47 protein-coding genes and 1 pseudogene are annotated in these 48,591 nt (G+C 44.1%); 26 read left to right on the top strand and 22 right to left on the bottom strand.

The window, feature by feature from the left end:
• A partial coding sequence (locus VK541_RS12810) for an SDR family oxidoreductase (protein ID WP_324370665.1) occupies nt 1-820 on the bottom strand: 820 nt, incomplete at its 3' end.
• A 236-nt stretch (nt 821-1,056) separates the two neighbouring features.
• On the opposite strand from VK541_RS12810, the gene atpD reads away from it, so the two are divergent.
• From atpD to VK541_RS12735, 15 genes and pseudogenes are all read left to right on the top strand, one after another.
• Entirely contained in the window at nt 1,057-2,559 is a 1,503-nt protein-coding gene (gene atpD, locus VK541_RS12805) for a F0F1 ATP synthase subunit beta (protein ID WP_324370664.1), read from the top strand.
• 103 nt (nt 2,560-2,662) lie between these two features.
• Nucleotides 2,663-2,905: an ATP synthase F1 subunit epsilon gene (gene atpC, locus VK541_RS12800; protein WP_324370662.1), complete on the top strand. Its 243-nt coding sequence runs from the start codon at nt 2,663-2,665 to the stop codon at nt 2,903-2,905.
• Between the two features lie 568 nt (nt 2,906-3,473).
• Nucleotides 3,474-4,364 carry a branched-chain amino acid transaminase gene (locus VK541_RS12795; protein ID WP_324370660.1) on the top strand — a complete coding sequence of 297 codons (891 nt, stop codon included), beginning with the start codon at nt 3,474-3,476 and terminating at the stop codon, nt 4,362-4,364.
• Nucleotides 4,365-4,383: 19 nt separating this feature from the next.
• Nucleotides 4,384-6,081 carry a dihydroxy-acid dehydratase gene (gene ilvD / locus VK541_RS12790; RefSeq protein WP_324370658.1) on the top strand — a complete coding sequence of 566 codons (1,698 nt, stop codon included), beginning with the start codon at nt 4,384-4,386 and terminating at the stop codon, nt 6,079-6,081.
• Nucleotides 6,082-6,111: 30 nt separating this feature from the next.
• Nucleotides 6,112-7,850, top strand: a pseudogene (gene ilvB / locus VK541_RS12785) (biosynthetic-type acetolactate synthase large subunit).
• Between the two features lie 10 nt (nt 7,851-7,860).
• A complete protein-coding gene (gene ilvN / locus VK541_RS12780; protein ID WP_324370656.1) occupies nt 7,861-8,478 on the top strand; it encodes an acetolactate synthase small subunit in 618 nt (205 codons plus the stop codon).
• A 76-nt stretch (nt 8,479-8,554) separates the two neighbouring features.
• Nucleotides 8,555-10,036, top strand: coding sequence for a ketol-acid reductoisomerase (ilvC, locus tag VK541_RS12775; RefSeq protein WP_324370654.1), 1,482 nt, complete (start codon nt 8,555-8,557; stop codon nt 10,034-10,036).
• A 3-nt stretch (nt 10,037-10,039) separates the two neighbouring features.
• Nucleotides 10,040-11,512 carry an ATP-binding cassette domain-containing protein gene (locus tag VK541_RS12770; RefSeq protein ID WP_324370652.1) on the top strand — a complete coding sequence of 491 codons (1,473 nt, stop codon included), beginning with the start codon at nt 10,040-10,042 and terminating at the stop codon, nt 11,510-11,512.
• Nucleotides 11,513-11,524: 12 nt separating this feature from the next.
• Entirely contained in the window at nt 11,525-12,688 is a 1,164-nt protein-coding gene (locus VK541_RS12765) for a 2-isopropylmalate synthase (protein WP_324370650.1), read from the top strand.
• Between the two features lie 35 nt (nt 12,689-12,723).
• Nucleotides 12,724-14,130, top strand: coding sequence for a 3-isopropylmalate dehydratase large subunit (gene leuC / locus VK541_RS12760; RefSeq protein ID WP_324370648.1), 1,407 nt, complete (start codon nt 12,724-12,726; stop codon nt 14,128-14,130).
• Between the two features lie 18 nt (nt 14,131-14,148).
• Nucleotides 14,149-14,745, top strand: coding sequence for a 3-isopropylmalate dehydratase small subunit (leuD, locus tag VK541_RS12755; RefSeq protein WP_324370645.1), 597 nt, complete (start codon nt 14,149-14,151; stop codon nt 14,743-14,745).
• 140 nt (nt 14,746-14,885) lie between these two features.
• Nucleotides 14,886-16,403, top strand: coding sequence for an alpha-isopropylmalate synthase regulatory domain-containing protein (locus VK541_RS12750; protein ID WP_324370644.1), 1,518 nt, complete (start codon nt 14,886-14,888; stop codon nt 16,401-16,403).
• A gap of 68 nt (nt 16,404-16,471) precedes the next feature.
• Nucleotides 16,472-17,530 (top strand): 3-isopropylmalate dehydrogenase, encoded by a 1,059-nt coding sequence (leuB, locus tag VK541_RS12745; protein WP_324370642.1) that lies wholly within the window; start codon nt 16,472-16,474, stop codon nt 17,528-17,530.
• A complete protein-coding gene (gene ilvA / locus VK541_RS12740) occupies nt 17,530-18,762 on the top strand; it encodes a threonine ammonia-lyase IlvA (protein ID WP_324370640.1) in 1,233 nt (410 codons plus the stop codon). The genes leuB and ilvA overlap by 1 nt, the downstream gene beginning before the upstream one ends.
• A gap of 136 nt (nt 18,763-18,898) precedes the next feature.
• Nucleotides 18,899-19,315: a hypothetical protein gene (locus VK541_RS12735; protein ID WP_324370638.1), complete on the top strand. Its 417-nt coding sequence runs from the start codon at nt 18,899-18,901 to the stop codon at nt 19,313-19,315.
• 8 nt (nt 19,316-19,323) lie between these two features.
• Here the strand turns inward: VK541_RS12735 and VK541_RS12730 are convergent, their stop codons facing one another.
• From VK541_RS12730 to hemA, 13 genes are all read right to left on the bottom strand, one after another.
• Complete coding sequence (locus tag VK541_RS12730) at nt 19,324-20,316, bottom strand: ABC transporter ATP-binding protein (RefSeq protein WP_324370636.1); 993 nt, start codon at nt 20,314-20,316, stop codon at nt 19,324-19,326.
• A gap of 108 nt (nt 20,317-20,424) precedes the next feature.
• A complete protein-coding gene (locus VK541_RS12725) occupies nt 20,425-21,264 on the bottom strand; it encodes an outer membrane beta-barrel protein (protein WP_324370634.1) in 840 nt (279 codons plus the stop codon).
• Nucleotides 21,265-21,274: 10 nt separating this feature from the next.
• Nucleotides 21,275-22,000, bottom strand: coding sequence for a hypothetical protein (locus VK541_RS12720; RefSeq protein WP_324370633.1), 726 nt, complete (start codon nt 21,998-22,000; stop codon nt 21,275-21,277).
• On the bottom strand, nt 21,990-22,556 hold the full coding sequence (locus VK541_RS12715) for an RNA polymerase sigma factor (protein WP_324370631.1): 567 nt from the start codon (nt 22,554-22,556) through the stop codon (nt 21,990-21,992). Before VK541_RS12715 ends, VK541_RS12720 begins: the two co-directional genes overlap by 11 nt.
• Before the next feature lie 94 nt (nt 22,557-22,650).
• The gene (gene hemJ / locus VK541_RS12710) at nt 22,651-23,199 is read right to left on the bottom strand and encodes a protoporphyrinogen oxidase HemJ (protein ID WP_324370629.1); all 549 of its coding nucleotides are present in this window, start codon (nt 23,197-23,199) and stop codon (nt 22,651-22,653) included.
• 9 nt (nt 23,200-23,208) lie between these two features.
• Nucleotides 23,209-24,231 (bottom strand): uroporphyrinogen decarboxylase, encoded by a 1,023-nt coding sequence (hemE, locus tag VK541_RS12705; RefSeq protein ID WP_324370627.1) that lies wholly within the window; start codon nt 24,229-24,231, stop codon nt 23,209-23,211.
• A 17-nt stretch (nt 24,232-24,248) separates the two neighbouring features.
• The gene (locus VK541_RS12700) at nt 24,249-24,764 is read right to left on the bottom strand and encodes a hypothetical protein (RefSeq protein ID WP_324370625.1); all 516 of its coding nucleotides are present in this window, start codon (nt 24,762-24,764) and stop codon (nt 24,249-24,251) included.
• Nucleotides 24,764-25,468 carry a response regulator transcription factor gene (locus VK541_RS12695; RefSeq protein ID WP_285054621.1) on the bottom strand — a complete coding sequence of 235 codons (705 nt, stop codon included), beginning with the start codon at nt 25,466-25,468 and terminating at the stop codon, nt 24,764-24,766. Before VK541_RS12695 ends, VK541_RS12700 begins: the two co-directional genes overlap by 1 nt.
• Before the next feature lies 1 nt (nt 25,469).
• Entirely contained in the window at nt 25,470-26,336 is an 867-nt protein-coding gene (locus VK541_RS12690; RefSeq protein ID WP_324370621.1) for a HAMP domain-containing sensor histidine kinase, read from the bottom strand.
• A 45-nt stretch (nt 26,337-26,381) separates the two neighbouring features.
• The gene (hemL, locus tag VK541_RS12685; protein WP_324370619.1) at nt 26,382-27,755 is read right to left on the bottom strand and encodes a glutamate-1-semialdehyde 2,1-aminomutase; all 1,374 of its coding nucleotides are present in this window, start codon (nt 27,753-27,755) and stop codon (nt 26,382-26,384) included.
• A 3-nt stretch (nt 27,756-27,758) separates the two neighbouring features.
• Nucleotides 27,759-28,727 (bottom strand): porphobilinogen synthase, encoded by a 969-nt coding sequence (hemB, locus tag VK541_RS12680; RefSeq protein ID WP_324370617.1) that lies wholly within the window; start codon nt 28,725-28,727, stop codon nt 27,759-27,761.
• Between the two features lie 9 nt (nt 28,728-28,736).
• Nucleotides 28,737-30,317 carry a hydroxymethylbilane synthase gene (gene hemC / locus VK541_RS12675; protein WP_324370615.1) on the bottom strand — a complete coding sequence of 527 codons (1,581 nt, stop codon included), beginning with the start codon at nt 30,315-30,317 and terminating at the stop codon, nt 28,737-28,739.
• A gap of 24 nt (nt 30,318-30,341) precedes the next feature.
• Nucleotides 30,342-31,571, bottom strand: coding sequence for a glutamyl-tRNA reductase (gene hemA, locus VK541_RS12670; protein WP_324370614.1), 1,230 nt, complete (start codon nt 31,569-31,571; stop codon nt 30,342-30,344).
• A gap of 174 nt (nt 31,572-31,745) precedes the next feature.
• On the opposite strand from hemA, the gene VK541_RS12665 reads away from it, so the two are divergent.
• Complete coding sequence (locus tag VK541_RS12665) at nt 31,746-32,567, top strand: alpha/beta hydrolase (RefSeq protein WP_324370612.1); 822 nt, start codon at nt 31,746-31,748, stop codon at nt 32,565-32,567.
• Here the strand turns inward: VK541_RS12665 and VK541_RS12660 are convergent.
• Nucleotides 32,554-33,087 (bottom strand): DUF2911 domain-containing protein, encoded by a 534-nt coding sequence (locus tag VK541_RS12660; RefSeq protein ID WP_324370610.1) that lies wholly within the window; start codon nt 33,085-33,087, stop codon nt 32,554-32,556. The two genes, VK541_RS12665 and VK541_RS12660, sit on opposite strands and share 14 nt — an antisense overlap.
• 129 nt (nt 33,088-33,216) lie before the next feature.
• Here VK541_RS12660 and VK541_RS12655 point away from each other — a divergent pair, with 129 nt between their 5' ends.
• Genes VK541_RS12655 through VK541_RS12645 form a run of 3 tightly spaced genes read left to right on the top strand, consistent with a single transcriptional unit; the run spans nt 33,217 to nt 34,718 of the window.
• Complete coding sequence (locus tag VK541_RS12655; RefSeq protein ID WP_324370608.1) at nt 33,217-33,807, top strand: class I SAM-dependent methyltransferase; 591 nt, start codon at nt 33,217-33,219, stop codon at nt 33,805-33,807.
• The gene (locus tag VK541_RS12650) at nt 33,804-34,307 is read left to right on the top strand and encodes a hypothetical protein (RefSeq protein ID WP_324370606.1); all 504 of its coding nucleotides are present in this window, start codon (nt 33,804-33,806) and stop codon (nt 34,305-34,307) included. Before VK541_RS12655 ends, VK541_RS12650 begins: the two co-directional genes overlap by 4 nt.
• Before the next feature lie 60 nt (nt 34,308-34,367).
• On the top strand, nt 34,368-34,718 hold the full coding sequence (locus tag VK541_RS12645) for a hypothetical protein (protein WP_324370604.1): 351 nt from the start codon (nt 34,368-34,370) through the stop codon (nt 34,716-34,718).
• On the opposite strand, the gene VK541_RS12640 is transcribed toward VK541_RS12645, so the two are convergent.
• Entirely contained in the window at nt 34,715-35,422 is a 708-nt protein-coding gene (locus VK541_RS12640; RefSeq protein ID WP_324370602.1) for a DUF2490 domain-containing protein, read from the bottom strand. The two genes, VK541_RS12645 and VK541_RS12640, sit on opposite strands and share 4 nt — an antisense overlap.
• 106 nt (nt 35,423-35,528) lie before the next feature.
• Between VK541_RS12640 and VK541_RS12635 the strand changes: the two genes are divergently transcribed.
• Nucleotides 35,529-36,242 carry a DUF1080 domain-containing protein gene (locus tag VK541_RS12635; RefSeq protein WP_324370600.1) on the top strand — a complete coding sequence of 238 codons (714 nt, stop codon included), beginning with the start codon at nt 35,529-35,531 and terminating at the stop codon, nt 36,240-36,242.
• Here the strand turns inward: VK541_RS12635 and ispG are convergent.
• The 5 genes from ispG to VK541_RS12610 are packed head-to-tail and all read right to left on the bottom strand — an operon-like array spanning nt 36,232 to nt 41,242.
• Nucleotides 36,232-38,205, bottom strand: a complete 1,974-nt coding sequence (ispG, locus tag VK541_RS12630) for a (E)-4-hydroxy-3-methylbut-2-enyl-diphosphate synthase (RefSeq protein WP_324370598.1) — start codon at nt 38,203-38,205, stop codon at nt 36,232-36,234. The genes VK541_RS12635 and ispG overlap by 11 nt on opposite strands.
• Before the next feature lie 38 nt (nt 38,206-38,243).
• Complete coding sequence (locus VK541_RS12625; protein ID WP_324370596.1) at nt 38,244-38,861, bottom strand: RDD family protein; 618 nt, start codon at nt 38,859-38,861, stop codon at nt 38,244-38,246.
• Complete coding sequence (locus VK541_RS12620; RefSeq protein ID WP_324370595.1) at nt 38,861-39,802, bottom strand: LiaF transmembrane domain-containing protein; 942 nt, start codon at nt 39,800-39,802, stop codon at nt 38,861-38,863. The genes VK541_RS12625 and VK541_RS12620 overlap by 1 nt, the downstream gene beginning before the upstream one ends.
• A 2-nt stretch (nt 39,803-39,804) precedes the next feature.
• A complete protein-coding gene (locus VK541_RS12615) occupies nt 39,805-40,533 on the bottom strand; it encodes a PspC domain-containing protein (protein ID WP_324370593.1) in 729 nt (242 codons plus the stop codon).
• 19 nt (nt 40,534-40,552) lie between these two features.
• Nucleotides 40,553-41,242 carry an SDR family oxidoreductase gene (locus VK541_RS12610; RefSeq protein ID WP_324370591.1) on the bottom strand — a complete coding sequence of 230 codons (690 nt, stop codon included), beginning with the start codon at nt 41,240-41,242 and terminating at the stop codon, nt 40,553-40,555.
• Between the two features lie 158 nt (nt 41,243-41,400).
• Between VK541_RS12610 and VK541_RS12605 the strand changes: the two genes are divergently transcribed.
• The 4 genes from VK541_RS12605 to VK541_RS12590 all read left to right on the top strand — a co-directional run bounded on the left by VK541_RS12605 (nt 41,401) and on the right by VK541_RS12590 (nt 45,244).
• Entirely contained in the window at nt 41,401-42,135 is a 735-nt protein-coding gene (locus VK541_RS12605) for an ABC transporter permease (protein WP_324370589.1), read from the top strand.
• Nucleotides 42,132-42,884: an ABC transporter ATP-binding protein gene (locus VK541_RS12600; protein WP_324370587.1), complete on the top strand. Its 753-nt coding sequence runs from the start codon at nt 42,132-42,134 to the stop codon at nt 42,882-42,884. The genes VK541_RS12605 and VK541_RS12600 overlap by 4 nt, the downstream gene beginning before the upstream one ends.
• Nucleotides 42,885-42,899: 15 nt before the next feature.
• A complete protein-coding gene (locus tag VK541_RS12595; RefSeq protein WP_324370585.1) occupies nt 42,900-43,784 on the top strand; it encodes a class I SAM-dependent methyltransferase in 885 nt (294 codons plus the stop codon).
• 413 nt (nt 43,785-44,197) lie between these two features.
• Entirely contained in the window at nt 44,198-45,244 is a 1,047-nt protein-coding gene (locus tag VK541_RS12590) for a hypothetical protein (protein ID WP_324370583.1), read from the top strand.
• Between the two features lie 251 nt (nt 45,245-45,495).
• On the opposite strand, the gene VK541_RS12585 is transcribed toward VK541_RS12590, so the two are convergent.
• Entirely contained in the window at nt 45,496-45,975 is a 480-nt protein-coding gene (locus VK541_RS12585) for a DUF6702 family protein (RefSeq protein ID WP_324370581.1), read from the bottom strand.
• Between the two features lie 68 nt (nt 45,976-46,043).
• Here VK541_RS12585 and VK541_RS12580 point away from each other — a divergent pair, with 68 nt between their 5' ends.
• Nucleotides 46,044-46,634, top strand: a complete 591-nt coding sequence (locus VK541_RS12580; protein ID WP_324370579.1) for a HupE/UreJ family protein — start codon at nt 46,044-46,046, stop codon at nt 46,632-46,634.
• Nucleotides 46,631-48,591: M1 family metallopeptidase (locus VK541_RS12575; protein WP_324370577.1), on the top strand; the 1,961-nt coding region annotated here is incomplete at its 3' end. The genes VK541_RS12580 and VK541_RS12575, both read left to right, overlap by 4 nt.

Raw genomic sequence — 48,591 nt, 5'->3', positions numbered from 1 at the left:
CCAGTATAAACCCGGTCTTCACAGGTCTTCTGGCTTTTTGGTTTAAAGAAGCAGAACTAATTTCCCTGATCAGGGATTTGTCCAGATGCCAGTAGTCAGCCACCCTGCCCACCAGTTCGGCGATACTCATCATGTCTTTGCCAGAAATGTGATAAATGCCCTGTGCTTCCTTCTCCACGGCAAGCAGACAGGCATCGGCCAGATCTTCGGCCAGAGTCGGCATGCGCGACTGGTCATTTACTACATTGATCGGCTCCCCTTTTTCCAGCGCATTCTTGGCCCAAAGCACAATATTACTTCTGCTCATATCACTCACGATACCATATACCAATATCGTCCGGATAATAACCCAGTCGCTTGACGAAGCTTTAAGTTCGTCTTCTGCCTGTACTTTGGTTACACCGTAATAACTTAAGGGACTTGGGGCAGCCATTTCGTCGTAGGGACCATTGGCGCCGTCAAATATAAAATCGGTAGAGAGGTGGATCAATTGTATATGGTTTTGACTGCAAAAGGCTGCCAGTGTTTTGACTGCCTCTACATTTAAGCGATATGCCAGCTCCGGCTGCGCCTCGCATGTGTCTACATTGGTCATGGCCGCGGTGTGAATGACCGCGTCCGGCTGGTAGTGGTGGAGTACGTTCCTGACATTCAGCGGATCCAGGATATCCATTTCCGCATAAGTATAACCCTCCGGTACCGGATAGCGGTTCGCACCTTTAGACGTGGCGATCAAATCAAATTGTCGTGTTTGCAGGATCCGCTCTGTGATCTTCTGGCCTAAAAGTCCATTGCTGCCTGTTACTAATATTCTCTTCATCGATTTACTTGATAAAATTCATAATTTCAAAAGTGCTAAATGGTTTTATAATAGCTTCAATGAATTATGTTAAAGACCCTTTTTCAGCAACCAAATTACCGAATAAAAAACTGTGGAAAAATTTTTTATTTATATATGCAATTCTTGTTTTAAAATTTTAACTTTGCAAACCGAATTGTGAGCTTATAAAAGCGCCTTTAACAAATTGATATTTATAATTTTACCCAAAACAATATATGCCTAACATTGGAAAAATAGCGCAGATTATAGGACCGGTAGTTGACGTGAGTTTTGCTGACGCTGCTCATTTACCTCAAATCTTCTCTGCCTTAGAGATCGAAAAAGAAAACGGACAGAAGATCATTTTAGAAGTTCAGCAACATCTTGGTGAAGACCGTGTACGTGCAATTGCAATGGACTCGACTGACGGTTTGGTTCGCGGAATGAATGCACTGGACACCGGCGCTCCTATTAAAATGCCAATAGGTGACCAAATTAAAGGTCGTTTGTTCAATGTTGTTGGTGAAGCTATTGATGGTATCAATGCGGTTGACAAAACCGGTGGCCGCCCTATTCACAATGCCCCTCCAAGATTTGATGAGCTGTCTACTGAAACTGAAGTACTCTTTACCGGTATTAAAGTGATTGACTTACTTGAGCCTTATGCAAAAGGTGGTAAGATCGGTTTGTTTGGTGGTGCAGGTGTTGGTAAGACTGTATTGATCATGGAATTGGTGAACAACATCGCTAAAGCCTATGCAGGTCTTTCTGTATTTGCCGGTGTAGGTGAGCGTACACGTGAAGGTAATGACCTTTTGCGCGAGTTTATCGAATCTGGTGTAATCAATTATGGTGAAGAGTTTCTTCATTCAATGGAAAAAGGCGGATGGGACCTGAAAACAGTTGATACTGAAAAATTAAAAGAATCAAAAGCAACACTGGTATTTGGTCAGATGAACGAGCCTCCTGGTGCACGTGCACGTGTGGCTTTATCAGGATTAACTGTTGCTGAATATTTCCGTGACGGCGATGGTCAGGGTGCAGGAAAAGATATCCTTTTCTTCGTTGACAACATCTTCCGTTTCACCCAGGCAGGTTCTGAGGTATCGGCACTATTGGGTCGTATGCCTTCAGCGGTAGGTTACCAGCCAACACTGGCTACTGAGATGGGTCTGATGCAGGAACGTATTACTTCAACTAAACGCGGTTCAATTACATCTGTACAAGCAGTGTATGTACCTGCGGATGATTTAACTGACCCTGCTCCGGCTACTACCTTTGCCCACTTAGACGCAACTACTGTATTGTCACGTAAAATTGCTGAGCTCGGTATTTACCCTGCTGTGGATCCTCTGGATTCTACTTCAAGGATTTTATCCCGTTCAATTTTGGGTGACGAGCATTATGATACTGCTCAGCGCGTAAAAGAAACTTTGCAGCGCTATAAAGAACTTCAGGATATCATCGCCATTTTAGGTATGGACGAGTTATCTGAGGAAGATAAGCTGATCGTATCACGTGCGCGCCGTGTGCAGCGTTTCTTGTCTCAGCCTTTCCACGTAGCAGAGCAATTTACAGGCTTAAAAGGTGTTTTGGTTGACATCAAAGACACCATCAAAGGATTTAACATGATCATGGATGGTGAGGTTGACGAATATCCTGAAGCAGCATTTAACCTTGTAGGAAGCATTGAAGAAGCCATTGAAAAAGGCAAAAAACTATTAGCTGAAGCAAATTAACAGGTATCAGGATTTGAGTATCAAGTATCAAGACTGGACACAGATCTAGTAAGGCTCTCTGTCTTGATACTTAATACTAGCTACTTAATACTAAAATATAACAATGACACTAGAAATATTAACCCCAGACAAGAAAGTTTTTGAAGGCGAAGTAACCGCTGTTACAGTGCCCGGCACTATGGGTTCTTTCCAGATTTTGAGAGACCACGCGCCCATTATCTCCACTTTGGAAGATGGCCCTGTAATTGTAAAAAGCAAAACCGGTGAGGATACTTTTAATATCAAAGGTGGTGTAGTAGAAGTTTTAAAAAACAAAATTATTGTGCTGGCCGAAGGGGTAGCTTAATATTTAATTTATACCATATTGAAAAGCCCTTTGAAAATCTCAAAGGGCTTTTTTTATGGTTGCGTTTTACAAGCCCCGGCCTCGCACGACAGGCCTGATAAAAACATGATTTTTATCAACTTTTGTTAAGACTTTGGGTATTTTAGGAAGAAAACGGTACAATTTATAATGCTTGCATAAAACCTATACTAAATACCGATTCCATATTTGGTATAGAGACGTCCACTTTAAGAAAGGTTAAATAGGAATATAAAGATATTTAATTTGCCATATAACTATAATATAAGAATTATATTTTTTTTCAATTATTTTCAATCACCTATTGATAGTTTAAACTTCAAACGGTAAATTGGATTCTATAAAGCAACGATAATAATTATTAACATGAGCAATTCAGTTAGCACCTTGTTTACAGTCATCACCAATGTGATTCTCCTGCTGATTATTCGGAAGGACATGGCGCTATAGTTGAATATTTAATACAAAATATACAAAGCGCCACCCAAAAGTGGCGCTTTTTTAATGAAACACTTAATATAAATTTAATACCCTATACACCCAAATAAAAATGCAGTACTTCAATTCAAATACCGTACTTTATTTAAATGGCAGGTTTGAAAAAGCCAGTGATACAACCACCAGTTTATACGGGCAGTCGCTGCATTACGGGTATGCGGTATTTGACGGTTTAAGGGCATACCATACGCACAACGGTACACGAATTTTCAAAGCCAGAGAGCATTTTGAAAGATTGAGGCGTTCTGCTGAACTGGTACATATCCCATTTAAATGGAACATTGACGAACTGATCAAGAAGACTTATAAATTACTGGAGTACAATAATTTAAAGAATGCATATATCCGACCGCTGATCTACTGCGCGCCCAATATGTCACTGATTGCGGCAAAGGATGTATCGATCATGATTTGTGCTTTTGAATGGGATGCCTATCTGGGCCATAAATTATTGAAAGTCATGGTATCCAGCTATGAGCGGCCAAGTCCCAAGTCAACACCCATAGAAGCTAAAGTAAGCGGTAATTATGTAAATTCCATACTGGCTACTACTGAGGCCAAAAGCAAAGGATTTGACGAGGCCTTACTTTTGGACAGCTACGGGAATGTTGCTGAGGCACCGGGCGCTAATATATTTATAGAGAAGAACGGCCGTTTATATACCCCTCCTCTTGGAAACATCCTGCCGGGGATAACCCGGGCGACCGTGATAGAATTGTGTCACGTACTTGATATTGAACTGATTGAAAAACACCTGACCATAAAGGATTTAAAACATGCCGACAGTGCATTTTTCTGTGGCACTGCTACAGAAATAGCCGGAATCGGATCTGTCGATGAGTATAAATTTCCGCTCAGGTGGCCGGACAGCGTGGGGGCAACGATACAACGCACCTACAAATCACTGGCATTAGAAAAACAAAACTACGAAGTAATCATATAACACACCTACAGACCTATATATGTCACAAACACCAGAAATCAACCGTTACAGTAAAACATTTACCCAAGATCCTACCCAGCCTGCCGCACAAGCTATGCTTTACGGGATTGGATTGACCAAAGAAGACATGGACAAAGCCCAGGTCGGGATTGCCAGCATGGGCTATGACGGAAACACCTGCAATATGCATTTGAACGATCTGGCACAGATCGTAAAAGAAGGTGTCTGGAAAAATGATATGGTCGGTTTGACTTTCGGTACTATTGGTGTGAGTGATGGTATGTCCAACGGAACTGATGGTATGCGCTATTCTTTGGTTTCCAGGGATGTCATTGCGGATTCAATCGAAACCATCTGTGGTGGCCAGTATTATGACGGCCTCATAACCATACCTGGCTGCGATAAAAATATGCCCGGCTCTATCATGGCAATGGGCAGGCTTAACCGTCCGGCCATCATGGTTTATGGTGGAAGTATCCACTCCGGTAAGTATAAAGGCGCATCATTAAATATTGTATCCGCGTTTGAAGCCTTAGGACAAAAACTGGCCGGCAACTTAGAAGAAGAAGATTTCCAGGGTGTAATCAGAAACGCATGTCCTGGAGCGGGTGCATGCGGTGGTATGTATACCGCGAATACCATGGCTTCGGCAATCGAGGCTTTGGGTATGAGTTTACCTTATAGTTCCTCCTACCCTGCAGTAAGCGAAGAGAAAAAGAAAGAGTGCATTGAGGCGGGCAAGTACATCCGCATCCTGCTCGAAAAGAACATCCTGCCTTCAGACATTATGACTGAGAAGGCGTTTCGCAATGCGATTGTCATTGTGATGGTATTGGGTGGGTCTACCAATGCGGTATTGCACCTGATTGCCATGGCTAAATCAGTAGGACTGAACCTGAAACTGGAGGATTTTCAAAACATCAGCGACAGTACCCCGGTATTGGGCGACTTAAAACCAAGCGGGACTTACCTGATGGAAGATTTGCACGGGATAGGTGGTGTTCCTGCGGTAATGAAGTATTTACTGAAAGTAGGGTTAATTGATGGCGACTGCCTGACGGTAACGGGGAAAACCATTGCTGAAAACGTTGCTGATGCTGCAGATCTTGACTTTGAGGCTCAGAAGATCATCTTCCCTGTAGAAAACCCGATCAAAGAAACCGGCCACTTACAAATGCTGTATGGTAATCTGGCAACAAAAGGTGCAGTTGCAAAGATCAGCGGTAAAGAGGGTGAGAAATTTACAGGCCCTGCGCGTGTTTTTGACGGAGAAAAATCTCTGATGGCAGGTATCCAGAGTGGCAGAGTGAAAAGCGGAGATGTAGTCGTGATCAGACAGGTTGGCCCTAAAGGCGCTCCGGGTATGCCGGAGATGCTGAAACCTACTTCATTGATTATTGGCGCAGGTTTAGGTAAATCTGTAGCCCTGATCACCGATGGTCGTTTTTCAGGTGGGACACATGGTTTCGTGGTCGGACACATTACTCCGGAGGCATGGGACGGCGGAAATATTGCTTTGGTACATGACGAAGACATCATTACAATAGATGCCGTCAACAACTCCATTGATGTTCATTTAACAGAAGAGCAACTGGCTACACGCCGTGCGGTCTGGAAACAGCTGCCTCCGCCCGTCAAAAGCGGGGTCCTTTATAAATACCTGAAACAGGTAAGTAATGCCAGCGAAGGCTGCGTTACCGATTCTTATACTCATTAACAATTGGAAACCCCTATAAAACACTATACAATGGATACAGTACAAGCAGAAGCAAATACTTTAACGGAACCTAAAAAGACTGTAACGGTTTCGGGATCTGTAGCTTTGTTGGAAGGATTAATAGCTGAGGGTACCGATACAATTTTCGGTTATCCGGGCGGTGCCATCATGCCGATCTATGATGCACTTTACGATTATAGCGATAAATTAAAACATATTTTAGTACGGCACGAACAGGGCGGCACTCATGCTGCACAGGGTTATGCACGTACATCAGGCAAGGTCGGTGTGGCATTTGCCACCAGTGGCCCGGGCGCAACCAACCTGGTAACAGGCCTGGCTGATGCCCAGATCGACAGTACACCTATGGTTTGCATAACCGGGCAGGTTTTTGCTCACTTGCTGGGAACTGATGCTTTCCAGGAAACCGATGTGATCAACATCACTACGCCAGTTACCAAATGGAACTATCAGATTACTGATGCCACTGAAATCCCAGGTGTACTGGCTAAGGCTTTTTACATTGCCCGCAGCGGCAGACCAGGACCTGTATTGATCGATATTACCAAGAATGCGCAGCTGCAAATGTTTGAATACGAAGGTTATGTTCCGTGTGAGCACATCCGCAGTTACCGTCCGAGACCGCTGGTAAGAAAAGAATATATAGAAGCGGCAGCGGCGATGATCAATTCTGCGAAGAAACCTTTCATTTTATTTGGCCAGGGAGTTTTGCTGGGCAGTGCAGAAGCAGAGTTTAAGGCGTTCGTAGAAAAAAGCGGGATTCCTGCTGCCTGGACCATACTGGGTGCCGGTGCAATTCCTACTGATCATCCGCTGAACGTAGGTATGTTGGGTATGCATGGCAATTATGGGCCTAATGTTCAAACCAACGCCTGTGACGTAATGATCGCCATAGGTATGCGTTTTGATGACCGGGTAACCGGCCGTCTGGATAAATATGCAAACAGGCAAAGGTCATCCATCTGGACATTGACCCTGCTGAGATCGATAAGAATGTAAAAGCAGATGTTCCGGTATGGGGTGATTGTAAAGAAACACTTCCTATGCTGACCGCACTGATCGAAGCAAAAACCCACGATGCCTGGGTGGCCGAGTTTAGAGCATACGACAAAACAGAATACGAAACCGTCATTCACGATGAGCTGAACCCTGTAAGTGGTGAAATGACTATGGGTGAGGTTGTTAATAAGCTGAATGACCTGACTAAAGGGGAAGCGGTGATTGTAACCGATGTAGGCCAGCACCAAATGGTGGCCTGCCGCTACGCACATTTCCAGCAGACCAGGAGCAACATCACCAGTGGTGGTCTGGGTACGATGGGATTTGGATTACCTGCCGCAATAGGCGCTAAGTTTGGCGCTCCGGACCGGACTGTAGTAGCCATTATTGGCGACGGTGGTTTCCAGATGACCTGCCAGGAATTGGGTACGATCATGCAAAGCGGCATTGACGTTAAGATCATGATCCTCAACAACAGGTTCCTTGGAATGGTACGTCAATGGCAGCAGCTGTTTCACGACAAGCGCTACTCTTTTGTAGACATCACCAGCCCTGATTTTGTCAAACTGGCGGATGCCTACAATATCGCAGGTAAAAAGGTATCCGAACGCGAAGACCTGGAAGCAGCACTTGCAGAGATGCTCAACCACAAAGGCTCCTATTTGCTGGAAGTGATGGTAGCCAAAGAGAACAACGTGTTCCCGATGGTCCCTCAGGGCAGCAGTGTTAGTGAAATCAGACTTAAATAATTAGCAGATCATGAGCAATTCAAACGATATAGAATTAAACAGCAAACAGGAGTTTACGATCACTGTATATACGGAGAACCGTATAGGCATCCTGAACCGTATAGCCATTATCTTTTCCAGAAGAAAGATCAATATAGAAAGCCTGAATACATCACCATCTGAGATTGAGCACATTCACCGCTTCAATATCCTGATCCATGAAACTGAAGAGGTAGTGCGCAAGCTTGCCCGTCAGATTGAAAAACAGGTGGAGGTATTGAAGGTATATTACAATACCAACGAAGACATCATCTGGCAGGAAATGGCCTTGTATAAAGTACCGACAGACACCATTGCCGAACTGGTTTCAGTAGAACGTCTGCTCCGTGAAAATGGTGCGAGAGCGGTAGTGATCCGTAAGGATTATACTGTATTTGAAACCACTGGACACAGAGAAGAAACGGACAAGCTGATCGAAGTACTGCAACCTTATGGACTGATCGAATTTGTCAGGAGTGCAAGGGTAGCGATCATTAAAGACAGTGATGGTTTTAACCGCAAGCTGAGGGAATTTGAACGCAGAGAACCTGGTGAAGATGTTGTTGAAAATGAATATCTGGACAAGGCGAAGAATGTTTTTAGTATGTAACACAAACCTTCATCGATATAAACAAAAGAAATAAATAATAAATTAAAACGAACCTTAATCAAAAAACAATAAAAAAATGTCAAATTATTTTAACACACTGCCTCTTAGAGAAAAATTAAACCAATTGGGTGTTTGCGATTTCATGGACAGTTCAGAATTCGTGGATGGCGTAAATGCGCTGAAAGGAAAAAAACTGGTAATCGTTGGTTGTGGCGCACAAGGCCTTAACCAGGGTTTAAACTTGAGAGATAGTGGTTTAAATGTTTCTTATACTTTGCGCAAAGAAGCCATTGAAGGCAAAAGGGATTCCTGGAAAAATGCTACAGAAAACAATTTTACTGTAGGTACTTACGAAGAATTGATTCCTTCTGCAGATGTAGTGATCAACCTCACTCCGGACAAACAACACACTGCGGTAGTGAATGCCATCATGCCGTTGATGAAACAAGGCGCTACTTTGTTGTACTCACACGGGTTTAACATCGTAGAGGAAGGCATGCAGATCCGTAAAGACATTACAGTGATCATGGTGGCTCCAAAATGTCCGGGCAGTGAAGTAAGAGCAGAATATGTAAGAGGTTTTGGTGTACCTACCTTAATTGCGGTGCACCCTGAAAACGATCCGGAAGGAAAAGGCTTGTTACAGGCTAAAGCTTATTGCGTTGGGACGGGTGGTCACAGAGCGGGTGTATTGAAATCTTCTTTTGTAGCTGAGGTAAAATCTGACTTAATGGGCGAGCAGACGATCCTTTGTGGTTTGCTGCAGACTGGTTCTATTCTTTCCTTCGACAAAATGATTGAAAAAGGAATCGACGCAGGTTATGCTTCTAAACTGGTTCAATATGGTGTAGAGGTGATCACTGAAGCGTTAAAGCAAGGTGGGATCACTGCCATGATGGACAGGCTGAGCAATGTGGCCAAGATCAAAGCATTTGAAGTTTCTGAGGAATTGAAAACTATCATGCGTCCGTTGTTCCAGAAACATCAGGACGACATCATGAGTGGTGAATTTAGCCGGATCATGATGGAAGACTGGGCCAATGGTGATAAAAACCTGCTGGCATGGCGCGCAGAAACAGGTGAAACTGCTTTTGAAAAAACTCCGGCTGGTGATGTAAAGATCGGCGAACAGGAATATTTTGACAACTATACACTAATGGTCGCTTTTGTAAGGGCTGGTGTGGAGCTTGCTTTTGAAACTATGGTTCAGGCTGGTATCAAACCAGAGTCTGCTTACTACGAATCATTGCACGAAACACCACTTATTGCAAATACCATTGCCCGTAAAAAATTGTTTGAAATGAACCGTGTGATCTCTGATACGGCTGAATATGGCTGTTATTTGTTTGACCAGGCTTGTAAACCTTTATTGGCTGATTTCATGAAAAAAGTTGATACTAACCTTGTTGGTAAAAACTTTAATGATGGCAAGGATGGCGCTGTAGACAACCGCGCATTGATCGAAGTGAACGAGGCGATCCGTACTCACGAGGTAGAGCAGATCGGTTCAGTATTGAGAAAAGCGATGACTGCAATGAAAGCCATCAAAACTGCATAAAAAATGTCAGAGCCCGTCGTCCATATCACCAACCTTAACCTTTGGTACCGCCAGAAAGCCGTGCTGCAGGACCTCAACTGGATTATAAATCCGGGGGAAAACTGGTTGGTAGGCGGACAAAGCGGAACTGGTAAAACTTCACTGGCCAAAGCCATAGCGGGTTTAAACCCTGTAAATGGTCAGGTTGAAGTTAATTTTGATACCACATCAACACTGGTACCTGTTGTGCACTACGTGGCCAACTGGTACCAGTTTAAAGACCTTGAAGGTCAGTCTAATTTTTATTATCAGCAGCGCTATAATAAACAGGCTACAGAAGTGACGGCAACGGTAAGGGCCGAACTGATGAGTTACGCTGCGAAACAGCAGCTCGGCTGGAGCAGTGTAGAGCCCATATTGACTGCCCTTGGCTATGCTGAACTCCTGGACTCAACCCTGATCCAGCTGTCCAGCGGAGAACACAAGAAACTGCAACTGGTCAAAGCCTTATGGCTAAGGCCTCAATTGCTGATCCTGGACCAACCTTATAATGGACTTGACAAACGTTCGAGACAAAACCTGAATACTTTATTGGACCAGCTTGCAGAAAGCGGTACGCAACTGATCCTGATCAGCAATGATCTGGAGCTGCCCTCCTGTATTGACCGCTTCGCGGAAATCAGGGCCGGCAAACTGGTGGAGATTTCTGCTGCTGAGCGTGATGCAGATCTGCTGGAAGAGGAAATCCTAAAACCTGTCCCCTACTTTCTAAGCCAAAGCCCCGCTCCTACTTTTCCAGGCAGCGTGATCAATATGACAAATGTAAACATCAGCTATGGCGACAAGCAGGTATTGAAAAACATCAACTGGCATGTGGAACCCGGTGAAAAATGGTTGCTGCAGGGCCCTAATGGTTCAGGCAAGTCGACTTTATTGAGTTTGATATGCGGTGACCACCCTCAGGCTTATGCCAACAATTTTTATTTGTTTGGCCATAAAAGAGGAAGCGGTGAAAGTATCTGGGACATTAAGAAACGAATTGGCCTGATCTCGCCTGAGCTGCATTGGTATTTTGATCCCTCAGCTACGGTTTGGCAAAGTATTGCCTCAGGATTTTATGACAGCTCCGGTTTGTTTTGCGAACCGGGTTCTACCAAACACGGACAGGTAAATGAACTGGTAGACTATTTTGGGCTCAGCGAATACAAAAATGTGCTGATGACGGAGCTTCCGCTGGGCAAACAGCGTCTGGCCCTGCTGGGGCGTACGATCATCAAAAATCCGGAACTGCTGATTCTGGATGAACCCTGTCAGGGTCTGGACCAGCAGCAAACGGCACACTTTAACAAACTGGTAGATCGGCTTTGCAAGAATGGCACTACGCTGATTTACGTAGGACATTTTGAATCCCAATTGCCGGCTTGTATAGAAAAAAGAATTTTATTAGAAAACGGAGCGGTAGAATCCGTTGAAAACATATTGGAATATATTAACTAAACACTAAGAATTATGTTACACGATCCGAATAGAGTTTATGTGTTTGACACCACCTTGCGTGATGGTGAACAAGTGCCGGGTTGCCAATTGACAACCCCAGAAAAAATTGAAATTGCCAGGGAATTGGAAGCTCTCGGCGTGGATATTATTGAAGCAGGCTTTCCTATTTCGAGTCCAGGTGATTTCCAAAGTGTGGTAGAGCTTTCCAAAGCGGTATCGGAACCCATCATATGCGCGCTTACCCGTGCAAATAAAGGTGATATTGATTCCGCAGTCGCAGCATTGAAATATGCCAAACGCCCGCGGATCCATACCGGGATCGGTTCATCTGATATGCACATTAAACACAAATTTAACAGTACCAGAGAAGACATTCTGGCCCGTGCCGTTGAAGCGGTCAGATACGCCAAACAATTTGTAGAGGATATTGAATTCTATGCAGAGGATGCCGGCCGTGCTGATGTACACTTTCTTGCCCAAATGGTAGAGGCGGTGATCGCAGCCGGTGCAACAGTTGTAAATATACCTGACACCAATGGTTATTGCCTGCCGGACCAGTACGGCAGTAAGATCAAATTTTTAAAGGAAAATGTAAAAAATATTGATCAGGCCATTATTTCTGTGCATTGTCACAATGATTTGGGCCTTGCTACTGCAAACTCCATTGCCGGTCTGCAAAATGGCGCACGCCAGATTGAAGGTACCATTAACGGCATTGGCGAACGCGCAGGCAATACTTCTGTGGAAGAAGTCGTCATGATCCTGAAAACGCACCAGATATTGGGCTTGCATACCAATATCAATACAAAGAATTTTTACGAGATCAGCCGCATGGTAAGTTCGCAGATGCGCATGCCGGTACAGGCCAATAAGGCGATAGTTGGCAGCAATGCTTTTGCGCACAGTTCAGGTATCCATCAGGATGGCTTTTTGAAAAACCGCGAGAATTACGAAATTATACGGCCTGAAGATGTCGGCTTTCCGGATGCTAGTATTGTGCTCACTGCACGCAGCGGCAGGCATGCGTTAAAATTCCATTTGGAACGCCTGGGCTTTAACCTGAGCAAAGAGGAATTGGGTGAGGTATACCACCGCTTCCTGACTGTTGCCGATAGTAAATTAGATATTAATGACCAAGATCTTTTGTTGATGATGGGCAAGCAGCAATTGGCTTAACCCCCCTCAGCAGGAAAATTATAAAAATAAAAGAAATGAGCAAGACATTATTTGATAAGGTGTGGGACACTCACGTGGTACGTAAGATTGAAGGTGGCCCTGATGTGCTTTTTATTGACCGCCATCTTATTCACGAAGTGACCAGTCCGGTTGCCTTTTTAGGCTTAAAAAGCAGGGGCATTACAGTTTTATATCCAGAGCGTACATTTGCTACCGCAGATCACAATACGCCAACCATTAACCAGCACCTGCCGGTCGCAGATCCGCTTTCTGCCAATCAGTTAAAGGCATTGGAATCGAACTCTAATGAGTATGGCATCAGCCACTGGGGCCTCGGTCACCAAAAAAATGGTATCGTCCATGTGGTAGGGCCGGAATATGGCATTACCCAACCAGGTGCTACCATTGTTTGCGGTGATTCACATACTTCTACTCATGGTGCCTTTGGGGCCATCGCTTTTGGTATTGGCACTTCTGAGGTGGAAATGGTACTTTCTACGCAATGCATCATGCAGCCTAAGCCTAAAAAAATGCGCATTAACGTGAACGGCAAGCTGGGTATAGGTGTGACGCCAAAAGATGTGGCGTTGTTCATCATTTCGCAGCTTTCTACTTCAGGAGCTACCGGATATTTCGTGGAATACGCCGGTGATGTTTTTGAGAACATGAGCATGGAAGGCCGTATGACGGTTTGTAATTTAAGTATTGAAATGGGTGCCCGCGGCGGGATGATCGCTCCGGATGAAACCACCATCAATTATGTAAAAGGACGTGAATTTAGTCCTAAAGGTGAAGCATGGGATAAAGCACTGGCTTACTACAGAACATTGAAGACCGATCCTGATGCTGTTTTTGATAAAGAACTGACTTTTGACGGTTCTTCTATTGAACCAATGATCACTTATGGCACAAATCCGGGAATGGGAATGGGAATTTCTCATGATATCCCTGATGCCGCTCATGTAGAAGGTGGCGCTGCAACCTATGCCAAATCATTAGGTTATATGGGTTTCTCTGAAGGCGACTCCATGATCGGCAAGAAAGTAGATTTTGTATTTGTTGGCAGCTGTACCAACGGCAGGATCGAAGATTTCAGAGCGTTTACTTCGATTGTAAAAGGAAGGCACAAGGCGGACGATGTTACGGTTTGGCTGGTTCCGGGTTCTCATATCGTGGAGGCACAGATTAAAGAAGAAGGATTACTGGACATTTTAACAGAAGCCGGCTTTACTTTGCGTCAGCCTGGCTGCTCGGCCTGTTTAGCGATGAACGACGATAAGATACCTGCCGGAAAATATGCAGTAAGTACTTCCAACAGGAATTTTGAAGGAAGACAGGGTCCCGGATCAAGAACCATGCTGGCGAGTCCGCTGGTTGCTGCTGCTGCTGCTGTTACGGGTGTGGTTACAGACCCAAGAACGTTAATTGAAGAACTTGTCTAACACAAATAAAAGATTAAAATGGCCTACGATAAATTTAATATATTAAAAAGCACAGCAGTTCCGCTTCCAATCGAAAACGTGGATACGGATCAGCTGATCCCTGCCCGCTTTTTAAAAGCTACAGAACGCGTTGGATTTGGTGACAACCTTTTTCGCGACTGGAGATACAATACTGACAACACACCTAAAAAAGATTTTGTACTTAATAATCCTGTCTACACAGGTAAAATCCTGGTTGGCGGCAAGAACTTTGGCTCCGGATCATCAAGAGAACATGCCGCATGGGCAGTGTATGATTATGGGTTCAGGTGTGTGGTATCCAGCTTTTTTGCGGATATTTTCAGAAACAACTGTCTGAACATTGGTGTATTGCCGGTGCAGATTAGTCCTGAATTTTCTGAGAAGATTTTTTCCGCAATTTTTGCTGATCCTAATACAGAACTGGAAGTCAGCCTAGAGGCGCAAACCATTACCCTTTTGGCAACTGGTGAAAAAGAATTATTTGAAATCAGCCCATATAAAAAAGACAATATGCTGAACGGCTTTGATGACATCGATTACCTGCAAAGCATCAAGCCAGAAATTGAGGAGTTTGCAAAGCAACTTCCTTTATAATATTATTGCCTATACACAGTCGCTGTCATCCGGGGGGACCGGGATCTCTTGGTTAAACTAATTTGCTTCGCAGCTACTGCTTGGTCAAGAGAACCTCTCCTATCGTCGGGATGATGGCGCAAAAAATTCAAATCCTGTACATGGAAAGAAGGAAAATAGAAATAATGGATACCACACTCCGCGATGGGGAACAAACATCGGGCGTGTCGTTTTCCATTTCAGAAAAGTTGACAATAACCCAGTTACTATTGGAAGAACTCCTTGTAGACAGGATTGAAATTGCTTCAGCACGTGTGTCTGACGGAGAATTTCAGTCGGTAAAAGCGGTTTTAAGCTGGGCGGAAGCAAATGGATATGCAGATCGCATTGAAGTATTGTCTTTTGTAGACAATGGTGTTTCCATTGACTGGATGCTGAATGCAGGAGTAAAAGTTCAGAATCTGCTGACCAAAGGATCACTAAATCATCTGACTCATCAGCTTAAGAAAACACCGGAGCAGCATTTTTCGGAAATTAAGCATGTCATTGAACTGGCAGCCAGCAATAATATTGCTACCAATGTTTATTTAGAGGACTGGAGCAATGGCATGCGCAACTCGCCTGAATATGTTTTTCAATTTCTGGATTTTCTGTCTGTACAGAAAATAAAAAGAATATTACTGCCCGATACACTTGGGATTTTGACACCCGGGGAAACCTCCAGGTTCATTACTGCCCTGATTTCAAGATATCCGCATATACATTTTGATTTCCACGCTCATAATGACTATGACCTGGGAACAGCAAACGTTCTGGAAGCCGTTAAGGCTGGGATAAACGGTTTACATTTAACGGTAAACGGCATGGGTGAAAGGGCGGGAAATGCCGCAATGGCCAGTGCTGTTGCGGTAATTAAGGATTTTGTACCTGAAGTAGAGATCCAGATCAAGGAATCTTCGATTTATAAAGTGAGCAAATTGGTTGAGACATTTTCAGGGGTTAGAATTCCTTCAAATAAACCCATTGTTGGCGAAAATGTATTTACCCAGACTGCCGGTATCCATGCTGACGGGGACAACAAGAACAATCTCTATTTTAATGACCTCCTCCCTGAGCGCTTTGGAAGAAAACGGCAATATGCACTGGGAAAAACATCAGGTAAGGCCAATATTGAAAAGAACCTGCAAGAATTGGGTTTAAAACTAAATGACGCAGACCTAAAAAAAGTCACCCAGCGCGTGATTGAACTGGGTGATAAAAAAGAAACGGTAACAAAAGAAGACCTGCCTTATATCATTTCTGATGTGCTGGACAGCAGTCTTTACGAAGAAAAGGTAATTGTGGAGTCTTATGTACTGATGAATGCCATGGGCCTTCGTCCTTCAGCAACCATCTCCGTTGTGATCGATGGAGAAAAATTTGAAGAGAATGCACAGGGTGACGGTCAGTTTGATGCTTTTATGAATGCGCTTACCAGTGTCTACGACAAGAAAAAACGAAGTTTGCCAAAATTGATCGACTATGCAGTGAGGATAGCCCCGGGCAGTAATTCCGATGCTTTATGTGAGACCATTATTACATGGGAAACTGAGCAGAGGGTATTTATCACCAGAGGGCTGGATTCAGACCAGACGGTCTGCGCAATTAAGGCTACCCAGAAAATGTTAAACATCATTTAAGGCCACCGACAAAACAGCAACAACAAATTGTATAATTAAAACAAACATTAAAATACAACCAAAAATATATGAAACTTAACATTGCGCTTTTAGCAGGAGACGGAATCGGGCCAGAGGTTATTGACCAGGCTGTAAAGGTATCGGACGCTATAGCAAAGAAATTTAATCACGAAATTGTCTGGACATCCGCATTAACAGGCGCTGCTGCAATAGATGCAGTTGGTGAGCCTTATCCGGATTCAACACACGACATCTGTATGGCTGCTGATGCAGTGCTGTTTGGTGCGATTGGACATCCCCGTTTTGATAACGACCCAAAAGCTGCAGTTCGTCCGGAACAAGGTCTGCTGAAAATGCGTAAAAAATTGGGCTTGTTTGCAAATGTACGCCCGACATTTACTTTTCCTTCTCTGATTGACAATTCACCATTAAAAAGAGAACGCATAGAAGGTACCGACCTGATCATTTTGCGTGAGCTGACCGGTGGTATCTATTTTGGCGAAAGAGGCAGAAAAGACGATGGCAATACAGCTTTTGATACTTGTACTTACACCAGAGCAGAAGTTCAGCGTCTGGCCAAATTAGGTTTTGAGATGGCAATGACCCGCAGTAAAAAACTGTGCTGTGTGGATAAAGCAAATGTGCTGGAAACTTCACGCTTATGGAGAGAAACCGTACAGGACATGGAAAAAGACTACCCTGAAGTAACAGTTAGTTACGAGTTTGTGGATGCGGTTGCCATGCGCCTGGTGCAATGGCCAAGTACTTATGATGTGCTGATCACTGAAAACCTTTTTGGCGATATCCTGACTGATGAGGCTTCTGTAATTTCCGGTTCAATGGGACTGATGCCTTCTTCGTCGATCGGTATCCATACCTCTTTATTTGAGCCTATCCATGGTTCGTATCCACAGGCTGCAGGAAAAGACATCGCCAATCCTCTTGCAACCGTATTGTCTGCAGCCATGATGTTTGAAGATGCTTTCGGATTAAAAGAAGAAGCAGAGCTGATCAGATCAGTTGTCAACAAATCGCTGGCAGAAGGAATCGTAACCGAAGACCTGTCTGGAAAGAACAAAGCCTACAAGACAAGTGAAGTAGGCGATTGGCTGGCAAAAAACATCTAATGGAACTGGATTCCAAAGCGGCATCATTAAGATTAGCGGAGGTGGTCAGACACACTCCGCTAATTTACAATTCAAAACTATCTGAAAAATACCAGGCTGAGATTTACCTTAAACGGGAAGACCTGCAAGTGGTGCGTTCTTATAAATTGCGCGGCGCCTACAACATGATCAGCCAGCTGAGCGCGGAAGAATTGAGCAGGGGGATTGTCTGTGCAAGCGCTGGCAACCATGCCCAGGGCGTTGCTTTTTCCTGTGATAAGCTGGGTACAAAAGGAGTCATATTTATGCCTGAAATAACGCCAAGGCAAAAAGTAAAACAAACAGAGATGTTTGGCAATAATAGTGTGGAACTGGTATTGACAGGCGATACTTTTGACGACTGCCTGATGGAAGCCCTGGCTTACACAGCGGCAAATAACATGACCTTTATCCCGCCTTTTGACAATTACAGCATCATCGAGGGACAGGGTACCGTTGGCGTGGAGATCCTGGAAGATCTGCCTGATGTTGACGTGGTCATTATGCCCGTTGGCGGTGGCGGCCTTGCGGCGGGGGTGGGAAGCTATCTGAAAAACAAAAAACCAGGTATATTGCTTGCGGGTGTCGAGCCGGAAGGTGCACCTTCTATGATGAAAGCTTTTGAACATGGCGGCCCGGTCACCTTACCGGAAATCAACCGATTTGTAGATGGTGCTTCAGTAAAGCGTGTGGGTGAACTTACCTATGACCTTTGCACCCAGGTATTGGACGATATCCTGCTGGTTGCTGAAGGAAAGATCTGTACCACGATATTAAAACTGTATAACGAAGATGCTATTGTTGTCGAGCCCGCAGGGGCTTTATCTGTAGCTGCACTTGATGCTTATAAAGATAAAATAAAAGGCAAAAAAGTAGTTTGCGTCATCAGCGGCGGAAACAATGATATAGAGCGCATGCAGGAGATCAAGGAAAAATCTCTGCTGTATGAAGGCCTGAAGCATTATTTCATTGTACGTTTCCCGCAAAGACCCGGCGCATTAAAATTATTTGTGAACAATGTCCTTGGCCCTCATGATGACATCACCAGATTTGAGTTTATCAAGAAAACCAATAAAGAAAACGGACCCGCCCTGGTGGGCATAGAACTCGCGAATCGTGAAGATTATGAGGCGCTGGTGCAACGAATGCAGGAATTTAAGTTCGAAATTATTGAGCTAAATAATGACCAGACATTGTTTGAATATTTGGTTTAAACTTTTTTCAGCCAATATTGTTTTGTAATGTATACTCGTAATGCTTGCATAACATTTTAATTACAGAATGGTGAAATGGTGGGATGTCAATTTTAATGGCAGCAGATTTGCTTTAACCATACAAAACACACAAATCATGAAAAAATTACTCTTAATCCTACTCTGTACCACCACGCTGGGCCTGGTGTCGTGCAAAAAAGACACCATCGTTCAGGAGACGCCGAACAGGACGATTATATTTAACATTGAGCCCAGTGAGTGGATACTTTCAACCGATGGAGGTACTTATACAGCTACAATTGATGTCAATGAAATAGATCAGCTAAATGTCGATATTGAAGGTATCTTAGTTTATCTTGATCATCCCGCAGAGGTCAATAGTTATATCCAGCTACCTTATGTTTATGAAAGTAATGCCTATAGCTATGAACATTTTAACGGAGGAATAAGAATTGATATTCAAAGATCCGCTTTTGCTACAGAAGATCCTGCAAAACCAACAGTTCGGATCAGGCTTAAGGTTGTTCTTATTCCGTCACAGGACGTTACCTAATACCAGATTTAAAATATTAAGAAACGGCCAATGTTCGCCTGAACGTGGTCGTTTTTTTTATGCTCGCCCCTGTTCAGTTGTATGGCCCTGATCTTTACACCATTCCGCTCCAGCAGCAATTCCTCATAAAAGCCTTTGTAATAGACATCTTTTACTTCAAAGCGTCTGCTGTTCCAGGAGCTTTTCAGTTCCACCCATTCGGGATAAAACACTGCCTGCCCTTCATTGATCTCGAGTCCCAGTTTCTTTGAATCTCCTGTATCCAGCACAACCGCATTCCCAAGGATCTGCGCAGTATAAATATGATCAGGATGGTTATAAATATGCGCCGGCGCACCCTTTTGCAATAAGCGTCCTTCCTTAAGGATCAGCAGTTCGTCTGACAGGAACAATCCGTCTGCCGGGTCATGAGACACCATCACTACGGTAACTCCCGTTTCGGCGGCTATTCTTTTGATATCTGCGCGCAGCTGGTTCTTTAGCAATGCATCGACCTGGCTAAAAGGCTCGTCCAGCAACAATACTGTCGTATCACTGATCAGTGCTTTTGCTATGGCTACACGCTGCTGCTCCCCGCCGCTGAGCTGTGTGATCTTTTTATCTCTGAGATGTTCTATGTGCAAATGCTGCATCATCTCTACAGTCTTTTCCTGCTTGGATCTTACGTCCGTATTGGACAGCATCGAAGCAATGTTGTCATAAACCTTGGCGTAGATATTCAGTGAAAAATCCTGCGTCACCATTTTCATTTCCTTATGCCCCGGTATCAGCTGTTCGTCAGGCCCAAGGATTCTTTTGTCCCTGAACAGCACTTCACCATCGTCTACCTTGAGCAATCCATAGATGCATTTGAGCAAGGTAGATTTGCCGCTTCCGCTTTCTCCGATAATGGCAACGATGCTCCCCTTCTTTATCGAAAAACTAATGTCCTGAACTCCCGATACCTGATCGGTCTGATATTGTTTGGTAAGGTTGTTTACACTGATGATCTGATCTTCCACATTTCAAAGATAAAACAAAAAAAATCCCGCAGTATAAATAGTGCGGGATTGGTTTTATTTGTGTGTGTTTGTTGTGTTTATAGGAATGTTACATCCAATGCTAAGGGCCTAGTTCAGCCCCAAAGTGATGCCAAAGGACATGTTCTTTATCCCTTTTTGAGGCGCACTGGCAAACATATCGTTCATATAGTATTTAGCAAAAATACCGAGGCCGCCGTATCCTAGCCTTACAGTACCCCCATAGCGAAAGGGTTCAAAATTATAGTCATCTTTGAATTTTTGTTTGCCGCGCTCATTGCTGATCTGTTTTACTTTACCGTTCAACAGGAAACTCACTTCCGGTCCGAATACAAAATAAAAGCGCTTGCCATTGTCATTCTCTTTGGTGCGCAGCTCAAAATTCAGAGGAATGTGCACATAACTATTAGAGAACCTGTTCTTCGAGAACTGGATCGTATCGGTCATATAGCTGAGCACCGGGTTATTTGGCTGCATGGTAATGTTCTTTTTTAAACGGATCAGTGTCCAGTCGAACCCACCAGCGATGTAGACCTTAAAATTTGAATTGAACCGGTAACCAAGTTGTAAAACATCAAATGAAACCGTACTGGTCTTGCTCGCTTTGTAATCCAGAAAGTCATTTTCAGGGGACAGCGTAAAACTTCCATTATCGATCAGCTTGGAAAACCCAAGATCAAAGCGGGTTAAAGTTATCCCGCCCACAAAACGGGCCTTATTTGCTTTGGCTTTCCGGACACTGTCGTCTTTCGAACGCTCATCGTCTTTGATCCCTAAAGTCATGCTAAACCTGGAATTACGCTTACTTGTAGTCGTAGTGGTAGTCACTTTAGTAGTGGTGGTAACGGTATCCTGCTGTGCAGTGGCATTTGGAGCTATCGCACCGGCAAGTCCGCTTACCATAAGTGCTGTTAATATCAGACGTTTCATATCGTGTGTGTTATTTGTTTGATCTTTTGCTAAATCTTATTATTCCCAGGTTCAGGGATACCAGCGATGAATTGTCGTCATCTGTATCAAACTGCACCAGTTTATTCTCTCTCTTATCTACTTTATTGACCACAAAGTTGACCAGATCACCAACATTTCTGATTCCCCTATGCTCCTGTGGTGCCGTTCCTGATATTGCATCCGCGCTATTCTCTGCGGGCAGGTCTGCATTGGCGATCATCACATTGTTAGCAGGAATGTTTTCCTTTGTCAACTCATTTACCGGTGTAATTGTTTCCTGTGGCTTATCATCAGGATGAACGATCCGCCGGTTCGGTTGCATCGCTGTCAAATTATTCTTTTCGTCCGCAGCGCTGAGTCTTGGGGCGATCACCAGCGGTGTACTTCTGTCAATCTTCTCTGCATCATCCTGCCCGGCAACTTTAGCGACAGCAGCATCACGCACTGCATTAGCCAAAGCATCTGTTCCAGGTACCACACGGCCAGCAACTTCGCCTGCAGACTGCAGTCTGATCCGCTCGGTTTTTGGGCTCAGCAGGCCAATACCCAGCGTCACCAACACTACCGCGGCGGCAGACCACCAGTACACCGGCAGACTCCGCTTGCGCTGAGGTTCCAGCTCTTCTGCTATATTTCCCCAAAGATTCGCCGATGGCTGTACTTCGGCATCTTCAAACCTGTCTTTAAACAACTGGTCAAATTCCTTATCCTGCATGTGTTGCATAATTTATGCCCTCCATTCTTATAATTTCTTCCCTTAATATCGCCCTTGCCCTCGACAACTGCGATTTACTTGCCCCTTCAGAAATGCCTAGTGTTTCAGCTATTTCTTTATGGGAATATCCCTCTATGATGTACATATTAAATACCATTCTGTATCCGTCTGCCAGTTTCTGGATCACCTTCATCAGATCCTGCATGCCCAGTCTGCTAAAATCAAATCCTGTTGCAGGCTGCTCATATGCGTCTTCGATAGATACTACATTCATGGCCTTCAAATTTTTACGATAACTTTCAATAGCCGTATTCACCATGATCCTCCTGATCCAGCCCTCAAAGGATCCCTCTCCCCTGTATTCTTTCATTTTTTGAAAAACTTTAATATATCCCACCTGCAATGCATCCTCCGCTTCCATCCTGTCTTGAGCATAGCGCATACAAACAGCCATCATCTTAGCTGCAGTCTGCTTGTACAGCGCCTCCTGCATCTTTCGGTTGCCTGCTTTGCAGCCTTCCAGCAATTCATCTATACTATATTGCGTCAATTTCATTTTGTGTTTGGTCCATAGAAGATGGGGCAATCCTCACAAAGGTTGCACGGCAATGAAGATAAATATAAAATAATTTTCAAGGGGAGGCACAGACCTAGCAGTCGTGCTTTTTTCGGTAGTATTTGTACCATTTTACCGCGGCCATGATGACCGCAGAAAATACAATCAGACCTATCAGACCGTAGATCCAGTTTACAGCGCTTTTGAGCACCACTGTAAACACAATAGCCACAAGAAGTATAGTTGCCACCTCATTCCACAAGCGTAGCTTAAAAGAGCTGATTTTGCATTTCCCGAGTTTCAGCTGCTTCATGATGCTCTGGCAAATGAAATGGTAGACGAGCAAAAGAACCACAAAACATAACTTGACGTGAAGCCAGGGCTGTTGTAATAGGCCAGGTCTTATTAAGATCATCGACACACCTGCCAGCACAGTCAGTACCATAGCAGGTGTAGTGATGATGTTCCAAAGCTTAGCTTCTATCTTTTCATATTCTTTTTGCAGGATCACCCGCTCTATGTCCGGGCGGTCGCTGGCTTCGGTATGGTAAATGAACAATCGTACGCTATAAAACAATCCTGCCATCCAGCTTACTACGAAGATGATGTGAACAGAAAGGACATAATAGTAGTACTGGTCCATTGTTATATTTTAATATTTAAAGTCTTTAACAACCTCAATCGCATATTTCACGTTATCAAAAGGGATGTCAGGCATAATACCATGTCCCAAATTGAAAATAAAACCCTTCTCGCCCCGCATGCGCTCAAACAACCTGAGGATTTCTTTTTTGATCACAGGTTTATCTGCATACAAAATATGTGGGTCCAGGTTGCCCTGAACTGCAATGCCTGCCGGAAGGCTGTTTTTGATGTTCAGCAAGTCAGCGTTCCAGTCTACCGAGATCACGTCAGGTTTGGCTTCAGCCATAATTGGCGCAAACACTGAACTCCCTTTGCAGAAAGATATAACCGGTATGTCTTTTCTGTTCAGGTTGGCAATGATCTCCCGGATATAGCGATGAGAGAACTCCTGGTAGTCATTCCATGACAATGCCAGTGCCCAGCTGTCAAAGATCTGTACAGCATTTACACCTGCAGCAATTTGCAGGTTCAGATAATCCGAAGTTACCTTAGCGATCTTCGCCAGTAATTTGTGCGCAAGCTCCGGGTGATTGTGCATCAGTAATTTGGTTATTTTAAAGTCTTTAGAAGAGCCGCCCTCAACCAGGTAACTCATCACGGTAAACGGCGCACCGGCAAATCCGATCAGGGGAATACTTCCATTCAGGCGCTGCTGAATGACTTCGATGGCATCTGCAACATACTGCAAACGATCCAGCACATTTACTTCCAGCGCATCTATATCAGCAAGATTACGAACCGGGTTGGCAAATTTAGGCCCTACCCCTTGTGTAAAGCTCAGGTCCCCGCCCATCGCCTCCGCGGTGACCAGTATATCAGAGAACAAAATCGCAGCATCTATACCCAGCAGGTCAACAGGCAGCATCGTTACGTCGGCTGCGATCTCAGGGGTTTTGCACATCTCCAGGAAGGAATACTTGTTTTTGATCTCCCAGTACTCCGGCATAAAACGGCCTGCCTGGCGCATCATCCATACCGGCGGGCGTTCTGTTTGCTTTGAAAATGCTGCGTCTAAAAATAAATTGTTCATCTAAAATCTAATTGGTTTTATAAGCGGTTCGCTTCTATCTCTATTTTATTAATTATCTCTTGTGCTTTGGGTGTGCTGGCCATTTCTTTGGCCCTGGCAATGTATGCCCTGCTCCGTTCCCCGTCTTTCTTACGCAAAGCGAGGTTGGCCAGGTGGATCATTACGAATGCCTTGTCGTTCTTACCGCCCAGGGGAAACCGGCTGGCAATCTGAAAATGACGCTCCGCAGTGTCGTATTCTTCTCGCTTCAGGGCGATATTGGCCTTCATAAACTCATAATATCCCCTTCTGTTTCTGGCCAGTCTGTCCGGGTTTGGAACCTCAGATAGTAAACGGGTTGCACTTTCGTGATCGCCTTTTTGAAAATATTTTGAAGCCAGTACCACAGAACTGTGTTTAAAATGACTCCACAATACAAAAGCAAAAAACAGCCCTGCCAATGCGGCCAGCTGTATCTGATCATAAAAAAGGCATGCAGCGGCGGCGAAAACAAAAAGCGCCATCAGTGCATACCTGCCTTTGTTGTTATACATTAATGAATGTCAGTGAATTTATAACCTACCCCTCTTATCGAGTGAAAATAAACCGGGTTTTTCTGATCCGGCTCAAAGTACTTGCGGAAGGTCAGAATAAAGTTGTCAATGGTACGGGTCGACGGATATACGTCATAGTTCCATACCGTTTCCAGGATCTGCTCACGTGATACAGCTTCATTCTTGCGCTCGATGAGCAATTTCAGCAGCATGGTTTCTTTTTTGGTCAGGGGCACAATCAGTCCGTCATCCTGTTTCAGCTCAAATGAATTGAAATAAATGGTTTTATCACCGATCTTATAGGAATTCAGCTCTTTCAGATCATCGGCTTTCAAGCTGCGTTTCACTAAAATACCGACCCTCAGGATCAGTTCTTCCAGGTTAAATGGTTTCACCAGGTAATCGTCAGCGCCTTTTTTCAGGCCCAATACACGATCTTCACTCGTATTTTTGGCCGTCAGGAAAAGGATAGGTACTTCAGTATTTTCCAAACGGATCGTTTCACATACCTGGAAGCCATCCATTTCAGGAAGCATCACATCCAGAATGATCAGGTTAAAACGTTCTTCTTTAAATACTTTAAGAGCAGTTTTGCCGTCTTTTACAGCATGAACTTTGTAGCCTTCAAGTTCAAGGTTTAGTTTGATTGCGTCTAATAGATGGTCTTCATCTTCAACCAGTAATATTCTTAATTTCTGTGGCATATCAGTTAAATGTTATTTCAAAAATTGCACCATGCGGTACGTTATCTTTAACGCTGATGTCAGCGTCATGACTCTGTAGAACTTCCTTAACAATAAACAGGCCTAAACCGGTTCCTTTTGATTTTCTGACATTTTCATCACCAACCCGGTAAAATTTATCAAAAATCAGCATCTTTTCGGTATCAGGTATACCTGGCCCTTTGTCAGTTACTCTCAAAAAAGGATGCCCGTCTTTACTTGTCAATTCTACTCCTACCTCCGCGCAAGGCCCTGAATATTTAACCGCATTCTCCACCAGGTTTGTCACTACCGATGATAGCGCAAACTGGTCGCCCATCACCTTTACTCCTGGTTTTATTAGCGGGCTGATCACCTGTTCACATCCACAGGAATGGATCTGCAGGCGGTCTGTGATCCTTGTCACCAGTTCAGAAAGGTCAAATTCTTCCTTAGGGAAGGAATAAGACCTGTTTTCAATCTTGGTAGCCAGCAGCATATTCTCAACCAGATCATCCAGTCGTTCAATATCTTTCAGCGAATTGTTGAGTAAAGAAGTCTGCCTTGCCTTGTCCAGATCACGTTTTACAATGGTCTGCAAAGACAGTTTAATGGCCGCCAGCGGCGATTTAAGCTCATGCGTCACCGACAGCAAGAAGTTCTGCTGCTGCTCTCTCAGCTTATCTTCCTTACTGATGGCCCGGTGTAAAAAATAGGCGCCTACACACAGCAGGAATAAAAATACCGATCCCTCACCCATTACCATTGCCATCCTGTCGCGTTCAAGTTTCACCACAAGGGTTCCCCAGGAAATCAGCTGTACCAGGGAATACAACAGCAGAAAGTAGAATATAACGATCGATTTTTTCAAAACTATGTGGCTTATACTATAAACTTAGATAAATATACCCATTAATTATTTATTCCTGAATACGACATCGAGGCTGTCAAATATTGCCCTTTTTGCCTTTTCAAGTTCAATTTTTGTATGCGCTGCAGATACAAATCCGACCTCATACCCAGATGGTCCCAGGTAAATACCTCTGTTTAGCAGTTCCCTGTGCATGATTTTAAATTTCTCCATACTTGCCGGATCAATATCTTCAGCAGTCTGGATCTTATCTTTATCGGTAAACGCTATCCAGAAGATCGAGCCCACATAAAATACTTTCAGCTTATAATTCCTTGCGGTTGCAAAACGCTGTATGCTCTCTGCAAATTCCGAGGCCTTGCTGTTCAGTTCTTTGTAAAAACCAGAACGCAGCAATTCCGTAAGCTGGGCAATTCCAGCAGCCATGGCTACAGGGTTTCCTGATAAAGTACCGGCCTGATATACACCACCATCGGGTGAAATGTGGGCCATAATTTCAGCAGATGCCCCATACATTCCTACCGGCAATCCGCCCCCGATAATTTTACCATAGGTAACAATGTCAGGCTTTATGCCATAATGTCCTGCCGCACCTTCAAATCCTAACCTGAACCCGGTGATCACTTCATCAAAAATCAATAATGCATTGTTCTCTTTGCATATCTTCTCCAGGAACTTAACATATTCCTCATCCTGCATCAGCAAACCATTATTGGCTGGTATCCCTTCAATGATCACGGCGGCTACCTGGTTTTTGAATTGGGCAAAAGCCTGTTCTAAAGCTTTTGTATCATTCAAAGCAATCACTATTGTTTCTTCTGCAAAAGACTTAGGCACCCCGGCAGACGAAGTTTCACCAAAAGTGACCAGCCCTGAACCCGCTTTTACCAGCAGGGAATCGCTATGGCCATGATAGCATCCTTCAAATTTAATGATCTTATCCTTACCGGTATACCCCCGGGCAAGCCTGATGGCCGACATTACCGCCTCAGTTCCCGAACTTGTAAACCTGATCTTCTCTACAAACTTGTTGTTCTTGATGATCAGTTCAGCAAGTTCATTTTCCAGAGCAGTAGGCGCCCCAAAGCTCATTCCGTTCTGCATCACTTCAGTTACCTTCTCACGTACCTTTGCATGGTTATGGCCCAGTATCAAAGGGCCCCAGCTTCCGCAAAAATCTATGAACTGGTTTCCATCAGCGTCCCATACAAAACAGCCATCTCCCTTTTGGATGAACAACGGCGTACCGTACACCGATTTAAAAGCCCTCACCGGGGAATTTACTCCTCCCGGAAAATATTTTTTTGCTTTCTCGTACAGCTCCGCCGATTTCTCCCTCGGGATATCCGGCTTACTTCCCGTATTCATGGGCAATTCGCCTTCATTCCCTGAAAACATTTTTTTTAAAGACTCCAACATAATTTACAACCAGTTCTTTTCTACAATATCTCTTATATGGTACGTTGTGATGATGCTTGCCCCCGCACGCGCAAAAGCATGCATGGTCTCCATCACCACTTTTTGTTCATCTATCCAGCCTTTTTGCGCCGCCGCCTTGACCATGGAATACTCTCCCGACACGTTGTAGCAGGCAATAGGCAGATCTGTATGCTGCTTCAGGTTATGGATTACATCCATATATGCCAAAGCCGGCTTCACCATCAATACATCCGCACCCTGGCTTTCATCCAGCAATGCTTCTCTCAAAGCCTCCTGACCGTTTCTGAAATCCATCTGGTAAGCTTTTCTATCACCTTTGCTCGGCGCACAGTCTGCAGCCTCTCTGAATGGCCCGTAATAAGCTGAAGCAAATTTGATGGCATGGCTCATAATGGCCGTATTCACGAACCCGGCTCCGTCCAGCACACTTCTCATTGCGCCAACCCGGCCGTCCATCATATCAGACGGTGCCAGCATATCAGCACCGGCCTGTGCATGAGTCAGTCCCATTTTTGCAATCAGTTCCACAGTGGCATCATTCTGCACATAATCATTCTCTATAATGCCGCAATGACCATGCGTAGTATAAGAACAAACACATACATCAGTTACAACATATAGATCGTCCCCAAAGTTTTTCTTGAGCAACCTTACGGCCGATGGAACCAGGGAATGGTCATGATAAGCAGACCTTGCGTCCTCGCTCTTCTCATCTCCTACACCAAACAGCATGATCTTGTTCACCCCAAGTTTCAACCCCTTCTCTACATCCCTGATCAATGTATCCTCAGAGAACTGACTGACACCCGGCATCGCATCCAAAGCTTGAACTACATTCTTGCCCGGCACAATAAAGTACGGGTAAATAAACATATCCTTAGATAACCTGGTTTCAGCAATCATTTCCCTCACTACAGGGTTCTTTCTCAATCTACGCGGACGGTGCAACATAACAATGATTTATTTAATATCTATTCCGAATACAGCCTCAGCCAATCCAATCTCGTCAGGAGAATAAGGCAGCGTATAAGTTACCCCCATCTCGTCAAACTTCTTGCCTGTCGAATTGCCTATGGCAATTACCTGTTGTCCGGGATCCAGTAAGTTATCCGCAAAGTAGGCATCCACATTACTCGGACTGGTAAAGATCAGTATATCGGCATGAGTCTGATCGATTTCATCCTCAACCACAGTTTCGTATATAGGAAGGTCTACTATCTTTGTATCCGCTTTCAGTAATTTCTGAATGCTCTGCAGGGAATCCTGTGCCCTTGGAAACAATACGGTTTTACCGGTTACCAATTCAGCAAATGTCTCAGCGACCTCGGTAATATCTCCGCTTTCGCCAACATAATCTGCCAGTTCACCATGTTTGCGCAGCGCGTCTTCAGATCCTCTCCCTACCACTCCAAACTGTACTTTTTTAGACAGCACCGGTTTCAGGTTAAAGAAGTACTCCACCGCGTTTCTGCTGCTGAAAAAGATCCAGTCTATATTTTTCAAATAAAAAGGATCGAGTACATTGACTATAGGAAAGGTGCGGATCAGCGATCTGCCTTCTATTTCAATATCATGTTTCTCCAGTGCTTTTCTAAAATAATTGTGCTCCCCGATCTCTCTGGAGATGAACACCTTTGAAGGTCTTTTCCTGTCAGCGGCAAACTTGCTCACTATCTTTTCTGCAAGGCCGTCCAGACTCTCCACCCTGTAAAACAAGCGGTCCGGAAAATCCTCGTCAGTTTCCGCTTTAGAAGTCCACACTTCAAATTTTCCGTCTTCTTTTTTGCAATAACAGCCCAAAGGCATATGGCACCCACCCTCAAACAGGTTCAGCACTTTTCTTTCCACTGCTATTTCGGCCGCAGTTTCCGGGTGATGGATCTTTTGAAGCAGTTCAAATAATTCACTATCACTCTCCCTGATCTGTATAGCAAGCGCCCCCTGTGCAGGTGCGGGCACCAGTTCAGTAGTGTCCACCACCTCAACATGAAATTCAGAAAGATCTATATTTAAACGGTTCACACCCGCCCTTGCGATCATTATGGCGTCATAGTCCTCATCTCGCAGCTTACCGATTCTGGTCGGAACATTACCCCGAAGGTCTTCAATATTCAGGTCCGGCCTTAACGCCAGCAACTGTGCCTTACGCCTGTTGGACGAAGTGCCCACCATCGCGCCGGTCTTCAATGAAAGTTTTTGGGTTACATCCACACAGTCCTTCAGGATCAGCAGCAGTTCAGAAGGGTCTTCACGTTCAGTTACCGCAGCAATAGTCAGCCCCGCAGGATGTACAGTAGGCAGATCTTTATGAGAATGCACAGCAATATCAATGGTGCCGGCCAAAAGTTCTTCTTCCAGTTCTTTAGTAAAGAAACCTTTGCCTTCCAGTTTATCCAGACGTAAATTTAAAATCTTGTCACCCTGGGTTTTGATGATCTTCAGGTCGGTTTCCACACCTATCCCCGCAAGCTTCTCCTTAATGAAGTTGGCTTGCCATAAAGCCAGGTCACTGCCTCTCGTACCTATAGTAAGTCTTTTCACGTTGATGCTAATTTTTCCGCAAATCTAGCTATTCTTTACCAATATCTCCTTTGCCATGACCATTGGTACGCTGATGTATTTTTTCTCCATATAATTCATCACGCGTTCCAGCACGAGCCTGGAGTTCTCATCCATGCCGCTGATTTCGTCGGCAAAGACGCCATTGATAGCAGTCTGCTTAATTTCCTTTATTTTCCGCGGCACACCACTCATGGCGATCTCTATCTCGCGCTGGCGCAATACCAGTTCAAAATCCTTAATGTTTTCCTCAATGATGTGTTCGGCATTGACCAGCTCATCATAGCGTTCCTGGATATTTTTACGGGCGATCTCTTTCAAAGATTCTACCTCTATAAAATGAACAGGAAAATTTTCAACCACTCCGGGAGCAGTATCATTAGGCACTGCCAGATCCACGATCACCTTTTTACCGGTATCGCCATTGAGCAGTTTTTTATAGATATCTTCAGTGATGATGGGCTCTGTAGCCCCTGTGCAGGTAATGATGACATCAAAACCTTTATTGTAATTTTCCAGTTCTGAGAGCGGGTAGGCTGTCCCGTTCAGGTCTTTAGCCAGTGATATTGCATTTTCAAGAGTTCTGTTGAAGACAGAGAAATTAGAGTATTTGTGTTTTTTGAGGTACTGAGCGATGAGTTTGTTGGTTTCCCCGGCACCGATGATCAGCAGCCTTGCTTCACTGGAACACATCTTGAGGTCACGGAGCTTGCGATAAGCAAGGGAGACAATAGAGACGGGGTTTTTGGATATATTGGTGTGGGTATAGACCTCCTTGGCAGTCTTGACAACCCTGTTCATGATCATCCGCATATAGTCTCCGGTAAATCCGGCTACACGGCACGCCTCATAGGCTTTCCGGATCTGCGCCAGGATCTCCTTTTCACCTACCACCAGGCTTTCGAGTGAACATGAAGTACGCAGCAAATGGTTGAAGGCTTCCGCCTGTTCGTATACCGACACCTTATCAATAAAATCGTCCATATACTTTTCCGGCAGCCCCATATCCAGTACGGTTAGAAAATGACGGATAAAATCCTTGTCAATAATATTTGAAGAAGTGAATACGAATTCGACCCGGTTACACGTTCCTACATAGAATATTTCTTTGACCCCGAGTACAGATTGGATATTCCTCAACCTGTCATCCAGCGTCTGCTCACATATCACCAACTTGCCCAGCGACTGCAGGTCAATATGTTTGTGCGTAAAAGCAATGATCTTTAAATATTCCAAAATGTATTACCCTGTTTATTTTTAGCGAAACAAAAGTAATAAGCGGAGGCTGTTCCACTGTCATTAGGCTGTAATTAAGAGCTATTTAGAAAGATTTTAAATTGACTGATCTTCAGTCAAACATCGGCTGAAAAAATTTGTTATATTGGCTAAACCTCATAACAGCAGTTACATATGATACAAAAAGAGCAGTTTTTACTGTCCGGTGCAGAAGGAAAAACCATATTTGGCGATTATACTTATGACGATAAAAACACAATAAGAGGCACCATAATTTTTGTCCACGGGTTCAAAGGGTTCAAAGATTGGGGTGCACACAACCTGATCGCCGGATGGTTTGCCTCCAATGGCTACCGGTATTTAAAATTTAACCTGTCGCATAGCGGTGTCAAGCTCGAAAATCCCGTTGATGTAACCGACATGGAAACGTTTGCCTCAAATACCTTCAGTAAGGAATTTTTTGATGTAGATGCTGTGATCAGCTATACCGCAGAAAATTTCCCCGATACTCCCATTTATCTTATAGGTCATAGCCGCGGGGGCGGGTTAGCGGTTGTAACCACTGCAAAAGATCGGAGGATCAGCAAGCTGATCACCTGGTCTACCATAGCAGATTTCTCCAGCCTGTGGAAAAAAGAACAGGAAAAGGAATGGATTCATGCCAGCACGATCACGGTGATAAATGCACGGACCCACGAAACAATGCCCTTAAACAGTACACTCTTATATGATTTCAGAAAACACAAGGAGGAATTTGATATTTTAAAAGCAGCGGAACGGGTCTCTGTTCCCTGGCTGATCCTGCATGGAGATCAGGATGTGAACGTTGACTTTAGTGTAGCGCAGCAGCTGGCACAGAGACAGATCAAGGCAAAAATCTATAAAATAGAAGGCGCCAATCATGTTTATGGCGCCTCCCATCCTTATAATTCTGATCGCCTGCCTGATCATTTACAAGAGGCAGCCGAAAAGACTTTAGATTTTATTTCACAGTAAACGGCACTGAAATATTACCCCATTCTAAAACAACTTTACCTGATTTGTCTATGGTAAAAGTCATTTTTTCCACGAAAGTTTTTGCTTTTCCTGTTTTTACCGGTACTCGAAGGGCATCATCCGCTTCTTTGTATTCATAAGAACCCCACTGATTTGCGGTCTTGTTAAAGATCCACACCCAATCCTGAGCTCCCGGGATAGAGTGCAATGAATATTTACCTGCAGGCAAAGCTTTTCCTTCGATGGTCACATCTTTGCTCACTTCAAATATAGTGGCCTCATTTGCTCCGGTACGCCAAACTTTACCGTCAAACGGTGCGATTTCTTTACCTACAGTACGTCCTTTTACGGATGGAGAGCTGTAATCGATCGTGATTGCTGTGCCTGATTTAGTTGTTCCTTTGGCAGTTGCAGGCGGACTCGGGCGCTTACTTTTATCTTCTTTAGGCTTGTCCTGAGCAGATACAGTTACTGAAGTAAACAAAGTCACAATTAGAGACAATACAAATATTTTTTTCATAACATTTAATTTTTTGATTGTTACTAATATAACAAATTTTTATTCAACTGTTATGTGCCCGGTAAAGAAGCAATTCTATTTGCATAAATCAAAGCCATATGCTAACTTTGAATTGCAAAGCACTTTTAAATGAGCAAGCAAACAGACAATTTTTACAATAAATTTTCATTCCTCTACCCTTTGGTGGATCTATTTCTGAAACCGCAAAAACGTAAGTTATTCCAGGAGATCAACAAACTGCCGCCCGGAGAACTACTTGAGATCGGAGTAGGAAACGGAAAGCATCTTCCACTCTGCAAAACCCACAAAATAACTGCGATCGATACCTCTTCCAGTATGCTCGAAACAGCAAGAAAACAAAAAAAGGAGAACATCGAACTTCTGCAGATGAACGGAGAGGACCTCTTGTTTCCGGACAAATCTTTTGATTATGTTATCCTCTCTCATGTTATCGCTGTTGTCGACAATCCCGAAAGATTGTTAGCCGAAACTTTCAGAGTACTAAAACCTGATGGGAAGGTCTTTATCCTCAATCATTTTACGCCGCGTAACTGGTTAAGGCACATTGACAAATCCTTACAGGTTATTTCTAAAATATTTCATTTTAAATCACTTTTTTATATCGACAGCTTATCTGAAATAAAAAAGTTTAGGCTTTTAAAAGAAATCAGCTTTGGTCAGCTTTCCTATTTCAAACTTTTAATCTATGGAAAGCTATGAAAAAACACCATTTTTTAATCATTGCATCCTTGTTGATCAGCTTATTCGTCTATTTGTTCTACCGCACAGAAAAGACAGTAGTCAACGAAATATTTATTTCGATCGTATCATTTAATATCTTTTTCGAAATGCGGGAGCATGTTACAAAAGTGCTCCCCCTAAACGAACACATCATTTACTCACTGCCCGAAGCACTATGGGTATTTTGCATCACACTAACGTCGAAATTCTTATTTATAAGGATCGCTAACCGTGAATTTGATCTAGTTTATACCCCTCTCGCATTTTCTATCGGTTTAGAGCTATTCCAGCTTCTTCACCTTACAAATGGACGATTTGATTTTTGGGATATCGGGCTTTCAATTTTATTTTGGACAATTGCCAATTACCTGATAAAGAATGCAATCGCAAGGCAAAATATGCTGATCCCATTTAACGCCCGGAGTTTAATCTGTCTGCTGACCTATCTGATTATTTATTTGGCACACGTATGGAAATAATGAAATGCACCGAAGAATTGCATTTTTTTGTATTTTTGCTCCGCAACTACCAAACACACAATGAGACCTGCTTTTAAAATTTTGTACCATCTGGAAAATGGTACGCACCATATTCTTGAAATTAAGCGAACAGACCTGGATACCGGCACCGCTGACCTTTCTGATGTATTCAAATGGCTTTATATTGATAAGGAATCATTAACGATCAATCAACTCTGGTTTAAATCGATGGATTCATCAGGCCATGTAGAAGAACGTTTTTTTGAACAGGGTTATTTAAAATTCAATTCAAAAGAAGGCACCTTTATCGAGAAATTCAACTCCGCGCAACACCAGCTCATCAATAAGAGCAGCGAAAAACCGGTTGCAGAACTCACAAATGCCATAGAAGAATACCTGGACGGGCATTAAAATCTGGTATATATTGCCAGCTGGCCGACATTATTCGATGTATTACTTGTGATACCTTTAAGACTTTGGTTCATGTATCCCGCTTCGATATCTATTTTTTTGCTGAACCGGTACCCGATGGCAAAATATGCACGGTTTTGGTCAAATAAGCTGCCGTTCAACTTGTTTTTGTTTTGAATATTGAAAAACACTTCATCTTGCAGTGCGGCAAAAAGGCCTTTATCGAAGCTTTGAGCAGGTTTTTGCAAAGGCACTAAAAATCTGACAAAATAACGCAGACGCTGAGCAAAGAGATCATCATTTCCATACCGCTCCATGAAACGCTGTTCGAGCCTCAGCCTATGACTTACATTAACGATGCTGATTTTGTGCTTGTGTATGTATTGCTGCCAGATCCGGTGTTCAGTGAGTGTATTGTCTGCAGCGCCAATCAGTTCGGTATGTGTCTGCGTAAATAAATACCCCAGAGTAAGGTCATTATTACTATTGATAAAATAGGTGATTCCCGGCCTGATCAGAATATTCCTAAGCCCATCCCACTCGTCCTGGCTCCTGAACTGAGCATCAAAATGAATCCCCCAATCTTTACCGATCCTGGTACTGTTCATCAGGAACAACCAGCCGGTATTCTGTTTTGTGGTTTGTGCTTTGCCAGAAGTGCCGCACATGAACAACATCGCTAATAACAATAAATAGATACGCATACTAAGTTTTGTTCGTCTTTAGCCGCTAAAATAAAGAATCTTAATAATTATTTCTTAATGGATACATTTATTATATTCAACTCTGATTAATAATGATGAATATACTATGCAACTGAAAAGAAACCTTTGTTTTTTAATGCTTTTGATCAGCTTCGTTTCAATAGCCCGGGCACAAAAACTCAATGAATTGTCCAATTCTGAAAAAAAGAAAGGATGGGCACTGTTATTTGACGGCAAAACCACAAACGGATGGACCACCACCGGGGGCAAGCCTGTACCCGCAGGATGGGAAATTGAAGATGGAAATATAACGGCAATAGCCGGAAGCAAGGGCGGCGACATCATCACGGCAAAAGAATATACCAATTTTGAGCTAACGGTGGATTACCGGATTGATACTGCCTGCAACAGCGGTATAAAATACTTCTTCACCAAATATGATGAAGGGGGAAACCTGGGAATGGAATACCAGATCCTGGACGATGAACTGGCTGAAGACAATAAAAAAGCCAATCACCTCACCGGATCCTTATACGACATTCTGGCACCATCAAAATTGATGAAAAAAGTAAATCCAACGGGTGTATGGAACACCATCCGTATTGTTTCGGAAAATGACAGGGTCCAGCATTGGCTAAATGGGTTTAAGGTCCTGGAATACAAAAAGACCAGTGAGCGTTTTAAGGATGCCGTTGCCCTTAGTAAATTTAGCAAGACTGTCCCGGCCTTTGGTTCGGTTAAACAAGGCCACATTCTTTTACAGGAACATGGCGGTCTGGTCTCCTTCAGGAACATTAAGATCCGGGTGATTAAGCCTTAACTTCTGTCCAGTTGCCGTCTTCTTTGATCAGTTCAATCAGATCATCCAGCGCACGGCTGGTGTTCACATTCTTTTTCACCACCTCTTTACCGCGATAAAGCGTTATTTTATCCGGTCCGGTACCTACATAGCCATAATCAGCATCAGCCATCTCACCGGGACCATTTACGATACAGCCCATAATGCCTATTTTAATACCCTTCAGGTGATCTGTCCGCGAACGGATGAGCTGGGTGGTTTCCTGCAGGTCAAATAATGTACGCCCGCAGCTTGGGCAGGAGATGTATTCTGTTTTAGAGATCCGTGTGCGGGTGGCCTGCAAAATACCGAAACTGGTCGAGTTGATCAGTGACAATCCAAGCGTCTCCTCTGCACTGATCCATACTCCGTCCCCCATCCCATCGGTCAGCAAAGCCCCCAAATCGGTCGCCGCATACAGCATCAGGTCATCAGCTGCAACGCCCGGATAATCTCGTTTAATGATCACCGGAATTTTAACGCCCGTATTCATCAAAGCTATAAAAAACTCCCTTTGCGCTGCCATGCCATGCAGGGCCCGGGTTTCAAGGACCAGGATCACATTGCCTTTTAACGCCGAAAGATCATGCTGTCCGGCTTCTGAAGCATTGACCAGTACCAGATTCAGCTGCGCGTCACGAATAGCTGTCTCCTGATATTCTGCATAGGTCAGTAAAGGATGGCAATTGTTCCTGTCCTTCAGACCCAGCCAGGTCTGGTAGTTGTAGATTTGCTTCAGGTTACCGGGAAAAGAAAATGAAGGCAATGCATCACCCAGGTAAACCAGGTCACAGGCCTGGTTGGCCATATTGTATTTATCCAGTCCCGCACTGTATTTATAGCCTGCTGCCGTTAAAAAATAAGGATCTTTTAAATTCTGTTTGGACACATCCAGCATCACTATGGGATGGTAGTGCCCGCCTATATGCTGTACAGGAATCGTCAACCTGCGGTTGTATGCATAAGGGGTATACGGAAGCGTACCGATACTGATGCGTTCTCGTTGTACCGGTTCAATGATCTGCGCAGCTGTCCGCCTTTCATACCTCAGTGCCATCGCTTTGGCCACAGGGGCTTCAAATTCAGGGTCTTCTGTCAGCGAAACCCTGATGGTATCTCCAAGACCGTCTTCCAGCAAAGTACCAATGCCCACGGCAGATTTGATGCGGCCGTCTTCCCCGTCTCCTGCTTCCGTTACGCCAAGGTGCAAAGGATAATTCATTCCTTCTTTTACCATGGTTTCCACAAGTAAACGATAAGCCTGCACCATGACCTGCGTATTGCTGGCTTTCATAGAGATCACCAGGTTGTAATAGTTCTGGTCTTCGCACATGCGGATAAATTCCATTGCCGATTCCACCATCCCACGCGGGGTATCACCATAATGGCTCATGATGCGGTCAGAAAGCGATCCATGGTTAGTACCAATGCGCATTGCCGTACCATATTCTTTACAGATCTTTACTAAAGGCGTGAATTTTTTATAGATACGCTCCAGTTCTGCCTGGTAGGCCTGCGCTGTATATTCGATATTTTCAAAGCGCTTTTTATCGGCATAGTTGCCCGGGTTTACCCTTACTTTTTCTACGATCCGGGCAGCGGCCTCAGCGGCATTTGGGGTAAAATGGATATCGGCAACCAGGGGAACGGTATATCCGCGATAGCGAAGCTCTTTTTTAATGTTGGCCAGGTTTTCGGCTTCCTTCATGCTTGGCGCTGTGATGCGCACATATTCACAGCCGGATTCAACCATCCTGATCGTCTGCTCTACCGTACCTTTGGTGTCCATTGTATCTGTAGTGGTCATGGATTGAATGCGGATCGGGTTTAGCCCGCCCATAGGAACATCTCCAATCTGTACCTCACGCGTCAAAAACCGTGAATATTGACTCAGACTGTTACAATAGCCCCCATGTAATTCTTTTAAAAACACTGCTTCTTCCATTTGACCTGCAAATAATAATGCAAAGATAAAGATTATGTTTAAATCAACCGGTCTTTTATCACCAGTGTGTTTGCGATGATGTCATGGAAACATTGCTGTTTCTTGTTTAAAAAGCTGTACAGGTATCCGAAAAAGAAAGGAGCGGTAGAAAATACCTTCGCTGCATTGCGGCCGCAGGCACTGCTCAGTGAAATCCTGTTGCCTCCTAAATCCGATACTTTGATGTTGACCAGCCTTTTGCCGATGGTGGCTTGCTTTTCTGAAGATTCGGCTACACTGCTGTAAATAAATTTAACAACAGGGAGCAAAGGCAATCCGGCCAGGGCAACCAAAATGCGTTGTGTTTTTTCATCGATGAAAATAAAGCTCAACAAAATGACCAGTACATAGGCTGTTGTGATGAAGAAGTAATCTATTACAGAAGCAAGCAAGCGCTGATCGAAAGAAGCGAAGTATTGGGGTGCGGTCTTCTGAAAGCGAAAACCAAGAAGCTCACGCAGTTCCGGGAACTCGTGAGCTTCTTTATAATCGTCCATTCCCGGTTTTCTGATAAATGTTCCGGGCTGGACGTCCAGCGTTTTTAGTTGTGCCAGCTGATATGGCCCCTCAGGCTTCCCGTTGATGACAACTGTGTATTCAGTAACTTCAGGCTGCATTAATATCTTTTAACCTCAAAGCTACTCAATCCCCCGTCCAAATTGACAAATATCTTTTTGGCTGATGTTTTATAGTTTGGAGTTTCAAAGGTTCCGTCCGCCAGCTTGATAAAGCCTTCAAAATCTTTAGAGGACAAACCAGTTTTGGTTTTAATTCTGCAGCCTGAGTTTTCAGGCACATTGATCTTTACCTCCGCTACACCTGTTTTTATATGGACATCGGTGACAGGCAGCAAGTCCCCGAACTTAATGTCCAGTGCAGCTGCACCGCCATCAAAATTGAACGTACGCACCTTATAAGCAGAAAGATCAAAATCTACTTCTCCGGCCCCCATATTCATATGGATCTCCCAGTTGGGATTGGTATTTAACCTGAAGTCAACATCATTACTGCCATCGCCCATATTCCAGTTAGACTTGCCTTTCATCTTGAAATTTACAGTCGTCTGGGTATCATTTTTTGTCGTCTCCAGTGTAAAGTTGCCTGCTTTTCTTTCTACATGCGCTGCAATCAGGCTATCTGTAGCACCCTTGAGTTCAAATGACGTGCCTCCGCCGGAGATATTCAAAACAGTAAGCGCAGAAACTGAATCCGTATAAGGATGTGAAAAATCCAGCGTTTCATGATGATTTTCATCGGAATCCATGTTGTCCTCATGGACGCGGGTGCTTTCATTCATCCAGCTGTGGTGTTCGCGGCGTTCCTGTCCTTTATAGAACAATACGCCTAGTGTGATCACCAGCACAGCTATGGATATGATGCCCCCGATCTGGGACTTGTTCCTGTTGAAAAGGATGTTTACCCCGGCTATGATCAGGAATATAGGCCAGAACCGCCATACATTCCCCCAATAAAACTCAATGATGTTAAAGTTATCCAAAAGAAGTACTCCACCGATAAACAGCAGAACTATACCCCACATTATTCTATCCAGTTTCATAATTATATGTCTTTTTTGGTTAATCGGTCTGACAGTGAACTTCCTTCAGGGTTTTCCGGATTTGCGGGGCCTTCAGTCCCGGCAGCAGCTGCAGTACTTTCAGTATGCTCCGTCGGCGCAGGCCCCGTTTCAGCCGATACTTTTTCATCCTGCTGGGCTTTCCATTCTTCCCATGCGTTTTTGCGTTTGGATTTGAGGATAAAGCTCACCCCGATAGCTACAAATACGAGCGGCCACAGTTTACCGATGCTGAACCAGAACGGAATGAAATTAAACTCATTCATCAGGAAATAAAGTCCGATCACCAGCAGGAACAATCCGCCCACGGTACGCCCGGTCTCATTGTTGTTTTTCTGAAAAGGCTTAAAATCCTGCGGTTTTCCTGTTGTTTTAAAACTGTCTTCATTTATAGTTGATGATGTCCAGCTTTGTGAAGGCGCCGGATTCTCCGGTGTATTTGCAGGCTGCGAAAATGCATTTGGCGAATTGAAAGGATTTTTGCCTGCATAAAAATCATTGAACTTTGAAAACCGCTTCGCGGGATCATTGTTCACCGGCACGACGATCCACATCACGATGTAGACCAAAATACCTGTTCCCACCAAAAACACAGTAGACAGGACAAACAATAACCTGATTATCGTTACATCCACCTCCATGTACTCAGCAACTCCGGAAGATACTCCCGCAATCACTTTCTCGTGCTCATTTCTAAATAATCTCTTGTCCATAATATATGTCCTCCTATGTTTAAAACTGTACCGGTTTTATGGTTATCTCATCAACATTTACGCCACTGCTTAAATTCAATATGGTGTATATGGCATTCGCTATATCTTCCGGCTGAACAAAACGCCCGGCGGGAATTGTTGTTCCCTCCCATGAAGACGTTAGTGTTGAGCCCGGCAAGACAGCTGTTACCTTTACATTGTATTTTGATAACTCTTCCCTAAATACATGATTAAGACTCAGCAAGGCCGCCTTAGTTACACTGTACCCACCTGCATTTTCAACGATTTGTTTGCTGGCTACCGAGCAAATGTTAAAAATGTGCCCGGATTGCTGTGTACGCATCATTTTACCAAAGAACTTACTGGTATAATAAGCTGCATTCAGGTTCAGATTTAACTGCGTTTCGAACTGATCATCAGCCTCATCCAGCATTACCCCGGGAATATACGTCCCTGCATTATTCACCAAAACATCAGCCACCGGCATTTGTTTTTGCACCGCTTCACAGAACCTGTAAACATCGGCCTTCACACTGCAATCGGCCTCATGTAAAAAAACTTTTCTGCCGGTATGTCTCAATGATTCATAAAGCTGATCCAGACTCGCCCTGTTTCTGGCACATACCGCCAGATCGTACCCGTTCTCTGCCAATTTAATGGCTATTGCTTTTCCAATACCTTTGGTACCGGCTGTGATAATGGCATTCATGTTCAAACAGCTAATTTTGCGCAATATTACAAAAAAGCCATACATCGCAAAACTTTGCCGCATAAAGATTTGTTACCAACTCTGAATGCTGTCTTTATTCAAATTTTATTGTTTCTTTGTAATAATATTGCATCCGTACTATAGCTAAGTTTTCAAGAATGAATTTTACCAATTTTGGCAAGTATCTTCTGTTATTAAAGGCGGTATTCAGGAGACCGGAAAAATTTAAGATCTATCTGAAAGCCATTTTTAAACAAATGGATTTTATCGGCGTTGGTTCACTCGGGCTTATATCCATTATTTCGACCTTCATTGGCGCGGTTATGACCTTACAGATCGCTTTCCAGCTCGTCAGTGATTTTATTCCAAAAACCATTATTGGCTCAGTAAACCGCGATTCATCAATTCTTGAACTGAGTCCAACCATCAGCGCCATCGTACTTGCCGGAAAGATTGGTTCAGCCATCTCCTCTGAGATCGGCACGATGCGGGTAAGCGAGCAGATCGATGCACTGGAGATCATGGGCATCAACTCACCCGGATATTTGATCCTTCCCAAGATCATAGCCGGGATTACGATGGTACCTATTCTGGTGATCATATCTATGTTTTTAAGCATTACCGGTGGGTACATCGGCGGTACATTATCCGGAGCAGTTACTCCTGCGGAATATATGCAGGGAATCACCACCGACTTCAATCCATATACCATCACCGTAGCACTGGTAAAAGCATTTGTATTTGGTTTTATCATTACCTCAGTACCCGCATACGAAGGCTTTTATGTAAAAGGGGGCGCTCTTGAAGTAGCCCAGGCCAGTACCCGGGCTGTAGTAGTCAGCTGTATCTCCATTCTGGCATGTGATTACATCGTAACCCAGTTATTATTATGATCGAGATCAAGGACATCCATAAATCGTTTGGCAGCAATGACGTACTGATCGGTATCTCCGGTAAGTTCGAAGCCGGGGTGACCAACCTGATCATCGGAGGTTCCGGTTCGGGAAAAACTACTTTACTCAAATGCATGATCGGTTTACACCAGCCTGAGCAGGGCAGTGTAGAATACGATGGCCGCGAATTTACAACCATGAATTTTGAGGAGCGGATCGAGATCCGGAAAGAGATCGGGATGCTGTTCCAGGGTTCGGCGCTGTTTGATTCCATGACCGTTGAGGAAAACATCATGTTCCCGCTGAATATGTTCACTGAGCAGACACGCAGCGAAAAACTGGAACGGGTTAACTTTTGCCTGGACAGGGTAAACCTGGAAGGCAAGAACAAGCTGTTTCCTGCTGAGCTATCAGGAGGAATGAAAAAACGCGTAGGCATTGCCCGGGCAATAGCCATGAATCCAAAATACCTTTTTGTAGATGAACCCAATTCGGGCCTTGACCCTAAAACCTCCATCGTTATTGATGAACTGATCAAGGAAATCACTGAAGAATACAATACGACTACGATCGTGGTCACGCACGATATGAACTCGGTAATGGGCATAGGTGATTACATCCTGTTCCTGCACGAGGGCAAGAAATTCTGGGAAGGCTCTAATAAAGACATTGCCCATACCGACATTGAAGAACTAAATGATTTCGTTTTTGCAAGCCGTTTTATGAAAGCTGCAAAAGGGAAGTTTTAATATATCCGCTTTTTTATGATAAGCCTGCTAACGCCCACACACTGGAAAGACTATGAGTTGCTCGATTGTGGAGATTTTGAAAAATTAGAACGTTTTGGCAACCTCGTTTTATCGAGACCCGAACCCCAGGCTGTCTGGAAAAAGACCCTGTCCGAGCAGGAATGGAAAAAACAGACACACATCAGGTTCAAGGGCCGCTCGGCCACTTCAGGTGAATGGATAAAAAATTCCGCACACCTGCCCGACCGCTGGAATGTAACCTATAAAAATGATGACGTCAGTATTAACCTTCGTCTGGGCCTCACTTCATTCAAACATGTTGGCGTATTTCCCGAGCAGGCAGTAAACTGGGATTATATCTCTTCCTCTATCCGGAAAATGAAGACCCGCAGCCCAAAAGTACTGAACTTATTTGCCTACACAGGTGCAGCTTCACTGATCGCCAAGGCTGCCGGTGCCGATACTACTCACGTAGATTCGATCAAGCAGGTGGTCAACTGGGCCAACGAAAACCAGGAGCTTTCCAAACTTCAGGATGTGCGCTGGGTAGTTGAAGATGCGCTGAAATTTGTGAAGCGGGAACTCAAACGCGGCAAGAAATACAACGGGATCATCTTAGATCCACCCGCATTCGGCCATGGCCCGAACGGGGAGAAATGGAAACTCGAAGACCATATCCAGGAGATGATGCAAGAAGTCGTACAGCTGCTTGATGAAGAAGAGCACTTCCTGATCCTGAACACATACTCCTTAGGTTTTTCTTCAGTCATCGTTGAAAACCTCATCAAGACTTCTTTCCCACAGGTACAGAACCTGGAAACCGGAGAACTTTACCTGCAGGCCACCTCCGGCATTAAGCTGCCATTGGGTGTATTCGGAAAGTTCAATAGCTTTCAATAAGATTTTGTCATAAATAAGGCGCCGGGGACCTATTCCGACGCCTTTAACACACCTAAATCAGTAACACCTTACTGAATAGTTTCTTTTTTCTGCTTTGCAGAAACTCAATGATTTAACGAATAAGGAACTTCCGAAGCATGTGGGCAAACCCCGGAAGTATTCCTTTTTCTAACCAAACTAAACCAAATATTTACTTTTTCTGATCCCCTCCGGGATACTATTTAGAATCGTTTCAAATAACAGTACAAGTATAGTAACTTATTTAGAATAATTCCAAACAATTAGCACATTTATTTTTTGGGTCTTTCCTATTCTTGTTTTTTTATTCGTATCAAGAGTGTTATACTTGTAAGATTTTAATTGCCGGGCTAAACCGCGCAAAACAGTATCTTATCTATAAAAACACATACAAAATGAAATTATCTCCTCTTGCAGGAATTCTTTTAATCGGAATAGCCGCTTTCAGCATTTGTACAAGCTGTACTTCAGACGGAAAAAACGTTAAAGGAAAAACTAAAACTGCCAACGCAGGTGACTCTACTGCCGTAGAAGACACTACCGCTTCAAGACTGCCTGTAGATACGGCAAAATATGATGCGCTGCTGAAAAAACTGGCTAATGGTGACACCACCGGAAAATGGCCTGTAAAAAAACAGCCTTATCCGCTGGCTGGCGCCATCCTTCCGTTTAAACGTATTGTGGTTTACTATGGCAACCTGCATTCCAAAAAAATGGGTGCCCTTGGAGAGTATGCGCCCAAGGAAATGTGGAGAAAATTAAATGCGGAAGTGAAACACTGGGAAAAAGCAGACCCTGCGACACCAGTACAGGTAGGCTTACACTACATCGCTGCGGTTGCCAGCGGCACTCCGGGCAGAGACGGGAAATATATCAATCGCATGGCCAATAGCCAGATCGACTCTGTACTGAAAATTGCAAAGATGCGCCCAAATACAATCGTATTTTTAGATCTGCAGGTGGCTTTAAGCAACATCAAGGCTGAACTGCCACATATCGAGAAATATCTGCAAATGCCACATGTGCATTTAGGAATTGACCCTGAGTTTTCTATGAAAGACGGTTCTTTACCGGGTAGAAGGATAGGAACCTATGATGCAGCAGACATCAATTATGTGTCCCAATATCTTGCAAACCTGGTTAAAAAGAACAACCTCCCTCCTAAAGTATTTGTTGTACACCGCTTTACGAAAAAGATGGTCACCAATTATCAGAACATCAAACTTCGCCCGGAAGTGCAAATGGTCATGCACATGGACGGATGGGGTGAACCGGAATTAAAAAAAGGCACATATCGTCATTTCATTTACTCAGAACCGGTACAGTTCACCGGTTTCAAACTCTTTTATAAAAATGACTTGAAAAAGGCCCCTAACCGCCTGATGACGCCGGAGGAACTCTTAAAACTAAAACCTGCTCCTGTCTATATACAATATCAGTAACAACAGCTGAAATAAAAAAGGCAAAAGAGCCCCTGGATATTTTCCAGGGGCTCTTTTGTTGATGTCGTTCTCTAATAGAGAAGGTTTTGAGTTAAATCCCATGACGGCCTCTTTACGGTTCCATAACGGCTCCATAACGGGTTCGCCTCGGCTAAATCCAATTAAAACCCATGATAAAGCCGTTATGAATCCAACATAATGCTGACTTGGGTATAAGACCAGGTTCTAGGCAAGTATGCCGGATGAACCGGTCAGTAAGAAAAATTTACTTTATCTTTTGGATTGTCAAGTTTACTGCTTTGTCGTTTGCCGGCAACAACAGCATGGATCATATTGACCTGAGACTCGTGCTGCTCAAATAAAATATTGTTCTGGATGTTCAGGTTCCGGACAGGTTCTGTCTTATCGGTCTCAAAGTAGCACCACGCCGCTTCTTCCTCGATTTCATAACCGACATACTTCATCACAAGTTCCTTGTTATTCGCCTTTAATTTGAGATGCTCCTTAATGTAGCCCGAAATCAATGCGTCAACCTGTTTCTTATCTGCGGGTTTCAGTATGTTTACATTTGCTTTATATCGTTTGTCCAGGGCTTTTTCAAGATCATCAAAGAAAATACGGGTGCTTATCTGCAATGTCCCCGTCTTTTGATTTTGCTCAATTTCCGTCACACTCACATAAAACGGGTGAAAAATATTAAAAAGAATAACCAGTATCAGTTGTAACATCATTGTCTATATCGAACAAAATTAAATGATTAGTTTGCATTTTTTTCCAAAAATTACGACTTTCAGCGGCAATGCAGGATTTTCAGCTCTATTTTAACCTCGGATGGCACCATATTCTGGACTGGGAGGGCTACGACCACATCCTGTTCCTGCTCGCACTGTGCAGCGTTTACAACACCCAGGACCTGAAAAAACTACTCATCCTGATCACGGCATTTACCTTTGGCCATAGCATTACCCTGGCACTTAGCGTATGGCAGTACATCCACATCAACAGCAAGCTCATCGAGTTCCTCATCCCCGTAACCATATTGATCACCGCATTTTCCAATATCATCAGCAAAAAAAAGAAGCCAAAGAAAATGTTGTTCCGTTATCTGCTGACTTTGTTCTTTGGTCTGATCCATGGCCTCGGCTTTTCAAATTACCTGAAGAGTCTGATGGGCAAAAGTGCAAATATTATCGTGGAACTCCTTGGCTTTAATCTGGGACTGGAGTTTGGACAGCTGCTCATTGTTGCAGCAGCGATGCTCCTCTCTTTTATCCTGATTTGGATTGTAAAAATAAAAGCTTGGGACTGGAACTTCTTCCTTTCTTCAGCTATATTTGGGATCGCGTTTATTATGGCGGCTGAAAGGCTTCCGGCAATTTATTCATTATGAAACGACTGATACTTCTCTTTACAGTTATACTGTACGGCTCCGCCACTTATGCCCAATTGCTCAACCCGGGTTCCAATCATGGAAATAAGTTCGAGCAGTTGGGTACTGTATTGTCTGACCCAAACTCCTACCGTTCGGCATCCGGAGCACCGGGACCTGCATACTGGCAGCAAAGGGCAGACTACAACATCAATGCGGAACTGGACGAAAAGAACCTGAAGATCACTGGATCTGAAACGATCACCTATTACAACAATTCTCCGGACCCTTTGAGTTATTTATGGGTGCAGCTGGATGAAAATCAGCACAAGGCAACGAGTGACAATAAACTTACTGAAACCAGTAAGATGACGGATAAGATGACCTATAAAGCTTTATCGGCCATAGTTGGCGGTGAGAATGACCTGGGTGTAAAGATCATAAAGGTGACCAATGCAAGCGGCGCAGCCCTCCCTTATGTGATCAACAATACCATGATGCGCATTGACCTGCCGGCAGTACTGAAACCAAATGAAAAGTATACACTGAACATCTCCTGGAATTATAAGATCTCCGACCGCATGACTGTCGGCGGCCGTGGCGGCTATGAACATTTCGCGGAAGACGACAATTACCTGTTCACCATTACCCAGTGGTTTCCGAGAATGGCGGTTTATTCTGATTTCCAGGGCTGGCAAAACAAACAGTTTGAAGGGCGGGGCGAATTTGCACTAGTCTTTGGAAATTATAAAGTAAACATGACCGTGCCCGCAGATCATGTTGTGGGCGCCACAGGTCAGTGCCAGAACTATGCACAGGTGCTGGACGCAGCCAGTCTAAAAAGATGGAATACCGCACAAACGGCCAAAGCACCCGTCGAGATCGTGACCCTGGATGAAGTAAAATCCGGACTCGCTAAAAAATCTGCTGCAAAGAAAACCTGGACCTATACCGCAGAGAATGTAAGGGATTTTGCCTGGGTTTCCTCCCGAAGACTGGTATGGGATGCAATGGCGACAAATGTGGACGGCAAAAAGATCATGGCCATGTCTTATTATGGTCCTGAGGCCTATCCGCTGTACAGTAAATACTCTACTAAAGTTGTGGCGCATACATTAAAAGTATATTCTAAACACACCATTCCTTATCCGTATCCGGTGGCCATCTCGGTAGAGGCTGCAAATGGAATGGAATACCCGATGATCTGCTTTAACTATGGCCGGGCGGAAAAGGACGGCACTTATACGGAGGCTGTGAAGCTGGGCATGATCGGGGTGATCATCCACGAAGTGGGCCACAACTTCTTCCCGATGATCGTCAATTCTGATGAGCGGCAATGGACATGGATGGATGAGGGGCTGAACACTTTTTGCCAGTTTCTGGCAGAGCAGGAATGGGACAACAATTATCCTTCGGGAAGAGGTCCGGCACACAAGATCGTGGATTACATGAAAATGCCCAAAAACCAGCTGGAGCCGATCATGACCAACTCTGAGCAGATCGTAAACTTTGGCCCGAATGCCTATGCCAAACCGGCCACTGCTTTGAACATTCTGAGAGAGACGGTAATGGGCAGGGAATTGTTTGACTATGCTTTTAAAGAGTATGCCAAACGCTGGGCGTTTAAACATCCGACACCTGCAGACTTGTTCAGAACGATGGAAGATGCTTCTGCGGTAGACCTGGACTGGTTCTGGAGGGGCTGGTTCTTTGGTACTGATCCGGTGGATATATCCCTGGACAGTGTGCGCTATTACCGGATGAACAGCATGAAACAGGCTGTAGAAAACCAGGACAAAAAAGCCGTCTATGAACGGGACAACAAATACATCGGCAGGGAACGCAGCCGGGCCGCAGGAATTAAATTTGCTGTCGAGCAGGACACCAGCCTGCTGGATTACTACAACAAATTTGAACGTTTTGAAGTGGGCAAAACGGCAGACGGGGATTTTCAGGCTTATTATAATACACTTTCTGC

The sequence above is a fragment of the Pedobacter sp. genome, from assembly GCF_035317785.1.
In the GTDB taxonomy this organism is placed as follows: domain Bacteria; phylum Bacteroidota; class Bacteroidia; order Sphingobacteriales; family Sphingobacteriaceae; genus Pedobacter.
Note: the sequence above shows the minus strand (reverse complement) of the source record. Positions and strands in the feature narration are given on the sequence as shown.

Excerpts from the sequence above, each read along its gene's own strand:
- atpD (WP_324370664.1), top strand. The coding sequence starts at position 1,057 with ATGCCTAACATTGGAAAAATAGCGCAGATTATAGGACCGGTAGTTGAC.
- atpC (WP_324370662.1), top strand. The coding sequence starts at position 2,663 with ATGACACTAGAAATATTAACCCCAGACAAGAAAGTTTTTGAAGGCGAA.
- VK541_RS12795 (WP_324370660.1), top strand. The coding sequence starts at position 3,474 with ATGCAGTACTTCAATTCAAATACCGTACTTTATTTAAATGGCAGGTTT.
- ilvD (WP_324370658.1), top strand. The coding sequence starts at position 4,384 with ATGTCACAAACACCAGAAATCAACCGTTACAGTAAAACATTTACCCAA.
- ilvN (WP_324370656.1), top strand. The coding sequence starts at position 7,861 with ATGAGCAATTCAAACGATATAGAATTAAACAGCAAACAGGAGTTTACG.
- ilvC (WP_324370654.1), top strand. The coding sequence starts at position 8,555 with ATGTCAAATTATTTTAACACACTGCCTCTTAGAGAAAAATTAAACCAA.
- VK541_RS12770 (WP_324370652.1), top strand. The coding sequence starts at position 10,040 with ATGTCAGAGCCCGTCGTCCATATCACCAACCTTAACCTTTGGTACCGC.
- VK541_RS12765 (WP_324370650.1), top strand. The coding sequence starts at position 11,525 with ATGTTACACGATCCGAATAGAGTTTATGTGTTTGACACCACCTTGCGT.
- leuC (WP_324370648.1), top strand. The coding sequence starts at position 12,724 with ATGAGCAAGACATTATTTGATAAGGTGTGGGACACTCACGTGGTACGT.
- leuD (WP_324370645.1), top strand. The coding sequence starts at position 14,149 with ATGGCCTACGATAAATTTAATATATTAAAAAGCACAGCAGTTCCGCTT.
- VK541_RS12750 (WP_324370644.1), top strand. The coding sequence starts at position 14,886 with ATGGAAAGAAGGAAAATAGAAATAATGGATACCACACTCCGCGATGGG.
- leuB (WP_324370642.1), top strand. The coding sequence starts at position 16,472 with ATGAAACTTAACATTGCGCTTTTAGCAGGAGACGGAATCGGGCCAGAG.
- ilvA (WP_324370640.1), top strand. The coding sequence starts at position 17,530 with ATGGAACTGGATTCCAAAGCGGCATCATTAAGATTAGCGGAGGTGGTC.
- VK541_RS12735 (WP_324370638.1), top strand. The coding sequence starts at position 18,899 with ATGAAAAAATTACTCTTAATCCTACTCTGTACCACCACGCTGGGCCTG.
- VK541_RS12725 (WP_324370634.1), bottom strand. The coding sequence starts at position 21,264 with ATGAAACGTCTGATATTAACAGCACTTATGGTAAGCGGACTTGCCGGT.
- VK541_RS12720 (WP_324370633.1), bottom strand. The coding sequence starts at position 22,000 with ATGCAGGATAAGGAATTTGACCAGTTGTTTAAAGACAGGTTTGAAGAT.
- VK541_RS12715 (WP_324370631.1), bottom strand. The coding sequence starts at position 22,556 with ATGAAATTGACGCAATATAGTATAGATGAATTGCTGGAAGGCTGCAAA.
- hemJ (WP_324370629.1), bottom strand. The coding sequence starts at position 23,199 with ATGGACCAGTACTACTATTATGTCCTTTCTGTTCACATCATCTTCGTA.
- hemE (WP_324370627.1), bottom strand. The coding sequence starts at position 24,231 with ATGAACAATTTATTTTTAGACGCAGCATTTTCAAAGCAAACAGAACGC.
- VK541_RS12700 (WP_324370625.1), bottom strand. The coding sequence starts at position 24,764 with ATGTATAACAACAAAGGCAGGTATGCACTGATGGCGCTTTTTGTTTTC.
- VK541_RS12695 (WP_285054621.1), bottom strand. The coding sequence starts at position 25,468 with ATGCCACAGAAATTAAGAATATTACTGGTTGAAGATGAAGACCATCTA.
- hemL (WP_324370619.1), bottom strand. The coding sequence starts at position 27,755 with ATGTTGGAGTCTTTAAAAAAAATGTTTTCAGGGAATGAAGGCGAATTG.
- hemB (WP_324370617.1), bottom strand. The coding sequence starts at position 28,727 with ATGTTGCACCGTCCGCGTAGATTGAGAAAGAACCCTGTAGTGAGGGAA.
- VK541_RS12665 (WP_324370612.1), top strand. The coding sequence starts at position 31,746 with ATGATACAAAAAGAGCAGTTTTTACTGTCCGGTGCAGAAGGAAAAACC.
- VK541_RS12660 (WP_324370610.1), bottom strand. The coding sequence starts at position 33,087 with ATGAAAAAAATATTTGTATTGTCTCTAATTGTGACTTTGTTTACTTCA.
- VK541_RS12655 (WP_324370608.1), top strand. The coding sequence starts at position 33,217 with ATGAGCAAGCAAACAGACAATTTTTACAATAAATTTTCATTCCTCTAC.
- VK541_RS12650 (WP_324370606.1), top strand. The coding sequence starts at position 33,804 with ATGAAAAAACACCATTTTTTAATCATTGCATCCTTGTTGATCAGCTTA.
- VK541_RS12645 (WP_324370604.1), top strand. The coding sequence starts at position 34,368 with ATGAGACCTGCTTTTAAAATTTTGTACCATCTGGAAAATGGTACGCAC.
- VK541_RS12640 (WP_324370602.1), bottom strand. The coding sequence starts at position 35,422 with ATGCGTATCTATTTATTGTTATTAGCGATGTTGTTCATGTGCGGCACT.
- VK541_RS12635 (WP_324370600.1), top strand. The coding sequence starts at position 35,529 with ATGCAACTGAAAAGAAACCTTTGTTTTTTAATGCTTTTGATCAGCTTC.
- ispG (WP_324370598.1), bottom strand. The coding sequence starts at position 38,205 with ATGGAAGAAGCAGTGTTTTTAAAAGAATTACATGGGGGCTATTGTAAC.
- VK541_RS12625 (WP_324370596.1), bottom strand. The coding sequence starts at position 38,861 with ATGCAGCCTGAAGTTACTGAATACACAGTTGTCATCAACGGGAAGCCT.
- VK541_RS12620 (WP_324370595.1), bottom strand. The coding sequence starts at position 39,802 with ATGAAACTGGATAGAATAATGTGGGGTATAGTTCTGCTGTTTATCGGT.
- VK541_RS12615 (WP_324370593.1), bottom strand. The coding sequence starts at position 40,533 with ATGGACAAGAGATTATTTAGAAATGAGCACGAGAAAGTGATTGCGGGA.
- VK541_RS12610 (WP_324370591.1), bottom strand. The coding sequence starts at position 41,242 with ATGAATGCCATTATCACAGCCGGTACCAAAGGTATTGGAAAAGCAATA.
- VK541_RS12605 (WP_324370589.1), top strand. The coding sequence starts at position 41,401 with ATGAATTTTACCAATTTTGGCAAGTATCTTCTGTTATTAAAGGCGGTA.
- VK541_RS12600 (WP_324370587.1), top strand. The coding sequence starts at position 42,132 with ATGATCGAGATCAAGGACATCCATAAATCGTTTGGCAGCAATGACGTA.
- VK541_RS12595 (WP_324370585.1), top strand. The coding sequence starts at position 42,900 with ATGATAAGCCTGCTAACGCCCACACACTGGAAAGACTATGAGTTGCTC.
- VK541_RS12590 (WP_324370583.1), top strand. The coding sequence starts at position 44,198 with ATGAAATTATCTCCTCTTGCAGGAATTCTTTTAATCGGAATAGCCGCT.
- VK541_RS12585 (WP_324370581.1), bottom strand. The coding sequence starts at position 45,975 with ATGATGTTACAACTGATACTGGTTATTCTTTTTAATATTTTTCACCCG.
- VK541_RS12580 (WP_324370579.1), top strand. The coding sequence starts at position 46,044 with ATGCAGGATTTTCAGCTCTATTTTAACCTCGGATGGCACCATATTCTG.